We start from the raw sequence: 57671 nt of genomic DNA on the forward strand, positions 1-57671 counted from the left end.
ATGATCAGGTTGATAGGTTCGAGGTGGAAGCATGGTGACATGTGGAGCTGACGAATACTAATAGATCGAGGACTTAACCATATAATATGTAGCAATGTTATCTAGTTTTGAGAGAACATAAAAAACTTGTTGACTTTTAAAGTAAATAAGTTATAATAATGATTGTCTCAAAAGAATAATGTCTGGTAATGATGGCAGAGAGGTCACACCCGTTCCCATACCGAACACGGAAGTTAAGCTCTCTAGCGCCGATGGTAGTTGGGACCTTGTCCCTGTGAGAGTAGGACGTTGCCAGGCAATATTATTCCGCAGTAGCTCAGCGGTAGAGCTATCGGCTGTTAACCGATCGGTCGTAGGTTCGATTCCTACCTGCGGAGCCATTGGAGAGCTGTCCGAGTTGGCCGAAGGAGCACGATTGGAAATCGTGTATACGTCACAAGCGTATCAAGGGTTCGAATCCCTTGCTCTCCGCCATAGGATTTATAATATTTGGCCCGTTGGTCAAGTGGTTAAGACACCGCCCTTTCACGGCGGTAACACGGGTTCGAATCCCGTACGGGTCACCACTTTGGAGGATTAGCTCAGCTGGGAGAGCACCTGCCTTACAAGCAGGGGGTCGGCGGTTCGATCCCGTCATCCTCCACCATATAAATTTTATATGAATAGTATTATCGCGGGGTGGAGCAGCACGGTAGCTCGTCGGGCTCATAACCCGAAGGTCGCAGGTTCAAATCCTGTCCCCGCAACCAAATGGTCCCGTGGTGTAGTGGTTAACATGCCTGCCTGTCACGCAGGAGATCGCCGGTTCGACCCCGGTCGGGACCGCCATTTTAATAAGGCTCGGTAGCTCAGTCGGTAGAGCAGAGGACTGAAAATCCTCGTGTCGGCGGTTCGATTCCGTCCCGAGCCACCATTTATTTTAATAAAATACGCCGGCTTAGCTCAATTGGTAGAGCAACTGACTTGTAATCAGTAGGTTGGGGGTTCAAGTCCTCTAGCCGGCACCATGTAAGTTTCGGAGGGGTAGCGAAGTGGCTAAACGCGGCGGACTGTAAATCCGCTCCTTCGGGTTCGGCAGTTCGAATCTGCCCCCCTCCACCATTTACATAGGGGCATAGTTTAAAGGTAGAACTGAGGTCTCCAAAACCTCCAGTGTGGGTTCGATTCCTACTGCCCCTGCCAAAATATATTTACACAACATGGCGGTTGTGGCGAAGTGGTTAACGCACCGGATTGTGGCTCCGGCATTCGTGGGTTCGATTCCCATCAGTCGCCCCATTTTTATTTTAAAAATTACAAATAATCTAATGGATACTTACATATAATTAAGTAAGAATTCGATGGGCTATAGCCAAGCGGTAAGGCAACGGACTTTGACTCCGTCATGCGCTGGTTCGAATCCAGCTAGCCCAGCCATTTTTGCGGAAGTAGTTCAGTGGTAGAATACAACCTTGCCAAGGTTGGGGTCGCGGGTTCGAATCCCGTCTTCCGCTCCAATAAAATTTTATATGGCGGCATAGCCAAGTGGTAAGGCAGAGGTCTGCAAAACCTTTATCACCGGTTCAAATCCGGTTGCCGCCTTTTCTTTTGTGCCGATGTGGCGGAATTGGCAGACGCGCACGACTCAAAATCGTGTTCCTTCGGGAGTGTCGGTTCGACCCCGACCATCGGTATCATGAACGGCGTAAAAAAGCTCTATACAATTAGTATAGAGCTTTTTTGTTTTCTTTTCATGACATGACAAAATAAGTAGAAAAAGTATTGTATATACAATATTTCTTTCGAGTACTCTAGAGAGAATTTCTCCACCCCGGTGACATGAAGTTAAATCCGATACCACCAGTAGATATTAGTACACTATCAACGGTTAAGTTTGTAACCTCTAAAAACTTCTTTTCAAACCCTTCTCTGTTGTACTTATACATAGTTGAGTGGCACGCCCACATATGCGTTGAAGTACTTAACCAGTCCCCTAAATCTTTTAATTCAGGGAACGACTCAAATTGAATTGGTTCATCTAATTTCATGAATCTCACTTGATAGATAGTTGGGTTTAACTTTTCTTCTATCCCTTTAAGACTATGTGCTTTTTTCTCATTTGAATGTGTCATAATTCTCCCTCTCTCTTTTCTTCAAATTTTTCCCTATTTTTATTATACAGCAATAGAAAGTAATTATGGGAATATTATGGAAATAGGTGTCAGCAATATAAAAAGACTCTAACAGAAATGTTAGAGTCTTTTTGTTAAATTATACTATGTGCTTCTAAAATTCGTAATAAACGTAGGAATTCATGTATAATATAACTTGTCGAAAGAACAAAATGATAGTGATTTATATTATGTCTGTAATATGAATCAAAAATGAACTTTTTATATTTCTTTTAAAAATGTGTTGAACACACATTATATTTCATATTAATATTTTTATGTAGATTTAAAACGGGAAAGAGAGTGGAAAGTATGGGCCGTAAATGGAACAATATTAAAGACAAAAAAGCATCAAAAGATGCAAATACAAGCCGTATATACGCGAAATTTGGGCGTGAAATTTATGTGGCAGCAAAACAAGGCGAGCCAGATCCAGAATCAAACCAAGCGCTAAGAGTTGTATTAGAGCGTGCGAAAACATACAATGTTCCAAGAACAATTATTGATCGTGCAGTTGAAAAAGCAAAAGGCGGTTCAGAAGAAAATTATGACGAGCTTCGTTATGAAGGATTCGGACCAAATGGAGCTATGGTTATTGTAGATACACTTACAAATAACGTAAACCGTACTGCAGCAGATGTACGAGCTGCATTTAGCAAAAATAGTGGTAATATGGGTGTGAACGGTTCTGTAGCTTACATGTTTGATGCGACAGCTGTTATCGGCCTTGAAGGTAAAACATCAGATGAAGTTCTTGAAATTTTAATGGAAGCAGATGTAGATGCACGTGACATTCTAGAAGAAGAAGATTCTGTTATCGTGTATGCTGAACCAGATCAATTCCATGCAGTACAATCTGCACTTAAAGGTGCTGGCGTTGAGGAGTTTACAGTTGCAGAATTAACAATGCTTGCACAAAGTGATGTAACACTTCCTGAAGATGCTCAAGCACAATTTGAGAAAATGGTTGATGCATTAGAAGATTTAGAAGATGTTCAACAAGTTTATCACAACGTAGACTTAGGAGAGTAATACGATAGAAGACCCTTTTCGCTTAGCGGATAGGGTCTTTTTTTATGAAGTTAATTAAGGTGATGAAGTATTAAAGGTATTTTGTTGTAGGTAGTGAATATGATTATAGGGATATATAAAATATTCATTATTTCTAGGAGGCTTAATATGGAACATAAGACACCAAAGCATATAGTTGCTGTAGCAGGTTATTTAACAAATGAAAAAAATGAAGTGTTATTAACAAAAGTGCACTGGCGAGCTGATACGTGGGAGTTGCCAGGAGGACAGGTAGAAGAAGGCGAAGCGCTCGATCAAGCTGTCTGTAGGGAAATAAAAGAGGAAACAGGGTTAACGGTGAAGCCTATCGGAATTACAGGGGTTTATTATAATACCTCTATGTATATTCTAGCTGTTGTTTTTAAAGTAGCATATATAAGTGGTGAAATAAAAACTCAACCTGAAGAGATACAAGAGGCTAAATTTGTTGATTTAAATGAAGAGAACATAGATGAGTATATAACGCGTCCTCATATGAAATCCAGAACGCTTGATGCAATGAGTGCAACACATTTTATTCCGTATGAAACGTGGGAAGTACAGCCATATAATTTAATAGGAAGATTGTAAAGAAAAGAGTAGCCGATTTGAGATACATTCGAATCACTACTCTTTTTTGTATACTGTTTAAGAAAAAGGTCAAAATAATAATAGCACTAGTATTGATTTGTAGAACGTTTGTTCTGTATAATAAATCTATATGTTATATACATTTAGATTACTAGATAGTCAAAAGTATATATATTTGTAGATGATATAATTAAAGTGTAAAGTGAAAATATAATAGTCTTAAGGGTTTCTCTTTTATTGGTTATTCGTGCTTTAACATAACCTATATTCAATATTTCAGATGAATAGTAGATAAAAAAATACTGTGATACAATACTTTTTTATCCCACTATTTGCTGGGCAGTAAGCCTGATTGATGAGGGCTCATTAAAGTTTCACTTTATACCTTACAATGATGTAAGGTACGTGTAAGAGAAATCGATGGGATATTTTTTTACAACAATGTATTCTTAAAGTAAGAGTTATATGCTGTGTGGAAAAGAGGTGTTCAAGATGAAAGAACGAGTATTATCTAGGGTGAACTATCATCAAAAAGTTGCATTAAATCCAATGACTAAACTTTTTTATAAAGCCATTATATTATTATTATTGTTAAGTTGTACGTTATTATTCATTGGAAATGTAATGATTGAGAAAAGTGATATTAGTAAATTACATGTACCGGCTAAGTTAGAGGTGCCAGATTCATTAACACATGCATTTATTGCGACAGAAGATAAAAGATTTTATCATCATAACGGTTTAGATTATATAGCAATTATTAGGGCCTCAGTTGAGAATATAAAGGCTGGTGGTGTCGTGCAAGGAGGAAGCACGATTACACAACAGCTATCTAAAAATGCCTTTTTAACAAATGAACGTACATTTTCTCGTAAGTGGAAAGAGATTTTTTATACGAAAAAAATTGAACGCACATTTACGAAGGATGAAATTTTAAAATTATATGTAAGTAATATTTATTATGGAGAAGGAGCGTGGGGAATTGAAAAAGCAGCAAACCTTTACTTCGGTAAAAAGGTGAACCAATTAACGTTGGCTGAAAGTGCAATGATGGCTGCTGTAGTAAAAGCACCTGCTTATTACTCACCTGCACAAAATTATGATAAAGCAGTAGAGAGACGAAATGTCGTTTTGAGACTAATGGAGAAAGAAGGCTATATAAGCCATGATGAGTATGTTCAAGCAGTTAGTGAGAAATTGGTAATTCGTCATGATATAAAGATAGAGCAGTCGATGTTAAATAGCGCGCGTAAAAAAGCAGTAAGTTAAGAGAAGTTCCTACAGAGGAGCTTCTTTTTTTGAATAAATTGTGACAAATTGTGACACAATATCGTCACAATTATTGTGTTTTTGTAATTTATGTGAGCGTGTTCATTGCGTGACGTATATAAGTGTTGATATTATGTGTATTGTGTACAATGCTGTATACAGAATATGAATTTAAAGAGGAATGTATATGAAATCAAATAAACTCATGGCTCTTGGTATAGTTTTTTCTATCGCAGTATTGATTGTAATTGGAACAATTGCGTATAGCATCATAAATGACAAAAAAGATAAAGGGAATGAGATGTTTGCTTATTCTACGCAACAATCTTTAGGGAAAGATGATGCTCCAGTTAAGGTAGTTGAATTTGGAGACTTTAAATGTCCTGCTTGTCGTACTTGGGATGTAACAGTATTACCTCGATTAAAAGAAGAGTATATTGATAAAGGCAAAGTGCAGTTATATTTTATTAACTTCCCATTTATCGGAAAAGACTCGGATTTAGGTGCAGCAGCTGGTGAAGCAATTTATAAACAAGATAAAGATTCATTCTGGATTTTCTATGATGAGATTTATCAAAATCAAAAGAAAGATACGGAAGAATGGATTACAGAAGATTTGCTTCTTAGCATTGTGAAAGAGAAACTGCCGAAAGTTGATGTAGAGCAATTTAAGAAAGATTTACACAGTAAAGACATTAAAGAAAAAGTACGTAAAGACTCAGATCGTGCTCAAAAATTAAAAGTTCAAGGTGCTCCTTCAGTATATGTAAACGGAAATCTTGCAAATCCTGATTTTGATAGTATGAAGAAGGCAATTGATAAAGAATTGAAAAAGTGATGAGGTTTCTCATCACTTTTTCGACTTTTTTCGATAAAATTCTTGCCTCTACTTTTTTTACATGCTATACTACTTTACATAAGTTATTCTAATATCTTATATGTAATTCATATTTGCGGGTGTAGTTTAGTGGTAAAACAAGAGCCTTCCAAGCTCTGGTCGAGAGTTCGATTCTCTTCACCCGCTCCAAATTTTATTAAATGTTTTTCTATAAATTGTGATCAACGCAGTGTTTCGTTTCCGAGATAAACGAGGCATTGCGTTTTTTAATGTTTGAAAAACCTAATTACATGCGAAAATAGAAGTAAATAATAGTATTCCAAAAGTGAATTACTAACCAATAGAGTCGTTACATAAGGGATGGATTCATCTGAGGAGGCGATTAAGAGTGGATTTTGAACAATTAAAGCAAGATGTAATTGCGTATAGTAAAACAATTGGCATAGATAAAATAGGCTTTGCGAGTGCTTCTCCTTTTGAGGAATTAAAGCAGCGCTTAATCCAGCAACAACAATTAAATTATCAATCTGGATTTGAAGAGCCTGATATAGAGAAGAGAACGAATCCGCAACTGTTATTACCGGGTGCTAAATCAATTATTGCGATTGCTTTAGCATATCCTTCAAAATTAAAAAATGCACCATTAAGTAAGCGTGGAGAACGCCGTGGGATTTTTTGTCGTGCTTCTTGGGGACAAGATTATCATCTTGTTTTACGAGATCGTTTGCAAAAATTAGAAGCATATTTAATTGAAAAACTTCCGGATATAGAAGTGAAGTCCATGGTTGATACAGGTGAATTAAGTGATCGAGCTGTATCAGAGCGTGCAGGCATTGGATGGAGCGGTAAAAACTGCTCTATTATTACACCTGAATTTGGTTCGTACGTATACTTAGGGGAAATGATTACAAATGTTCCATTCCCGCCAGATAAGCCGATAGAAGATCAATGCGGGGGCTGTACGAAATGTATCGATATTTGTCCTACCGGTGCTTTAATACAGGGGGGACAGTTAGATTCGAAGAAGTGCATTGCGTTTTTAACACAGACGAAAGGATTCCTACCTGAAGAATATCGCGATAAAATAGGAAATCGTATATATGGATGTGATACGTGTCAGACTGTTTGCCCGAAAAACAAAGGAATGGATTTTCATAATCATCCTGAGATGGAGCCGGATCCTGAGCTAGTTAAACCATTATTAACGCCACTTTTAACAATTAGTAATCGTGATTTTAAAGAGAAATATGGGATTATGTCAGGGTCATGGAGAGGGAAAAAGCCACTGCAAAGAAATGCGATTTTAGCATTAGCACATTTTAAAGAAGCATCGGCAATTCCTGATTTAATTGGTGTTATGAAAGATGACCCAAGACCAGTACTACGCGGAACGGCAGCATGGGCACTTGGGAAAATTGGCGGAGATGGAGTAGGCGAAGCGATTGAGAAAGCGATGGAACGTGAGAAAGATGAAGAAGTGCTTCATGAAATGAATCGCGGGCTTGAATTGTTAGCACAGAAAAAAGAGTAGATAATATTTCCCTTTTTCATATTGTAATATGGGAGGGAGACAGAATGGTTGTAAAAACGAAGATTGAAAACCAAGTACAACAATTTTTAGCATATATAACGGAGAAAAGAACGAATGTGGATGGTATTGATGAGGATTTACTACAAATGGCACTGAGAAAGAAACAATTGTTTCAAAGACGTAGTGCACATATAGTGAAAGCAACTGCGGATGTTTCTTTCATTAGACAATTAAATAGTAATGACCATCAAGAAATTGATTATCAAATACATTTTAAATATTTAATTAAGCATAAAGAATTATTTTATATTGAAGAGGAACAATTAAAACGAAGAGTTTGTTTAAATAATAGTCGGATTATAGGCGATTATGCTATTGAAGTGTCAGAAGAAATTAGAATGGGTGAGGCATTAGAAAGGGAAATTACGAAAGAGAAGTACGGTTCTTATCAGTATAATCGTTTAGAGGCAGTGAAATATGCAGAGCGTTGGTGGGATGACCGAAATCCTATGTATCGTAATTTCCCTGATAATTGTACGAATTTCATTTCTCAATGTCTTCATACTGGAGAAGTACCTATGAGCGGGTATCCTAATATTCGTAAAGGATGGTGGCAAAGGGAGAATCAGTGGAGCTGGAGCTGGGCTGTTGCACATTCTTTTTATTGGTATTTGTCAGGTGCTACAACAGGACTTCGAGCAGAGGCGGTAGAAAGGCCAGAAGAACTTATTCTTGGAGATGTCATTGCTTATGATTTCGAGGATGACGGAAGATGGAATCATACGACGATTGTAGTAGCAAAAGATGCAGATGGTATGCCGCTTGTAAATGCACATTCAGCGAATAGCCGTCGACGTTATTGGAACTATGAAGACTCTAGTAAATATACACCACAAATGAAATATAAATTCTTTCATATTATTAATGGGTAGAGATTTTTCGCTCAAGTGGTATAATACGTAGTAGACAAAAAACAGAGGTGAATATCGCGTGGGAGTACATGTTGTTTTATATCAGCCAGAAATTCCAGCAAATACAGGGAATATTGCTCGTACTTGTGCAGCAACTGGAACAGAATTACATTTGATTAGACCGCTTGGATTTTCAACGGATGATAAAATGTTAAAGCGTGCAGGATTAGATTATTGGCAGCACGTAAAAATTACGTATTATGATTCAATTGAAGAATTTTATGAAAAAAATAAAGACGGTGAATTCTTCTATTTAACAAAGTATGGCGAGAAAGCTCATACAGCGTTTGACTATAGCAAGCGCGAGAAGGATTACTATTTTGTATTTGGAAGAGAAACAAACGGCTTACCAGCTAATGTAATCGAAGAAAACTTTGATCATTGTTTACGTATTCCAATGACAGATAAAGTACGTTCATTAAATTTATCTAATACAGCAGCAATTTTAATTTATGAAGCGTTCCGTCAACAAAATTACCCTGGATTAGATTTAGAAATCGTTTATTAAAAGTCGCCATATGGCGACTTTTTTTTATAAAATAAAAATAATATATAATCATACATTTAAAAGAGAGGACATAATCATATAGAATGGGATATATGATTAAAAATAGATAAGACGGGTTGAGATAAATATGAAGGAAGAATATAGTAATCAAAATACCTTTTTAAGTATGATAGATATGGATTTAATTAGACAAGGATTATTACATGCTATTCAAGATTTAGTATTCATATTGAAAGTTATTGATAATGAAACGTTTCAATATATGTATGTGAATAAAATAGGAATGGATTATGCTAGGTTAAGCGAAGAGTGCTATGGAAAAACTTTTGCAGAAGTATTACCAAAAGATATAGCGGGGATATTGCAAAGGCAATATGCAAAAGTAGTGAGAGAAGCGAAAGCACATATCTTTTGTGATGTAGTCAATTTACCAAAAGGTGAGATACATTATGAATCTTCACTTAATCCTGTCTGCGACGAAGAAGGAATATGTCAATTTGTTATTTGTATTACAAGAGATATTACAGCTCAAATTGAGGAGAAGACAGAGATAGAGGAAAAACAAATGTTATTTAAGTCGTTACTGGAATATAATAATGACTCAATTATATCTATAGATTCTATAGGGAGAGTTACATATGCAAATCCGGCAACGTATGAAATATTTGGATACCGGTATGAGGAATTAAATAATAAATTTATTTTTGAATTCATTAATAAAGAATATGAAAAAGATTTTCAAATTATATTTAAGGGATCGATGCAAGGAAAAGCAAAACAAATTGTTTCAAAGAAATATGTTCATAAAGAAGGGTACGAGCTATATATTTCTTTGAGAACTATCCCGATTATTGTGAACGGTGAAATTGTTGGGATTTATATTGTTACGAGAGATGTTACAAGGCAAGTATTAAACGAAATGCGAACAGAATATTTAGCTTACTATGACCAGTTAACGGGATTAATGAATAGAATTTCATGTACAAATAAGTTAAATACTTTTTTAAATGAGAGTGTAAATTTTGCACTTGTATTTATAGATTTAGATGAGTTTCATCGTATTAATGATACATTTGGTCATAAAGAGGGAGATAAAGTATTACAAAAAGTTACAGAATGTTTAAGCAATCTAAAAATAGAAGATATGCACTTATTTAGAGAACACGATGATCAATTTGTTATGTTGATAGAAAATATAACGAAAGAATATGTAGAGGAAGTTGCAAAAAGCATACTGAAAAATATTAGTGAATATTTTGTAATCGAAGAAGAAGATGTATATTTAAGTGCGTCAATTGGAATTGTAATGGCTCCAGCAGATGGAGAAGATGAAAAAATACTATTTCAGAGAGTCGATGCTGCTTTAGAAAAAGCAAAAGAAAAAGGAAAAGGACATTATCATTTTTATTGTAGTGGATTAGACTGTGAGCGTGAACAAAGGTTTATAATAGAAAACCAGTTACATCGTGCTATAGAAAAAAATGAATTTTTCTTATATTATCAGCCACAAATTAATATTGAAACGAAAAAAATAGCTAGTATGGAAGCTTTAATAAGGTGGGAGAATAAGGAATTAGGATTTGTTTCTCCAAACCAATTTATTCCGTTGGCAGAAAGAACAGGATTTATTATTAAGCTGGATGAATGGGTAGTAAATCAAGTGTGTCAGCAATTGCGCGAATGGTTAAATAAAGGGTATGATGTGGTCCCAATTGCAGTTAATATTTCAGCTAGACACTTTCGTTCTATTACATTAATAGAGATGATTACACGGGCTTTAAATAAGTACAATGTACCAACTCATTTATTAGCGATAGAGGTTACAGAAGGAGCTCTTATACATAAAGATATATCGAAGAGAGTATTACTACAATTAAAAGAGAAAAATTTAAAGATTCATTTAGATGATTTTGGAACAGGCTATTCATCTTTAAGTTATTTAAAAACATATCCAATTGATACTTTAAAAATTGATCGTTCTTTTATGGAAGGTATACATATAGATGAACGTGATACGAATATTACAGCTGCAATTATTCATTTAGCTCATACTTTAGAATTAAATGTAATTGCAGAAGGAGTAGAAAAAAAGGAGCAAATACAGTTTTTGAAAGAAAAGAATGTGAAGCTTGTACAAGGTTATTATTATAGCCGACCACTATCCAAATATGATATGGAAAATATGTATTATAAATAAAAAAATGATGTGCTAAAAGCACATCATTTTTTATGTGTACCTGGTTTGTCATTGTAACCGGATGTAAAAATAGCTGTAAGAAATGTGAGTGATACACCTAAAATTAATAATAATTTCATACTAATATCCTCCTTACTTTTTTCGGTTCATGAGTTTTATTTATTACCCAAAATGTATGTAAGGTTCTTAGAAGAAAAGAATTTATTTATAATGAATAGCAGTGTAAAAACGTTAATACCTATATTATACAGAATTTTCTTTGAATTTTGGAGAGAATTTTAGTGTGCTATTATATATTTCGTTTTGATTTAAAGAATGTTTAAGGACATCCTAGCATACCTTTTATAATAATCCGATTGAACAAGGAGATGGGGGAGGAGCTATAATGGATATTCTAAAAAAGATTGAACAGCATCGAGCAGCAGAAGAGCGTTTACAATGGGAAGGTACGTTTGCGGAGTATTTGGAGCTTGTGAAAGAAAGACCATGGGTGGCTCAAACAGCACACTCTCGCATTTACAATATGATAAAAGATGCTGGAATTGAAGAAGTTGATGGTAGAAGAAAGTATAACTTCTTTAGTAATCAGCTCTTTGGATTAGAGGATGCTCTAGAACGTCTTGTAGAGGAATATTTTCATCCATCTGCAAAACGATTAGATGTTAGAAAAAGAATTTTATTATTAATGGGTCCTGTTAGTGGAGGGAAATCAACGTTAGTTACAATGTTGAAACGAGGATTAGAAACATATTCAAGAACAGATCGCGGAGCAATTTTTGCAATTAAAGGATGCCCAATGCACGAGGATCCACTGCATTTAATTCCACATCATTTACGAGATGATTTCTTTGATGAGTATGGGGTTAGAATTGAAGGGAATTTATCACCACTAAATGTCATGCGTTTAGAGCAAGAATACGGATCAAGAATTGAGGATGTAGTTGTAGAGCGTATTTTCTTCTCTGAAGATCGCCGTACAGGGATTGGTACATTTAGCCCGTCTGATCCAAAATCACAAGATATTGCAGATTTAACAGGTAGTCTGGACTTCTCTACGATTGCAGAATATGGTTCAGAATCAGATCCGCGTGCGTATCGATTTGATGGAGAATTAAATAAGGCAAACCGAGGAATGATGGAGTTCCAAGAGATGTTAAAATGCGATGAGAAGTTTTTATGGCACTTATTATCACTTACGCAAGAAGGGAATTTCAAAGCGGGAAGATTTGCGCTTATTTCAGCAGATGAATTAATTGTAGCGCATACGAATGAAACAGAGTATCGCTCATTTATAGCAAATAAGAAAAATGAAGCATTGCACTCAAGAATTATTGTAATGCCAGTTCCTTATAATTTACGAGTAAGTGAAGAAGAACATATTTATGAAAAAATGATTCGTGAAAGTGATGTATCGAATGTTCACATTGCACCACACACACTTCGCGTTGCAGCAATGTTCACTATTTTAACTCGTTTAAAAGATCCGAAGCGTCCGGATATTGATTTAATTAAAAAGATGCGTTTGTATGATGGAGAAACGGTAGAAGGTTATAATGCGATTGATGTAGAAGAATTACAACGCGAATATCAAGATGAAGGTATGAAGGGTATTGATCCTCGTTATGTCATTAACCGAATTTCGTCTACAATCATTCGAAAAGAGGTACCATCTATTAACGCGTTAGATGTACTTAGATCTTTAAAAGATGGGCTAGATCAGCATCCATCCATTAGTAATGAAGACCGTGAACGTTACATGAATTTCATCTCATTAGCGAGAAAAGAATACGATGAAATCGCGAAGAAAGAAGTACAAAAAGCGTTTGTTTATTCATATGAAGAATCAGCTAAGACGCTTATGGATAATTACTTAGATAACGTCGAGGCGTACTGCAATAAATCGAAATTACGTGATCCGTTAACAGGAGAAGGAATGAGTCCAGATGAAAAATTAATGCGCTCAATTGAAGAGCAAATTGGAATTTCAGAAAATGCTAAGAAAGCGTTCCGTGAAGAGATTTTAATTCGCATTTCTGCTTATGCCCGTAAAGGAAAACGCTTTGATTATAATTCACATGAACGTCTTCGTGAAGCGATTCAGAAAAAACTATTTGCTGATTTAAAAGATATAGTGAAAATTACAACATCAACGAAAACGCCGGACGAAAATCAGCTTAAGAAAATCAATGATGTTGTTGCGCGTTTAATTGATGAGCATGGCTATAATTCTTCTTCAGCAAATGAATTACTACGCTATGTAGGTAGCTTGTTAAACAGATAGTTTGATAACAAAACGCTGTCTCTTGTATTTTGCGGGACAGCGTTTTATTATCCGTTCATATGTGTATAAAGTGTCATACCTTGTCCAAATGTAATAAATTAAGATGCAATTTTATGAATTTATTGTCAATTATTTTTACAATATGCATATGATAGAGTAACCAACCATTCATACGAAAAAAGCCAACACAATACAATATGTTGCAAAGTAAAAATATGTGCAACAATGCATTGTGTTTCTTTCTTATCAGTGGCTGAATATTTCTTTCTATTATGTGAGTGGCAAAATTTTGTTTAGGATGCTCGGGGTATTGTATGAAAAACGTTATAAATGTTTATGGGATGATTTTCTGTGGGCAGTTACCTTTCAAACATTCTAGCTTGCACATTACAGAACAAAATTTATAGATTGCTGTTCATACAGGAAGACAATTACAGTAAGGAGGGAAAGGAATGGGCGAAGAAAATCAACCAAATTATACGATTTCACAGGAAAACTGGTCCCTCCATCGCAAAGGATATGACGACCAACAGCGCCATCAAGAAAAAGTACAAGAGGCAATTAAGAATAATTTACCCGATCTTGTAACAGAAGAAAGTATAGTTATGTCTAATGGCAAGGATGTTGTAAAAATACCAATTCGTTCTCTAGATGAATATAAGATTAGATACAATTATGATAAAAATAAACATGTTGGGCAAGGAAACGGTGACAGCAAAGTTGGTGATGTCGTTGCGAGAGATGGATCAGGTGGTCAAAAACAAAAAGGGCCAGGAAAAGGGCAAGGAGCAGGAGATGCAGCTGGGGAAGATTACTATGAAGCTGAAGTCTCTATTTTAGAATTAGAGCAAGCGTTTTTCAGAGAGTTAGAACTGCCTAATTTAAAGAGAAAAGAAATGGATGAAAACCGGATTGAACATGTTGAATTTAATGACATTAGAAAAACAGGATTATGGGGAAATATCGATAAGAAACGAACAATGATATCCGCATATAAACGAAATGCAATGAGTGGTAAAGCATCTTTTCATCCAATTCACCAAGAAGACTTAAAGTTCCGCACTTGGAATGAAGTATTAAAGCCAGATTCAAAAGCTGTTGTATTAGCGATGATGGATACGAGTGGATCGATGGGAATATGGGAGAAATATATGGCACGTAGCTTCTTTTTCTGGATGACAAGATTTTTACGCACAAAGTATGAAACAGTAGATATTGAATTTATTGCCCATCATACGGAGGCAAAAGTAGTTCCAGAGGAAGAGTTTTTCTCAAAAGGAGAAAGTGGCGGAACGATTTGTTCTTCTGTATACAAAAAAGCACTCGAACTTATCGATAATAAATATTCACCAGACCGCTATAATATTTATCCATTCCATTTTTCAGATGGTGATAATTTAACATCAGATAATGCTAGATGTGTAAAACTTGTTGAAGAGCTAATGAAGAAGTGTAATATGTTTGGGTATGGGGAAGTGAATCAGTATAACCGCCATAGTACACTCATGTCAGCCTATAAAAATATTAAAGATGAAAACTTTAGATACTATATTTTAAAGCAGAAAGCAGACGTATTTCATGCGATGAAAAGCTTTTTTAGAGAAGAATCAGGTGAGAAAATGGCATAACCTCTTTTAAAGAGGTTCTTTTTTTGTAACCTTTTTATTTTTCTGGTTGAAAATGATAATGAAAATCATTATCATTTATTCAAGAAATGATTACATTTCGAATTATATATTTTGAAGGAGATGTAAAATTGAAACAAAATAAAAGAAAACGTATAAATGCAATGATTATAGCGGCGGCGTTATCACTTCCGTTTGCTGTTTATTCAACACCTGCTTTAGCGGCAGTAGCAATTGAGGCGAATAAAACGGGACAAGGTTTAGAAGATGGTACATATGACGCTGTTATTAAAGCGTATAAAGATAAAACAAATGAAGAGTCTATGGCAGCTGTTTATATAAAGGATCCGAAATTAACAATTGAGAATGGAAAGAAAATTGTAACAGCAACGTTAAGTGATAGTGATTTCTTTCAATACTTGAAGACAGAGGATATTCACACTCCAGGTGTGTTTCATGATGTAAAGGTCATATCAGAAGACAAAAAGAAAAATGGGACGAAGGTTATTCAATTTGAAGTTGGAGAATTAGGAAAAAGATACAATATGCAAATGCATATTTATATTCCAACGATGGCCTATGACAATAAGTATCAAGTACAGTTTGAAGTAAATACATTGAATTTAGAGAACAATGTTCCAGAAAAACAAAAGGAAAATAAAGAGGATAAAGTGGATCAACAAGATGAAATTGGAAATGTAATAGTAGATAAGCAACTACAAAGGCATATTAATAAATATAATTTAAATAGAGAAAATCTAGATACCCCAATAACTAAGGAAGATTTATTAAAAGTTAAATCCTTAATAGTCGTTGAAGCTAAAAGTAAAGGAATAAAAGACGTAAGTGGTCTAGAATATATGACGAACTTAGAAAACTTAACGTTGGAAGAAGTTAAGTTAAAAAATATAAAATTTATCTCGGACTTGAGACAATTGAAATCATTAAGTATAACCTATGGTGAACTTGAAGATATTGGACCTTTGGCTAAGTTAGAGCATATTGAGTTTTTAACTTTGAGAAACAATAAAATCTCAGATTTAAGCCCATTAAGCCAAATGAAGAAGATTAAAATGCTAGATTTAAATAGTAATTATATAAAAGATATTAAACCATTATTTACAGTGAAATCTTTAAGGACTTTGACTGTGGCAAATAATCAAATTAGTAATGATAACCTTGCTGGAATTGAGCAATTGAAAAATGTAAAAAACTTATCTTTAAGTAACAATGGACTTACAAATATTGAACATATTACATCAATGAAAAAATTAGTAGAGTTAGATCTTGCTAAAAATGAATTAGAAAACATCGAACCTTTATCAAGATTATCTACTGTACAATCACTTAATTTAGAAGAAAACTATATTTCAGATATAACGCCACTTAGTCACTTAACAGACTTATATGATTTAAAGTTAGGTTCAAATGAAATTCGTGATGTTAGACCTGTTCAAGAGCTAGGAAAAAGAATATATATCGATATTCAAAGACAAAAAATCTTTTTAGATAATGTAGAAAAAGATAAGGAAGTTAAAATACCTATCTATAATTTACAAGGAGAGCCACTTGATACTATTCAATTGAAGAGTGAAGATGGGATCGTTAATAATGGTTCTGTTAAATGGGGGACTACTGGTAAAAAAACATATGAATTTACGTTGGATATAAAGCCAGAAGAGAATCGTATTAAGTTTAATGGAACAGTAATTCAAAATGTTGTTGAAAGATTAGATGAAATCAAGGAAACAATAAAAGAGGATAATGAACAAAAGGAAAATGTAATTCTCGATAAAACTTTACAAAAACATATTAATAAAGAGAATTTAGGTAGAGAGAATTTAAACGCTCCTATTACAAAAGAAGATTTATTACAGATCAAAAAATTAGAGATACCTAAAGAAAATGGAAATGAGATAAAAAATATAACAGGTTTAGAGTACATGACGAACTTAGAAAAACTCACTTTAGAAGGAGTAGGCCTGAAAAATATTGAGTTCATCTCAAACTTGAAACAATTGAATAATGTGAATGTATCTCATAATCAAATTGAAGATATAACACCACTATCTTCATTGGAAAATTTACAGTGGTTAAATCTTGCGGACAATCATATTAAAGATGTAACGGTTATTGGTTCCATGCTAAACTTATTTAGCTTAAATCTAGTTGGGAATGAGATTCGTGATGTCAGGCCGTTAATACAATTAGGGCAGTGGTTTACAATTGATGTTGGAAGACAAAATATCATTTTAAATGATGCAAAAATAAACGAAGAAATTCAAGTTCCTGTATATGATTTAGAAGGAGAAAGTATTGAAAATATTCAATTGACAAGTGAGGGAGGGACGTTTAATAACGGAGTAATAAAATGGAATACGCCAGGTGAAAAGGTGTATAAATTTGATTTAGATTCTGATGAAATTAGCATAAGGTTTAACGGAACAGTTATACAGAATATAGTGGAAAAAGAAGAAGTAAAAGAACCGGTAAAAGAAGTTGAAGAAGCAAAAGAAGAAGTGAAAGAACCAACAAAAGAAGTTGAAGAAACAAAAGAAGAAGTGAAAGAGCCGGTAAAAGAAGTTGAAGGATCGAAAGAAGAAGTGAAAGAACCGGTAAAAGAAGTTGAAGGATCGAAAGAAGAAGTGAAAGAACCGGTAAAAGAAGTTGAAGAAATAAAAGAAGAAGTGAAGGAACCGGTAAAAGAAGTTGAAGGATCGAAAGAAGAAGTGAAAGAGCCGGTAAAAGAAGTTGAAGGAACAAAAGAAGAAGTGAAAGAGCCGGTAAAAGAAGTTGAAGAAGCGAAAGAACCAAAGAAAGAAGTAAAAGAATCAGCAACAGGATTGGATCAAGAGCCAAAAGGGAATAATCAAGTTGTTGAAAACGAGGGAAGAAAAGCAGACACTTTAAATAAACAACATACTAATAAGCCAGAAGAAGGTAAGAAATTTTTACCATCAACAGGCGGTGAAGCTAGCACATCGACTTTACTTCCTGGCATAACACTTGTTCTTTCCGCACTAAGTATGTTCGTATTTAGAAAGAGATTATTTAAGAAATAAATAACGTTTAATCTTATTATTATATATAATTAATTTTCGCTTTTTTGAGAAGACATTATCATGGCGGTTTTATTAGAAACATGCATATGATGATGTCTTTTTTTACTAGAGAGGGATATTACTAGTGATTGTCTAAGTGTATTAGAAAAGGAGGGGAAGTTATGCATATTAATTCTATTTCAAAGATCGAAGAAGCTGCAGAATTTATTTCGATGATGAATAAAGATATTACGCAGCATGTTGGTTATTGCGGGGAAAATCATGAAGAAATATTGGACGCTATTCTTCATGGTTTTTCTGATATAGGGTGGGAGAAGTCTTTTGTCGTTTCTTATAATGATAATAATGAAATTGTAGGTGTATTAGGATTTGATATAGATGAGATAAGCGAAAGTGCGGAGATTTGGGGGCCTTTTATTATAGCTTCGAATTGGGGAGAGATTACTTTAAGTATGTGGAAGAAACTTATCGAGAAAATTCCACTTCATATTCAAAAGTTTCATGGATTTTATCACGTGAAAAATAGTAATGGCATCGACTTTATGAAATATTTACAAGCTAAAAAACAAGAGAAACATAGCGTTTTAATTTTAAAGAAAACTAATGTGGAGCAATGTACAATAAATCAAGTAGAGGAAGCATCTCAACAAGTATTTGAGCAGTTTATTGTTTTACATAATAATATTTTTCCTAATACATATTATGAAGGAAATGAAATCATTGAACGTTTAAGTGATACGAATAAATTATTTGTAAGTATGAAGAATGGTAAGTTAGAAGGTTATGTATATGTTGAAGTAAATCCGGAGTTTCATGAAGCGAATATTGAATTTATTGCAACCGCTGAAAATAGTAGAAGAAAAGGTGTCGGAGAGCGGATATTGCAAGGGGCAATTCAGTATATTTTCTCTTTCCAAGGGATGAGAGAGATAGTACTATGTTTGAATACGAATAATGATCATGCGATGAAATTGTACAAGAAAGTAGGTTTTGAGGAAAAAGCATGTTTACAACACTATATAATAGAGTGAAAAACCCATTCATATGAATGGGTTTTAATACGGATTTAGAAGTGATTTGAGGCGCCAATCGTTACATAACCTTTTTTATTTTTTTCGGCACTTCTTTCGTTTGCAAATTAACATCTTCTTTTCGTAGCTCTTTAAAGAGTGAAGTAACCATAAGAACGACTACAATAGAAAATGGTAGCGCAGCAATTATAGCTGCGATTTGTAGTGCATTTAATCCTCCAGCTTGTAATAAAATAGCGGCAATTATCGCGATTGTTAATCCCCATATAAGTTTTAAACTATTTTTCGGTGATAAACTTCCGTTACTCGTTTGCATTGAAACAACAAATGTTGCTGAATCGGCAGAAGTAACGAAAAATGTGGCTACTAAAATTAACCCGATAATCGTTAAAAATGTAGAGAATGGTAGGTGTGAAATAACAGCAAATAATCCAATCTCTGTACCATTTTTTGCAATTTCATCAGCTATTCCAAGCGATTGGAACATTTCCATATGGATTGCGGTACCACCAAACACTGCAAACCAAAATGTACAGATAAGAGTTGGGACTAATACAACTCCAAAAATAAATTCTTTTATTGTGCGCCCTTTAGAAATACGAGCGATGAATGTACCGACGAATGGAGACCAAGAAATCCACCATCCCCAATAGAAAATAGTCCAGTTTTCAATCCAAGAAGAAGATTTTTCATTAAATGCTCCTAAATTTAATCCCATACTAGGCAAAGCTCCAATATAAGAACCGAGTGTAGATGTGAAATATTTCATAATAAATACGGTTGGCCCTAAAAATAAAAAGGAGACGAGTAAAATACCTGCAAGAGAGAAATTTAAGTTACTCAAATATTTAATCCCACGATCTAAGCCAGTTTGTGCACTCGTTAAATATAAAACGGCGAAGATGGCGATAAGTACGAGCTGTGTAAGTAAAGTGTTATGAATAGAAGGGAATAAATAGCTTAATCCTCCAGCAATTTGTTGAGCACCAATCCCAACAGATGGTACAATGCCAAACACTGTGGCTAAAACAGCTAAAATATCGACTGTTTTTCCGATACGAGAATTTTTCGATCGATTAAATAATGGAGTAACTGTAGCCCCGATAGTGCTACCTTTTTGTTTGCGGAATGTGAAATATGCAATTGTTAAAGCAACCATTGCGTATAGTGACCATGGAAAGAGACCCCAGTGGAAAAATGAATATTGCATAGCGAGTTTGGCACTTTCCTCTGTCCCCGCTTTTCCTGTTAATGGATCTGTAAAATGTGAAATCGGTTCAGCGATTCCATAAAAGAGGAGTCCAATCCCCATTCCTGCTCCAAACAACATGGATAGCCAAGATGGATAATTATATTTTGGCTTTTCTCCATCTTTACCAAGACGAATAGAACCGTACTTAGAAAATGCTAAATAAGCAGCCAAAATAATCATTGTAGTCATAAGTAGAGAGTAAAACCACCCAAATTTATTGAGGATAAATGAGTTTAAAGAAGATGTAACACTTTGTAAATCGTAGCCTTGTATCCAACTTGCTGGGGTAATTCCCCATATAATGAATAATGTTGTTAGCAAGAAGGAGATATAAAATACACTGTTTTCTTTTTTTATCATAGAATCCCACCCTTATTTAATAAAGTTAACAATTATAATAATCATAACAATTAAGTTTTTAATTGTCAAAAAATTACCTTTTTATAATGTGAAAGGATGCAATTTGTTTTAGGGAGGTAAAGAGCAATGTGTTCACGATATGTACAAATTATAGGAAGAAATAATATGAAATATTGCATTTTATATTGTTACATCCAGATTTTATGTTAAATTCTTGAATGGAATATTAAAATAGGGGGCAAGGATATGAACAAGAAATCAAAAATCAATAAAGTGATGCTTAGCATTAGTACAATGGCTTTATCGTTAGGCGCACTTCAAACTCATGCAGCAGCGGAAGAAAAAGTACCGTATAACGTGTTGAAAACGAAACCGGTTGGAATTGAAAAGTCGGTAGATGAAGTTGGACATATTTCAAAAGTTGATGAAACTTTATCATTTCAAGAACGTTTAAAAGTAGGAGATTTTTCACAGCGACCAGCATCTATTACGAAGAAAACTGCAGTAAAGCAAGTTAAAGAAAGCTATTCAATGGCTGATTTAAACAAAATGAATGATCAAGAATTAGTTGAAACGTTAGGCAGTATTAAGTGGCACCAAATTACAGACTTATTCCAATTTAATGAAGATGCAAAGGCTTTTTATAAAGATAAAGGAAAAATGCAAGTCATTATAGATGAATTAGCTCATAGAGGTAGTACATTTACGAAAGATGATTCAAAAGGAATTCAAACGTTTACTGAAGTGCTGCGTTCAGCTTTTTATCTTGCATTTTATAATAGTGAATTAAGCGACTTAAATGAAAGAAGCTTCCAGGACAAATGTTTACCTGCTTTAAAAGCGATCGCAAAAAATCCGAATTTTAAGCTTGGTACAGTTGAACAAGATACAGTCGTATCTGCATACGGTAAATTAATTAGTAATGCTTCAAGTGATGTTGAAACGGTTCAATACGCATCGAATATTTTAAAGCAATACAATGATAATTATACTACTTATGTAAATGATCGAATGAAGGGACAAGCAATATACGATATTATGCAAGGTATTGACTATGATATACAGTCGTACTTAACTGTGGCTCGTAAAGAAGCGAATGAAACGATGTGGTATGGAAAAGTAGATGGGTTTATTAATGAAATAAATCGTATTGCTCTTCTAAATGAAGTAACGCCAGAAAATAAATGGCTCGTTAATAATGGCATTTATTTTGCTAGCCGTTTAGGGACGTTTCATAGTAATCCAAATAAAGGATTAGAGGTTGTTACACAAGCAATGCATATGTATCCGCGCTTAAGTGAACCGTATTTTGTTGCGGTAGAACAAATTACAACAAATTATAATGGTAAAGATTATAGCGGGAATACAGTAGATTTAGAGAAAATACGTAAAGAAGGAAAAGAGCAATACTTACCAAAAACGTATACATTCGACGATGGATCAATTGTGTTCAAAACAGGAGATAAAGTATCAGAAGAAAAAATTAAGAGACTATATTGGGCTGCGAAGGAAGTAAAGGCACAGTATCACCGTGTAATTGGAAATGACAAAGCGTTAGAGCCAGGAAATGCGGATGATGTATTAACGATCGTAATTTATAATAGTCCAGATGAATATCAGTTAAATAGACAATTGTATGGATATGAAACAAACAACGGTGGAATTTATATTGAAGAGACAGGTACATTCTTTACATATGAGCGTACACCAGAGCAAAGTATTTATAGTTTAGAAGAGTTATTCCGTCATGAATTTACTCATTATCTGCAAGGGAGATATGAAGTTCCTGGTTTATTTGGAAGAGGAGATATGTATCAAAATGAAAGGCTAACTTGGTTCCAAGAAGGAAATGCAGAGTTTTTCGCAGGATCTACTCGTACGAATAACGTTGTACCAAGAAAGAGTATAATTAGCGGATTATCATCTGATCCTGCAAGCCGTTATACAGCAGAGCGTACACTATTTGCTAAATACGGTTCTTGGGATTTCTATAATTACTCGTTCGCATTGCAGTCTTACTTATATACGCATCAGTTTGAAACATTTGATAAAATTCAAGATTTGATTCGTGCGAATGACGTGAAAAATTATGATGCATATCGTGAAAATCTAAGTAAAGATCATAAGTTAAATAAAGAGTATCAAGAGTATATGCAGCAGTTAATTGATAATCAAGATACATACACTGTACCAGAAGTAGCTGATGATTATTTAGCTGAACATGCAACGAAGTCGTTAGCAGCGGTGAAGAAAGAAATTAGTGATACGTTGCCTATGAAAGATACAAAAATGACAAAACATAATTCTCAATTCTTTAATACATTTACATTAGAAGGTACGTATACAGGTAGTGTCACAAAAGGTGAATCAGAAGATTGGAAAGCAATGAGTAAAAGAGTAAATGAATCTTTAGAACAATTGGCGCAAAAAGAATGGAGTGGCTACAAAACTGTTACAGCATACTTCGTCAATTATCGTGTGAATAGCTCAAATGAATTTGAATATGATGTAGTTTTCCACGGTATCGCAAAAGATGACGGAGAAAATAAAGCTCCAACGGTTCATATAAATGGTCCTTATAATGGACGTGTAAAAGAAGGTATTCAATTTAAAAGTGATGGCTCAAAAGATGAAGATGGAAAAATCGTTTCTTATTTATGGGACTTTGGAGATGGAAGCACAAGTGCAGAGGCTAATCCAGTACATGCATATGAAAGAGAAGGAACTTACAAAGTTGCGTTACTAGTAAAAGATGATAAAGGGGGAGAGAGCAGAAGCGAAACAACGGTTACGATTAAAGATGGAAGTTTAACAGAATCAGAACCAAATAATCTTCCAGAAGAAGCGAATTATATTGGGCTAAACACTACTATAAAAGGTAGCCTTATCGGCGGAGATCATACTGATGTTTATACATTTAATGTAGCATCAGCGAAAGATATCGATATTTCCGTTTTAAATGAGTATGGGATCGGGATGACATGGGTGCTTCACCATGAATCAGATATGCAAAATTATGCAGCTTACGGTCAAGCTAATGGAAATCATATAGAGGCAAAAATGAATGCAAAACCAGGTAAGTATTATTTGTATGTATATAAATATGATAATGGCGATGGAACGTACAAATTATCAATAAAATAAGTGCTTTTCCAATGTATGTTTAACTTTACTTTTTGTGGAAAATAGTATATTATATAGATATATAATATATCGGTTATTTACTAGGAGGAGCCTGTCACAATAGGCTTCTCCTGTTCTTTTTTAGGGGGCCTGTCTTACAGGCTTTTCTTTAAAAAGTAAATAACTGAAAATTAAGAACAATAATCTTTGAAAGAGGTGGGGCATACACATAACAAAAAAGGGATTGTTTAAGAGAGGGGGATAAGAAATGGTTTTGTTTGGTTATCCACTTGAAACAATTTATTTATACGGATTTATTATTGCTACTATACTCACTGTGATTTATATCTTTTTTGGAGATATATTTGAATCCATATTTAGTTTTGGAGGCGGATCGGTATCCGTTGTTACTTTATTACTTAGTTTTTTCGCCATGTTATGTGGACTTAGTTATATAGGAGAATATTTATTTTCCTTTAATAGCATTCTTATTTTCGGGGCTGCATGTGCTATATCCTTTATTGGTGTATTCATAATGAAAATACTAATTTTAAAGCCGATTGCAGAAGCAGAACAAAATACTGTGCAACGTATGGATGAGTTCATAGGTTGCAAGGGGGAAGTCATTACAACAATTCCTACAGAAGGATTTGGAGAAGTACTAATCTCCTCTCAATTTGGAAGTAATGCAATTCCAGCTAAAACAATTGGGAAAAAAGATATTTCACAAGGAACTGAGGTTATTATTGAGGGAGTCCAAGATGGTGTTTTACTTGTACAAAACATCGCTTATTCTTTAAAAAAACCAAAATTATAAGGGGGAATTCACATGACGATTCCATTAATTATTGGTGGAGTGTTACTCGCAATTTTAATTCTACTCATTTTAGTATTTATTACGAAGTATCGAACAGTTGGACCAGATGAAGCGTTAATTGTTACAGGGAACTGGCTTGGTGGCGGAAAAAATGTAGTTACCACTGATGATGGAAAGAAGATTAAGATTATTCGCGGTGGCGGTACATTCGTAGTTCCAATTATGCAACGAGCAGAGCCTTTAAGCCTATTAAACTATAAGTTAGAAGTGGGTACACGTGATACGTATACGAAGCAAGGTGTTCCAGTTACAGTAAATGGTGTTTCTATTATTAAAGTAGGTTCTACGATTGAAGAAGTATCTACAGCAGCTGAGCAATATTTAGGAAAAGAAACAGAAGAGTTAAAAGTAGAAGCAAAAGAAGTTTTAGAAGGTCATTTACGTGCGATTTTATCTTCTATGACAGTAGAAGATGCGTATAGTAATAGAGAGCAATTTGCTCAAAAAGTACATGAAGTAGCTTCTACTGATTTAAAGAAAATGGGTCTTCGCATCGTTTCCTTTACAATTAAAGAAATTATGGATAAGAATGGTTACTTAGATGCACTTGGTCAGCCGCAAATTGCGACAGTGAAGCGTGATGCAACAATTGCGAACGCAGAGCGTGAAAAAGAAGCACGTATTGAAAAAGCACGTGCTGAAAAAGAGGCAAAAGAAGCAGAATATCAACGTGATGCTCAAATCGCTGAAGCTGAAAAACATAAAGAATTAAAAGTACAATCTTATAAGAGAGAGCAAGAACAAGCTCGAGCAGACGCGGATCTTTCTTACGAATTACAACAAGCGAAAGCACAACAAGGTGTTACAGAAGAGCAAATGCGCGTTAAAATCATTGAGCGTGAAAAGCAAATCGAGTTAGAAGAAAAAGAGATTGCGCGTCGTGAAAAGCAATATGATGCAGAAGTTAAGAAAAAAGCAGATGCAGATCGCTATGCTGTTGAGCAATCAGCGGAAGCAGAAAAAGTAAAACAAATTAAAAAGGCAGATGCGGATCAATATAAGATTGAAGCTGAAGCGAGAGCTCGTGCGGAAGAAGTACGTGTAGAAGGTTTAGCGAAGGCGGAAATCGAAAAAGCGCAAGGTCAAGCGAAAGCGGAAGTACAAAAAGCACAAGGTACGGCGGAAGCAGATGTTATTAGATTAAAAGGTTTAGCAGAAGCAGAAGCGAAACAAAAAATTGCAGAAGCATTTGAATTATATGGTCAAGCGGCAATTATGGACATGGTTCTTAAAATGCTTCCAAGTTATGCGAAGGAAGTTGCAAGTCCGCTTAGTAACATTGATAAAATCACAGTTGTCGATACAGGCGGCGGTGGTAAAAATAGCGGGGCCGGAAAAGTTGCGGGTTATGCGACTGATTTAATGGCAACGATGCAAGAAACGTTAAAAGCTTCTTCTGGAATTGACTTAAAAGAGCTATTAGAAGGATTTGCAGGAAAAGGAGCGGTACAACAATTATCAAGTGATAAACCTGTTGTATCTGTAGTAGAAGATGAGAAAAAAGAAGTAGAAAAAGATAAAGAATAGTAAGGTGGAAAGAACCTCTAGTAAGTGAAATACTAGAGGTTCTTCTGTGAATTATAATATTTCGAATAATATACATTTTTATACATTGTTTTAATTATTTAATTTATATAGAATGAAAAAGATATGTATCAATTCTTTATGATGTAGAAAAAGATAGAGAGTCTCATCGATACATTTAAATCGTATTATTTTTATAGAAAGATTAAATGTTAATTAATTACATTTAAACGGTATGGAGGGGTAGAAGTATGTTTCAAGGGAAATTAAGGAGTAGTAGTTTAAAAACAAAGTTACTTGTATCATTTATTATTATTTTAATTCTTCCAAGTATTGTAATTGGTTGGACGTCTTATCAACAGGCGAAGACGAATTTTAATGAAACGATTTTAAACTCGGCGAAAGATAATATAAAAATTTTGGATAATGTAATTAATAAAGAATTGGATAGTAAAAAAGTAGATGCAACTTATTTTACGAAATTATTCACACAATCAAGTTACCAAGCAGATCAAATTCAAAACATACAAAATAAACTAGAAGAATACAATAAACTGCATCCAGAAATGGAAGCAATCTATACAGGATCTAGTAATGGACAGTTTATTCAATCACCAGCTATTCAGATGCCAGATGGATATAATCCTACAGAAAGAGATTGGTATAAAGAGGCCGTGAAGAAAAGTGGAGAAGTAATTGTAACTGCCCCATATAAGTCAAAAACGACAGGGAATATTGTTATTACACTAGCAAAACAAAACGAGGATAAAAGTGGAGTTCTTGGGATTGACTTAATCATTAATGATATTGTTACTACTTCCAAGATGGTTAATATCGGTAAGGAAGGATATGTAGCGATATTTGATCAAGATAAAAATGTAGTAGCGCACCCGAAAATGAAGCCAGGAGAGAAATTAGAAGAGAAACTTAGTAAAGAATTGTATAAACAGGAAGCTGGGGATTTTCATTATTCATTAGATGGTGAAGATCGCAATATCACTTTTAAAACGAATAAGAAAACTGGATGGAAAATAGCAGGAATTATGCCTTCCAAAGAAATTATCCAAGCGGCTGAACCTATTTTCTATAAAACAATAACTGTTCTTGGTATTTCACTAATAATCGGTGGGATTGTAATTTACTTCATAATTGCGTCTATTATTAAACCGTTAAAACAACTTGTTATATCATCGAAAAAGATTAGTGAAGGCGATTTAACAGAGTCAATTACAGTTCATTCTAAAGATGAAATTGGGCAGCTAGGAGAAAGTTTTAACGAGATGGCTGCATCGTTACAAAGTGTCATTTCCAATATAAACACTTCAGCAAGTCATGTAGCGGCATCTTCAGAAGAATTAACAGCTAGTATGAAGCAGACAAGCGAAGCAACGGAACAAATTACACAGGCGATAGAGCAAGTATCAAGTGGTGCAGAAATACAAACGAAAGAAGTTGAAGAAGGAGCAACATTGTTAGAAGAAGTTACAGAAGGAATTCAGCGTGTTGCAGATAGTTCTTCATTAGTATCTACAGCCTCTATGTATACGAAGAAAAAAGCTGAAAATGGTGGGAAGTTAGTTGAACAAACTGTGAATCAAATGCAATTAATTCATGAGTCTGTTTCGCAGTCAGACAAAATCATTGGTTTGTTAGACGATAAGTCGAAACAAATTGGAGCAATCCTTGAAGTGATTCAACATATTGCTGAACAGACAAATTTATTAGCGTTAAATGCGGCAATTGAGGCTGCGAGAGCTGGAGAGCAAGGAAGAGGATTTGCAATTGTAGCAGATGAAGTGCGAAAGCTAGCAGAACAATCAGGACAGTCTTCTACGGAAATTGGGAAACTAGTGAAAGAGATTCAATTTGATATAAAAGAAACAGTAAGCTCTATGAATCAAGTTGGAGTAGAAGTACAATCAGGACTTGTAGTTGCAAATGAAACGAAGCAAAGCTTTGCCGAAATATTGAAGTCTACAAATGATACAGTTGTACAAATTGATAGCATGGTAGATGTAGCAAAACAAATGACGGTAGATGCAAAACAAGTAAGTGCATCTATTAATGAAATTGCAGCTACGATTGAAGAAAATGCAGCAAGCGTTCAAAATATTGCTGGTTCTTCAGAAGAACAATTAGCTTCAGTAGATGAAATAAATGCAGCAGCAGTCCATTTATCACAAATGGCAGAAGAATTACAAGAGATGATTAGTAAGTTTAAAGTGTAATAACGAATGTTAAGAAACGAGGTAGTAATTTTACTTCGTTTCTTTTTTTATGAAGAGAAAAAGAAAGAAATATAGAGTAACCGTGTTATGATTAAGTATAATTAAAGAGACTGTATATTCTTTAAATTCTATCTTTAATCATGTTAGGGGAATGGTTTTGAAATTTAAAAAATTAAAACTCCAACCGAGAATTACATTAACTATAAGTACACTTATTTTAGTTGTACTTATGCTAACGAGTTATTTATTTTATTACATATTATCTGAAACGGTAGAAGAGCAAATTGGGAAACGAGCTTTGCATGTTGCGAAAACAGTTGCTGCTATACCTGAAATAAAGGAAGCTTTTCAAAAAGAAAACCCAGCTTCTATTATTCAGCCGATTGCAGAAAGAATTCGAATGGATACAGAGGCTGACTTCATTGTAGTTGGAAATAAAGAGGGGATTCGATATGCACATCCTGAGCGAGATAAAATAGGAGAAGCGATGATTGGTGGAGATAACAAAGGCGTTTTATTAGAAGGAAAATCATATGTTTCGAAAGCAACTGGATCATTAGGCCCTTCATTACGCGGAAAAGTTCCAATCCGTAATCAGGAAAATGAAATCATTGGTGTGGTGTCTGTTGGATTTTCAATGGATGATATTCATGGAGCGGTAGAGGTGTATGGAAAGCGTGTATTTTGGATTACAATAATAGGGCTATTAATTGGAGTAATCGGCTCTATATATTTAGCGGCAAGTATAAAAAGAATGATGTTCGGTATGGAACCAGAAGAAATTTCATCTTTATATGAAGAGCATAGTACAGTGATTCAATCTGTACGTGAAGGGATTATTGTAATCGATAAAAATGGCATGATTAGTTTAGTCAATCAAGCAGCCTATGATATTCTTTCGCTAGATAAACAACAAAATATTATTGGGGAATTTATTTTAAATGTAATTCCTAATTCAACGATACTAGATGTACTTCAAACTGGTGAAGAACAGTTTGATCGCCAATTAAATATAAAAGGACAGGCTGTTATTGCGAACCGTCTACCTATTAAAGTAAAGAATAAAGTAACTGGCGTTGTATCGAGCTTACGTTTGAAATCTGAACTGGATCAGTTAACAGCAGAATTATCTCAGACGAAGCAATATACAGAGGCATTACGAGCGCAAGCGCACGAATATAACAATTTATTGTATACGCTTTCAGGTCTTATCCAATTAGAATCATACGAAGATGCTTTAGAGCTTATTCATAAGGAAACAGCGGTATATCAAGATTTTGTTCAATTTATTATGAAGCGGATTCAAAATCCATGGCTAGGTGGAATTTTAATTGGATTTTATAATAGAGCACGAGAGTTGAAGATTGATTTTATGCTAGATAGAGAAAGTGGTTTAGACAAATTAAGTCCACATATTGAGAGTAATTATGTCGTTTCTATTTTAGGAAATTTAATTACGAATGCATTTGAAGCAATTGAAAAAAATGAAGAGAATGATAAGACAGTAAGGATGTTTGTAACTGATATTGGAGAAGAAATAGTAATTGAAGTGGAAGATTCAGGGCAAGGGATTCATGATGAAATAATTACTAGCATATTCTATAAAGGCTTTTCGACGAAAGAAGGAGGAGAGCGAGGATATGGATTAGCAAAAGTGAAAGAGTTAGTAGAAGATTTAAATGGAAGTATTGCAATTGAAAAAGGGGATTTAGGTGGTGCGTTATTTATTATTGCACTACCGAAAGAGAGAGGCGAATAGTAATGGGTGAGGAGATTGAAGTATTAATTGTAGAAGATGATATTCGGATTGCTGATATTCATCGTCGTTTTACTGAAAAAATTGAGGGATTTAAAGTAATTGGAACGGCAACGACTGGAGAACAAGCGAAAGAATGGCTAGAGCTTGTGAAGCCACAGCTCGTGTTATTAGATGTGTACTTACCTGATATGCAAGGAACGGAACTTGTCACATATATTAGGAATCATTTGCACGATACAGATATTATTATGATTACAGCGGCATCGGAAACAGATGTAGTGAGGCACGCCCTGCGGGGCGGAGTAACAGATTATATTGTAAAGCCACTAATGTTTGATCGATTTAAGGCGAGTTTGGAAAGTTATCAAAAAAAGATTGTGCAGCTGAAGAAAAATAATCAATTATCTACAGAACAAATAGAACATTTATGGTCTCAAAGAGGCGTAAAGGGAAATGAAATGGAATATGCCCCGAAAGGGATAGACCCCTTAACTTTAGCAAAAATAAAAAAACATATGTTAACAGTTAATGAAGAAGGGATTACAGCAGAGGTACTAAGTTCAATGGTAGGCGTAAGTCGATCAACTGCAAGGCGCTATTTAGAGTATTTGATATCTGGGAAGAAAGTCCACGCAGAGCTAATATATGGAAGTGTTGGGAGACCGGAGAGACGGTATTTTCTTGTTTCTTCATAATAAAAAACAGTAGAGGATTTATTTCTTCTACTGTTTTTTGCGTCTTATATTGGAATAATCCCAATTACAATTCCAGTAATCAACATCACCATTGTCGTTCCAACTGCCCACAATAAAGTAAAACGTTGATGTTCACCAAAATCAACTTTTGCCATCCCAACTAATAAATAAGTGGATGCAACAAGAGGACTTAATAAGTGAACGGGTTGCCCAAGTAAGGAAGCACGTCCCATTTCAGCTGCACTAATTCCGTAAGTAGCAGCAGCCTTAGTTAAAATAGGTAATACCCCAAAGTAAAATGCATCATTGGACATGAAAAATGTGAATGGCATACTAAGAAGAGCTGTAATAATTGGCAATTGTGGTCCAAGTGCATCTGGTATAAGAGTTACTACACTGTTAGCCATTGCATCTACCATTTTTGTTCCAGATAAAATACCAGTGAAAATACCGGCAGCAAATACGAGAGAAACAACCGCTAATACGTTTCCTGCGTGAGAAGCAATACGCTCTTTTTGTTGTTCTAAGTTTGGGTAGTTAATCATAACAGCAATAGCAAAAGCGACTGTAAATAAAACAGGTAACGGCATAACTTCTAGTATGAGACAGACAAGTAATGTAGCGGTTAATAAAAAGTTAATCCATAGAAGTTTAGGACGTTTATGCACTGCGGCTTCGACAGTTGCAGCTTGCTCATCCATTGTTTGCATTTGTTTTAAATACTGTACATCCATAATTCCTAAACGTTTTCTTTCTTTTTTTCCAAGATAGTAAGCAACGAAAACAACCCAAATTGCACCAACAATCATTCCTGGAATAAGAGGTGTAAATAATTCAGAAGCCTCAAGTCCAAGTGCGCTCATAACACGAGCTGTGGGTCCACCCCAAGGTGTAAGATTTGTTACCCCCGCCCCTAACATAACAACTCCAGCTAATATGAGGGGGTTCATTCCAAGGCGCTTATATAGTGGATACATTGCGGAAACTGTAATCATGTATGTTGTTGTACCGTCACCATCTAGAGAGACGATAATAGTCAATATAGCCGTTCCGACAACGATTTTTAAAGGATCTCCTTTTACAAATTTTAAAATCTTACTAATGACAGGATCGAATAAACCGCTATCAATCATAATCCCAAAATATAAAATAGCGAACATAAGCATAATACCAGTAGGTGCTAACTTTTGAATCCCCTCTAACATCATAGGCCCCATATTGGCATAGAATCCGCCAATTAATGCAAAAACACTCGGAATTAATATTAATGCTACTAGCGCTGACATACGTTTCGTCATAATTAAAAACATAAAGACAAATACCATCGCAAATCCAAGTAGTGCTAACATGTAATTTCCCCCTCAAAAGAATGATTGCGCTTTCAAAATAGAATAAAAATTCAGAAAAAGGTTTTTTATTTATAATAAAAGCATCTATTCAAATGGTAAATAATTTGAAAAATAACATCATTAGAAGCATAATTTTTATTTTGTTCATTTTGTTCACGGTAGTTAATTTGAATTTTTAAAAAGTAAGCTGCTCCTCGTAAGAATGGTAGAATAAGATGAAAATAGTGAAGTGTGAAATAGGGAGTAGATGTTATATGAAAACGAGAATTGAAGAGATTTATAGCTCTTATGAAGGAAAAGTAGAGGAGATTTTTATTAATGAATCTTCTTACGTATATGAATGGGAAAAATTATTGATGATTCGAAAAAATGACGGTGAGCTTAAAAAAATCGCAGTCGGTATTAGTGGAAATATAAGATTGGTAAATGTAGAAGTTGGACAGGAAATTAGTGCGGATACATTATTAGTTAAGTTAGAAGATGATTTGTTAATTACAGGTTGCGAGTGATGAGAGATGTGTAGAAATAACTACACATCTTTGTTTGTTTCCTATATTACAAAAAGCACATTGTTTTTTCACAAATCTCACACAACCTTTTGGTATTCTTTTCGTGGAGTATATGGTTTCTAGGGAGGAATATTGATGAAAGTAAAATATGTCGTACTTGCTATATGTTTATGTTTCGTATTTACGGTAGTCGGGTGTGGGAAAAAGGAAACAGCAGCTGTTGCCATTGATGAGAAACATGATAAATGTGATATTTGCCAAATTGGGGTAACAGATAATCAATTTGCAACAGAAATTATTTTAGAAAATGGAAAAGCGTTAAAGTTTGATGATATCGGTTGTATGTATAAATGGATGGAGATCAATTCAGGTGAAAAGACGAAAGAGAAATTTGTCCGAGATTATGATTCGAAAGATTGGATTTCGTTAGAAGAGGCTACTTACGTATATGATAAAACAATAACGACACCGATGGCTTATAATGTCATTTCATTTAAAAATAAAAAAGATGCAGAGAGCTTTGTATCTAACTATAAGGGTAAAGTTCTTTCGTATAAAGAGCTAGCAGAGCATAAATGGGAAATGAATAAAGAGATGATGGGGAAACCGAAAGCAGGAAATCATGGTGGACATCATTAATAGAAAAAGACAACTATGTAGTTGTCTTTTTCTATTATTACTCAGGTGCAAATATAGAAAAGGTGTAAAATTTTTAGAAGAACGGTTACAATGGAATATAGTAACCTAAAGCAATCATTTATCCCACATTAACGGGCAGTAAGATCCCCACCTCAAAATTTAGTGAAAGCAAAGAAGTTAGGTGGATTCGGGCTGCCCGTAAAAGCCCGATTGGTGTGGGCTAATAATTAGTGGTGGATGAACAAAACCCCCACTAATTAAAGTTTCACTTTATGTACTTTTTAGAAATGTATACAAATGCGGTAAAAACGTGCTAAACTAATTGCTTCATAATGTTAATGATGGGGCCATCAGGCGTATCATTTCAATAGGTTGAGAAACATAGTATAAGCTTAAGATAATCCGATTAAAGAAGGAATCTAAAGGGCTTATGGATAAATGTACTCAAGAAGAGTTATTGTATGTGATGGAGGAATGGTTAAGAAAACATTATCTTTCATAGGAGCTGTAGTTGTGAGAAAACAAAAAATTTTATTATGTATTTTATTAGGACTTTTAATGACGGTAGTGGCTTGCGATAAGCAAGAAGAACCAGAATCGAAACCGGTTCATGTGAAAAATGAAAAGAAAAAAGAGAAGCATAAAGAACAGGCAGAATCTAAAGAAGAGAAAAGTATAAATTTAATGGACAAACAGTTGTTACTTTCAGCTACCCTTGGAGACACAGAGACAGCTATGAAGTTGATTCAGGATGGAGCGAATATAAACGTAGAAGGTGACAACGGAGAAACGCCTGTCCTTGCAGCGACGTACCAAAATCATGTAGAGACAGTTAAAGCATTAATTGGTGCAGGTGCTAATATTGAAATTAAAGATGAGAAAAAAAGTAATCCACTTCTTTATGCAAGTAGAGAAGGATATACGGATATTGTAAAAGTATTAATTAATGCAGGAGTTAATACGAAAGAAACGACTAGGTCAGGTGGGACAGCACTTATTTCTGCATCTGAGCGTGGCCATGTAGAGGTTGTTAAAGAATTATTAGAGCATACAGATATTGATGTGAATTATAAAAATGAACGTGGTGGAACAGCGTTATTAGAAGCAATTGTATTAGGAAATGGTAGTGAAAACCATAAGAAAGTAATTCAATTGCTTATTGATCACGATGCAGATGTAAACATGGCTAACAAGGAACATCTGACGCCACTGCAATACGCTGAAAAAAGAGGTTTTAAAGATATTGTAAATATGTTGAGGGTAGCTGGAGCGAATGAAGTAGTACAGCCACAACAGCCAGTAGAGTAAAAAACGAAAAATAATCCCATTTAGATAGACAGAATGAAGAAATCAGTTAGTATGATGGATTCAGTAATGTGTATTTGAATGGGATTTTTATTTTGAATATGAAAAATAGATTATGAATGGATGGTAAATGGAGTAAATAAGGAGGAAACCTTATTTTGCAATTGTAAAAAATGAAAAGGGAGTTTCTGTTTGTTGCAGTGCCAGAAGTACGCCCGTAGCTGCTGAGGTAAGTGTGGAAACTTTAGCGGAGTTTCAAGGGAACGGATATGGTACTGATGGTGTTACAGCCTGGGCGATATCAATACAAGAAGAAAAAGCATTCCACTTTATAGTACTTCTTGGAATAATTATGCTTCACAAGCCGTTGCGAGAAAACTAAAACTAATTAACTATGGAATGAATTTGCATATCACTTAAATTTTAAAGATAGTTGTTTGCCGTTGGGATTTATTTGTATATCTAGATTAATGTTAAGAAAATATGGTGAATATTAACATTCGATTAACACCTAATTAACAATCTATCAAAACTGACTTAATAAATGCGTAATATAGTAAAGGTAACAAAATAAATAGGGTAGAGAACATTTGAGAACACCCACTTACATATAATGTGCCACTTTCTTAGGTGTGCTCTATTCCCTAGAGTTCAAATAAGGAAAAAGGCGTTCTATGTAAGTAGGTGTTTTTAGTTTGGATAAAAATAGAACAGTTAGGTGGAAAAAATGTTTAAAGAACCTTATATTGCGATGATAAAGGATTGGAAAGGATACAAAGCATACAAAAAATTGCCGAAAACAGTTTTTCTTATGACTGGTTCAATGCTGGAATTACCAGAGCGTGTATATGAATTGCAGAAACATGGACATGATGTATTTCTTCATTGTGATTTTATACAAGGCTTAAATACGAATACAGAGGAAGCGCTTTTGTATATTCAAGATGTTATCGGGGCACAAGGTATTATTTCAACAAAGGGTTCAACAATTCGAAATGCTAATAAAATTGGATTGAAAACAATTCAACGTATTTTTATTGTAGATACTTTATCCCTTACTAAATCAATTGAAAATTGTAAAACGACTAAACCAAATGCAGTAGAGATTATGCCGGGGATTATGCCTTCTATAATTAAACAGCTAGTAGAGGAAATAGAGTTTCCTATTATTGCAGGCGGGCTGATTCAAACGCGAGAAGATGCGGAAATTGCAATTCGTGCAGGAGCAAGTGCGATTTCAACAAGTCATTATGAAGTATGGATACAAGAAGAAAAAAGGAGTGCAACCTTGTGATTGAATTGAAAAATGTTTCAAAGGTATATAAAAATGCAGAAGAGACAGCGGTTAAAGGCGTATCGGTTCATATTAAGAAGGGTGAATTTTTTGTTTTAGTTGGACCTTCGGGATGCGGGAAAAGTACATTATTACGAATGATCGCTGGCTTAGAAGAGATTTCTTCAGGAGATTTAATTATTAATGAACGTGTTGCAAATGATCTAGAGCCGAAAGACCGTAATCTATCAATGGTATTTCAAAATTATGCATTATATCCACACTTATCTGTAGAAGAAAATATTTTATTTGGACTTAAGGTAAGAAAAGTACAAAAAGAAGAGCGACAAAAGCGATTAATGGAAGCTATTGAAATGGTAGGACTGAAAGAGTATGTGAAAATGAAACCAGGCCAATTATCAGGCGGACAAAGACAGCGTGTTGCACTTGCCAGGGCAATTGTGAGTCAAGCGCCAATCTGTTTAATGGATGAACCACTTTCGAATTTGGATGCGAAATTACGTGCGCAAATGAGAATTGAAATTAGAGAAATTCAGCAGCGATTAGGAATTACGATGATTTACGTTACGCACGATCAAATAGAAGCGATGACTATGGGATATCGTATCATGGTTTTAAATAAAGGAAGTATACAGCAAGTTGGAACACCACTTGACATATATAACGAACCAGCAAACGAATTTGTTGCAAACTTTATAGGTTCTCCTTCTATGAATATAAATGATGGGGAAGTAAATAAAGAAAAAGGTGTATTACATATAGGACAATTGCAAATTCCATTATCTATTAGACAGTTAAAGCAATTACCAGAAGGAACAATTCGCATAGGCATGCGCCCTGAGCATATTGCACTGTCTGAGGAGGGACAAGAAGTGACGTTGCAATCTGTAGAAGTATTAGGGAATGAATCTATATTGAACTTTGCGGTAAATGGAACAACTTGGAGTGCGAAAGTTATCGGACAGTTACTCTTGAACAAAGGTGACAAAGTAAAATTATTATTCTCGCAAGAAAAGTTATGCTTCTTTAACGAAAACACGAATGAACGCTTAAAAGTGGTAGCTGAAGAAGAGTTGAAAGTGGTGGCGAAATAATGATCGAAGTAAGTAAGTTACCAGTTCAAACAAAGGTGTCAAAAAAGAAAAAATTATGGGGGAGAACGAAAGATTTAAGAATAGGATTATTGTTTTTGGCTCCATCTATTTTATTATTTTCGATTTTTTTGTTCTATCCATTGTTTAGGACAATTTACTATAGCTTTTATTTAACCGATATACATGGGGAAGCTAATCTTTTCGTTGGCTTAGAAAATTATCAATACTTATTCTCTGATCCAGCCTTCTACAAAAGTATAAAATCAACTTTATTATTTGTTTTATATACAGTGCCTACGAGTATTATATTTGCTTTGTTTCTTGCATTGATTGCAAATGGAAAAGTAAGAGGTATTGGGTTATTCCGAGTTCTGTTTTCTTCGACGATGGGAATATCAGTAGCTGCTAGTGCAGTGATTTGGCTATTTTTATTTCATCCAAGTGTAGGATTATTTAATAATATATTAGCCTCTATGAACCTTCCTGCAATCGCATGGTTAACGAGTCCGGACTGGGCACTATTCTCTGTATCAGTTACAACAGTTTGGGTGAATACAGGTTTTGCATTTTTAGTTATATTAGGTGGTTTACAAAATATCGATACGTCGTTATATGAGAGTGCATCTATAGATGGTGCTAGTTATTTATATAAACTTCGCCGTGTTACATTACCGATGCTATCACCAACTTTATTCTTTATTGTAACAGTAACATTAATTAGTGCGTTCCAAATCTTTGGGCAAATTGATATTTTAACGCACGGTGGACCAAATGATGCAACGAATTTGATTGTGTACTCGATTTACAAAGAGGCGTTTGTGAATCATCAATTTGGAACAGCAAGTGCACAAGCAATGGTATTATTTGTTTTCATTTTCCTTGCTACATTACTTCAATTTAAGTTTGCTGAGAGAAAGGTGCATTATAAATGATTGTTAAACAGTGGAAACAAAATTTCCTATTATACATGCTGCTCATTATTAGTGCAGTAATGGTATTTTTTCCTGTACTGTATGCATTTTTAATAAGCTTTATGACACCAGACGATATTCAAATGAGAAGGTTATTTCCGACCCAGTTTACTTTTGATAATTTCATTAATATTTTTCAAAAAGTACCGCTTTTTACATACTTATATAACAGTTTAATTGTATCGACAGTCGTTATGATTGGACAACTTATCGTATCAAGTTTAGCAGCTTATGCTTTTGTTTTTCTTCAGTTTAAAGGGAGAAACTTAATTTTCTTCCTGTTTATTTCAACGATGCTTATTCCGTGGGAAGCAACGATGGTACCTAATTTTTTAACGATTCAAAACTTTGGTTGGATCAATAGTTTTGCTGGGATGACAGTGCCGTTTTTTGCAACAGCTTTCGGTATTTTCTTACTACGTCAACATTTTATGACGCTTCCGAATGAACTGAAAGAAGCTGCTTTTATTGAAGGAATTGGGAATATAAAGTTTTTATTTAGCGTCGTAATTCCGTATTGTAAAACGAGTTTTATTACGCTTGGAGTATATAGCTTTTTAACAACATGGAATATGTATTTATGGCCACTTTTAGTGACCACTGATGAAAAAGTAAGAACAGTGCAAATCGGTGTGAAGCAGCTTCAGTCTCAAGAAGTTGCAACTGATTGGGGAAGCGTAATGGCCGGTGTTACGGTTATCGTTATTCCAACATTGATTTTACTATTTTTAGGGCAAAAGCAATTACAACAAGGATTAACAAAAGGTGCAATTAAATAACTAAGAGAAGGTGAGATTTAAATGAGTCTAGTTAAAAAAGGTGCTGCGCTATTAATGGTAGCAACAATGGCATTATCTAGTGCCGCTTGTTCAAATAGTAAAACAGAAGGAAAACCTGAAGCACAGGCAAAAGTAGCACCAGTTGAAAAAAATGGTGATAAAACTGTAATTCGCTTCTGGCATGCGATGGGTGGAAAAACACAAGGAGTACTAGATGGTCTTGTTGCAGACTATAATAAGTCGCAAAATAAATATGAGATAAAGGCAGAGTTCCAAGGAACATATGAAGAGTCTTTAACGAAATTTAGAACGATGTCTGCAACGAAAGAAGCGCCAGCTCTTGTTCAATCGAGTGAAATTACAACGAAATATATGATTGATAGTAAAAAAATCACACCAATTGATAGCTGGATAAAAAAAGATAAGTACGATACGTCAAAATTAGAAAAAGCAATTACAAATTATTATTCAGTTGATGGAAAAATGTATTCTATGCCATTTAATTCATCTACACCAGTATTAATTTATAATAAAGATGCTTTCGCAAAGGCGGGCTTAGATCCAGAGAAAGCTCCGAAAACATATGCGGAATTACAAGAAGCAGCGAAAAAGTTAACGATTAAAGAAGGCGGAAATGTAAAACAATATGGATTCTCCATGCTTAACTATGGTTGGTTCTTTGAAGAATTATTAGCGACACAAGGTGCTTTATATGTAGATAACGAAAACGGCCGTAAGGATGCTGCAAAGAAGGCGGTATTTAACGGTAAAGAAGGACAGAAAGTATTTGGAATGTTAGATGATTTAAATAAAGCTGGCGCACTTGGAAAGTATGGAGCAAGTTGGGATGATATTCGTGCCGCGTTCCAGTCTGGACAAGTTGCTATGTATTTAGATTCTTCAGCAGGTGTTCGTGATTTAATTGATGCATCTAAGTTTAATGTAGGTGTTTCATATATTCCGTATCCAGAGGATTCGAAACAAAATGGTGTTGTTATTGGTGGAGCATCATTATGGATGACGAATATGGTTTCAGAAGAAACGCAACAAGGTGCTTGGGACTTTATGAAATATTTAACGAAGCCAGACGTACAAGCAAAATGGCATACTGCAACAGGCTATTTCTCAATTAATCCAGATGCATATAATGAGCCATTAGTAAAAGAGCAATATGAAAAATACCCACAGTTGAAAGTAACAGTAAATCAACTGCAAGCCACGAAGCAATCTCCAGCAACACAAGGGGCTTTAATTAGTGTATTCCCAGAATCACGAGATGCAGTTGTAAAAGCATTAGAAGCGATGTATGACGGGAAGAATAGTAAAGAAGTGTTAGATGAAGCTGCCAAAGCAACAGATAGAGCAATTAGCATTTCAGCTCGTACAAGTCAAAAATAAGAGAAAGCCGTATCCTTAAAAGGGATACGGCTTTCTTTATAGGGAGATAAGGGATCAAAGAAATGATGAAGTCTTATCTCTTTTATATGAGTAAAGGGTCTAGAGTGAATGTTGTCCTTTTCATTATTTATTTAACTCCATTGCGACTTGTTTACCATTTACGAAAACCTCTACTACCGCTACTATAACTTCCATTACTTTTTTCATCTCTCATCTCTCCTTGTTTTTTGTTTCATTTCTTACTTTCAGTATAAGGAAATACAGTAATTACAACTATCGAATTGGATGACAAGAGACTTACATTGTTGTAAGGATAATAGTTTAGTTTGTAATAAAGTGAAACTTTAATCAGCGGGGGTCTTACGGCCCATTAATGCGGGATAAATATGATTCGGGATTTCAATTCTGAACTTTCTGTCGTTTTGAACTATAATTAGAAAGAGGGGGGATAATATGAAAAGAATTCTTGTTATTAGTGATATTCATGGAGAAATAGAAAAGTTCGAACAGTTATTGGAAGAAGCACAATATGATGCGAAACAGGATCAATTAATCTTACTGGGAGATTATGTAGATCGTGGTTCAAATGCGCGTGCTGTAATTGAAAAGGTAAGAGAATTGAAAGAAGAGGGAGCACTCATTTTAAAGGGAAATCATGAAGATATGATGATTAAGGCGTTAACGACAAATGAGGAACGTTCATGGAACCATTGGGTAAAAAGAAATGGTGGAGATAAGACATTATATAGCTATGGATTTGTAGAAGAGGATATTGCGGTTAATGAGAAAGACTTCCAAAAACCGATTTTACACTCTCGTGTATTAGAGGAACATATAAAGTTTATTCAAGAATTAGATCATTACATTGAAACAGAAGAGTATATATTTGTACATGCTGGGGTTGAACCGATGAAACGAGTTTCTGAATCTGAACCATATACGTTAATGTGGATCCGTAATGAATTTCATAATGGATATAGCGGTGAAAAGGTTGTTGTATTTGGGCATACGGAAACAAAAACGCTTCATGGTAGTGAGGATTGCGGAGTGTATTTTGGTAGTAATCGTATTATTGGAATTGATGGCGGGGCTGTGTACGGTGGTCAGCTAAATTGTTTGGAATTGCCGAGTAAAAAGGTATATGTAATAAAAAATTGAAAGAGATAAGAGGAATCTTATTTCTTTCAATTTTTTATTAAGCTAAATTTAAGACAAAGTTTTTATAATAAAACTTCAAAATTTTAGAAGGAAATAGTTAAAAATGAAAATACGTAATGTAACTACATTCTTTTGTTATGAAGAGAAGAAATGTAATAATAAATAGAATTGAACTATTTGATGGAAGGTGAGAGCATGCGCTTACTTGTAGTAGAAGATAATGCCTCGTTATTAGAGTCTATCGTACAAATTTTGCGTGATGAATTTGAAGTAGATACGGCAATAAATGGAGAAGATGGATTGTTTTTAGCTCTTCAAAATATATATGATGCAATTTTACTGGATGTGATGATGCCAGGGATGGACGGATTTGAAGTAATTCAAAAAATACGTGATGAAAAGATTGAAACACCAGTCCTGTTTTTGACAGCGAGAGATTCTTTAGAAGATCGGGTGAAGGGATTGGATTTTGGTGGAGATGACTATATCGTTAAGCCATTCCAGGCCCCTGAATTAAAAGCGAGAATTCGCGCTTTACTACGCAGAAGTGGTAGTTTAACAACGCAGCAAACGATTCGCTATAAAGGGATTGAATTGTTCGGAAAAGATAAAGACGTTCAAGTAGATGGACAAAGTATTAAGTTGACATTGAAACAATATGAGCTGCTAGAGTATCTCATTCAAAATAGCGGGAAGATTTTAATGCGTGAACAAATTTTTGATCGTGTTTGGGGATTTGATTCAGATACGACAGTAGCCATTGTGGAAGTGTATGTGCATCATTTGCGTAAAAAATTAGAACCATTCGGTTATCAGAAAGATATTCAAACCGTTCGAGGTATTGGATATATATTAAAAGAACAATGAAAAAGGGAAGTATGTTTCAAAAGACACGCATTCGTTTGACTATAGTGAATTCATTAGTATTTATCCTATTAATAGGTATATTAGGTAGTATTATTTATTCATACACATATAAGCGTATTTATAATGAAGTGGATCAATCTATAAAAATGATGGCTCAGTATAGAGAAAAATTAGATGTTAAAATACCACCAAGAAAACGTATGGAGAATATCCAAATTGGAGATCCGCGAGTAACTAGAATAACTTGGAATGGGAAAATAGTGAAAATAGAGGGCGATAACCGTAAATTCCGTTCTATTTTTGAAGAGAATTTGGAAAAGTTTTCTCCGGAAAAAATAGGGGAGTTACAAGATATCAAAGTACAAGGACGATATTTTAGAGCATTTTCGCTTCAAAAAGATGGAGAAATAGTTCAAATCGTGCGAGATATAACAGCGGAAGAAGGAATGTTAAATACTTTATTTTTAATTCTTATTATAGGTTGTAGCATAGGAAGTTTATGTGCAATAGGAATCGGCTTTTTCTTAGCTGGCAGGGCACTCGTACCTATTCAAAATTCATGGGAGAAACAGCAGCAATTCGTTTCTGATGCATCACATGAACTAAGGACACCACTTGCAGTTATTCAATCAAAAACGGATGTGTTATTTCAGTCACCATCCGCTACGATAGAAGAAAAAGCGATGGATATTTCTACAATTTCAAAAGAATGTAGGCGTTTATCAAAACTAGTTAGTAATTTATTATTGCTAGCCCGTTCTGATTCTAATCAAATTGAGATGGATAAGAAAATATTTGAACTCGATAAATTGTTAGAAGAAATAGTAGCTCCATATAAGGAGATTGCTTCTTATCAAGAAAAAGAAATGATACTAAAAGTAGAACGTGACGTATCTTTTATGGGGGATAGAGAGCGGATTCATCAAATGATGGTCATACTGTTAGATAATGCGATGAAGTATACAAATGAAGGTGGGCATATTCAAATTGATTGCACGCAAACGAGTAGTTCAATTCGTATACAGGTGAAAGATGACGGGATAGGAGTGAAAGAAGAAGATATTCCAAAATTATTTGATCGTTTTTATCAAGGGGATAAAGCAAGAAGTACGTCAGAAGGAGCTGGATTAGGTCTTTCAATCGCAAATTGGATTGTAGAAAAGCATTACGGAAAAATATCAGTAGAGAGCAAATGGGGAGATGGCACTTGTTTTGAAGTGATTTTCCCTAAAAACCAAAAAATATAAGTAAAAAGACGACCTTGTTTTTACACAAGGTCGTCTTTTTTTAAGGTAAAGTTAAGAAACTATTTATATTATGTATGGCATAAAGAAAGTTCGTTACATGAAGAAGAGACTAGGTGTATGTGAGTGGGGTTTATCAATCATAATGTTATCTCAAGCAGCGATGAGATGTATGTATAGTATTAAAAAAACTAGGGGAATGATGGGAAAGAAAGTATAAGAGGGAGGAATTAATTTTGAAAAAGAAAATGATGACGGTATTCACTATTGGAGTAATGAGCTTAAGTATATTAGGGGGTGCCTCTCCTTCTGAAACACAAAAAGGAAAGACTGATTACACGCAGCGCAGTAAAGAACAATTAAATAATGGTAAGATACATGCAGTGCATACAGAAGAAAAAGCAGAGAAACTAGGTATTGAAACGGAAGGAAAAGAACAAATTACACTAGAAAAAGAAATTCATGAAACAGAAGTAGGAAGGGAAGCAGAGCAGTTAGGCATATCGATTGAAGGAAAAGATGTTGGGACGTTGTCAGAAGAAATCTATGAAACAAAAGTGAAGCAAGAAGCGTTAAAACTAGGCATATCTATAGAAAATACATCAATTGTAAATTTAATTAATCAAATTAATATGATTAAAATTAATGATGAAGCAGATAAATTAGGTATTTCGACAAATGGAAAAGAAATAGAGGACATTGCAGAAGAAATCTATGGAAAGAAAGTAAGAGAAGAAGCAGGGAAGTTAGACATTTCTCAAAAGGGAAAAGAAATTGAAGAATTAGCACAAGAGGTGTACGAACAAAAAGTGCAGGAAGAAGCAAAAAAATATCATATTGATTTGTATGGGAAAGATATATATCAAGTATTAAGAGAAATTAATGAACAAAAGGTGCTACAATTGGCAGATGAGCTTAATATGGACAAAGCGAACATGAATATTCAAGAGCTAACAGAAAAAATAAAAAAAGATCAACCTGAGAGAGAAAAAGAACTAAATTTTGTACCAGTGATTCGAACGGATGCTGACGCATTTTATTCTTATTTAACGAACTAAAAAGGGCGTGAGAGTGATACGGAGGTTTAAGTGGTATATATGTATAGCATTACTAGCTATAGCGGTATGGAGTGTATATACAAATGGAGTTACAAAGTATGTGGAGAAGTTGACATTCTTCAATATACAAAACGGAAAAGAACCGGAATTTAGTAATAATGATGAAAAGGTCATTTTATCAAGTGTACCATTAATTCAGCAACTACCAGAGCTAGATCGAGGCTGTGAAGTGACAAGCTTAGCGATGATGTTACAATACGCTGGTGTTTCAGTGGATAAGATGACATTAGCAAATGAAATAAAAAAAGTTGATTTTATAGATGATGGTGTGCGCGGGAATCCAAATGAAGGATTTGTAGGTAATATTTATACATTTTCTGAATCAGGATACGGTGTATATCATGGGCCACTTTTTCAGTTAGCGGAAAAATATTTACCTAATAAAGCTGTAGACTTAACAGGGAAGAATATAGAAGAAATTTATAAGAGTGTAAAAGCAGGACAACCGGTAGTCATGATCACAAATGCAACATTTGCACCATTAGATGCAGATGAATTTACTACATGGGAAACAAATAGTGGAGATGTTTCAATTACGTATAATGAACATTGTGTAGTGCTTATTGGATATGATAAGGAATTTGTATATATTCGAGATCCTCTTAATGAAAGTTTAGATGTAAAAATACCGAGAGAAAGTTTTGAAAAGGCATGGATGCAAATGGGGAGTCAGGCGATTAGTTATGTGAAAAGCTCTAAATGAATGAGTAAGGAAAGAGATGTAAGGAATTGTAAGAGGAGTTTTTGTGGGGGTTTTTTGTTACGAAATAAGAGAACTTGAACTTATTATATAAGCTGAAGTTCTCTTATTTTTTTATGATTACATCTTTAGAAGGAGTGAATATGTAAAAATGCATAATTGACGAAAAATTTACATGTTATCATTATATATTGTTTTATATATGTTAATTGTATAAAATGACACAAGTATCCACATTACATAAAGGAGGCTTATTATGCAAAAAATATTTAACGGGGTTAAATGTATGAGTATCAATAAAAAATTAATCATTTCATTTTTTATTATTTTAACTATACCAGGAATTATTATCGGTGGTGTTTCATATCAAACTGCCAAAACAAATTTTGAACATCAAATGACAGCTAAAGCAAAGGAGAATATTTCGATTTTAAATACTGTTATTTCTCAAAATATAGAAGAGAAATTTGTTGATGCGACGTACTTTGCAGACATCTTAACAGAGGATACATATCCAAATGGACAGGAAGAAATAGTAAGAACGAAGCTAGCGCAATATATAAAACTTCATCCAGAAGTAGAAGGTATTTATATTGGAACGCAGACAGGAAAGTTTATAAGAGAACCATTTATCAAAATGGATGATGGGTATAATCCAACAGATAGATCTTGGTATAAAGAAGCACATGAAAATAAAGGGAAAGTAATTGTTACTGCACCATATCAATCAGCATCTACAAAAAATATGGTAGTAACAATTGCAAAAGAAGTAAAAGATGGTAAAGGTGTTATAGGAATTAACTTAAATTTAGATAACATCTTGAAAATTTCCAAAATGATTAACATTGGTGAAAAAGGTTATGCAGTTATTTTAGATCAAAATAAGCAAATTGTTAGTCATCCATCTAGAAAACCAGGTGCAAAAGTTACTGATCCTTGGATTAAACCGATTTATGAAGAAAAACAAGGAAATGTCTCTTATACAGAACAAGATGATAAAAAGAATTTAATCTTTGCAACAAATGAGAAAACGGGCTGGAAAGTAGTTGGAGTTATGTTTGATGAAGAAATTACCCAAGCTGCGAATCCAGTATTTTATAAGACTTTTATTGTTATTGCTATTGCTATTGCATTTGGTAGTATATTAATTTATTTCATTACAAAGTCTATTACAGGGCCATTACGAAAAATAGCTGAATCGGCATATAAAATTAGTAAGGGAGATTTAACAGAGAAAATTACAATCCATTCCAAGGATGACATAGGGAAATTAGGGAATTCATTTAATGAAATGTCTACGTCTTTACAAGATGTTATTACCCAAATTAGCTTTTCAGCAGAACATGTTGCAGCATCGGCTGAAGAGTTAACAGCGAGCGTACAGCAAGCAAATGATGCGACAGATCAAATTACAATTGCGATGGAACAAGTATCAGGTGGGGCTGAGTCACAAAGTCAAGGTGTTGAAGAAGGTGCTGCTACATTACAACAAGTAAATACAGCAATTCAAGATGTAACCGGAAGCGCAGAGTCAATTTCTATTTCCTCATTACATGCCCGTGAAAGAGCTGAAGAGGGAGAAGATTTAGTTGAACAAACCGCAAAACAAATGCAGTCTATTTCTAGGTCGGTATCCGAGTCAGATGCTATTATTAAACTTCTTGATGAGAAATCAAAGCAAGTAGGAGCTATTTCTGAAGCAATTCAAAACATTGCAACTCAAACAAACTTATTAGCTTTAAATGCGGCTATTGAAGCAGCAAGAGCAGGTGAACAGGGACGAGGATTTGCTATTGTAGCAGATGAGGTTAGAAAATTAGCAGAGCAATCAGGAGAGTCATCTGGAGAGATTGCAAATTTAATTGCAGAAATTAAGGCGGATATTGAACATACTGTTAAGGCGATGGATAATGTGAATGGAGAAGTTCAACAAGGCCTTGATGTTGTAACAAAAACGAAAGTAAGTTTTACGGAAATTTTAAGTTCTACTACACATATTGTTTCTCAAGTTAATCAAATGGTAGAAACAACGAAGAGAATTGCTGGAGATGCAAATGAAGTGACAAATGCTATTGATGAAATTGCAGCTGCTGCAGAAGAAAATACAGCTAGTATGCAAAGTGTTGCAGCTTCAACAGAAGAACAGGTTAATTCCATGGAGGAAATTAGTTCAGCTTCGCAAAACTTAGCTGAGATGGCAGAAGAACTACAAGCGATGACTAGTAAATTTAAAGTATAATAACAGCAGATAAGTAAGGTGAAAATAATATCACCTTACTTATTTTTCTATTCAGCAATTAGGGGAGTCATTAACGGGATGAAAAAAAGAAAAAGACTATGGAATTTATGGAAAACGATTACATTGTTAGTTTGTACAGTTGTAATTTTTTCTTTACTTGTGACAGATATATTAATTAGTCATAATGTAGAACGGACGACGGAGGATAGCCAAGCAGAGAAGGCAAAAACAATTGCACACATTGTGGCGAATGATTCGATTGTAATCGATGGTTTGGTTGGGAAAGCAGATACCTCTGCAATCCAAACGTATACAAATAGAATATTACAAAACACAGGTGTTCAATTTATTGTAGTTATGGACATGAATGGAATAAGAAAGTCACATCCAAATCCTCAAAAAATAGGGCATCATTTTATTGGGGGAGATGAAGGGCCTGCATTGAAAGGAAAAGAACATGTATCGTTAGCAGAAGGAACTTTAGGTATTTCCATGCGAGTGTTTGTACCAATATTTTCTGAAACAGGTGAACAACTTGGAGCAGTGGCTGTTGGTATTTCAGCAGATAATGTAAAAGAGAGAGTTAAGGAAAGTAGACATATCATTTATATTGGTGTCGGAGTGGGTGTATTAGTCGGAATTATAGGAGCAATATTGCTAGCTAGACATATAAAGAAAAGTTTATTCGGTCTTGAGCCGCACAGGATAGCAAAAATTCTTGAAGAAAGAAATACGATGCTACAATCTGTAAAGGAAGGTATTATTGCTGTAGATAAAGAGGCTAGAGTAACGTTAATTAATAATGAAGCGAAACGTCTATTTAAAAAAAGCGGACTTGAAGAAGATTTTATCGGTAAAGATGTTGAGTTGTATATGCCAAATTCACGTATAAAAGAAGTATTGCAAACGGGAGAAGTACAATTAAACGAAGAACAAAATATTTATGGAATTACGATTGTGACGAATCGAGTTCCTTTATATGTAAAAGGAGAAATAGTTGGTGCAATTGCAACATTTCGTGATAAAACAGAGATTAGAAAACTAGCAGAGGAACTAACTGGTATTAGACTATATGCAGAAGCATTACGGGCACAATCTCATGAGTTTATGAATAAGATGCATGTCGTATTAGGGCTTACACATATGAAACAGTATGAAGAATTACAGAAGTATATAAGCGGCATGGTATCAGAGCATCAATATGAAATTGGTGGAGTTATGAAAAGAATAAAAAGTCCAGTATTTGCTGGTTTTTTACTAGGTAAGCTCAGCTATGCTAGAGAGAAAAATATAAAATTAATTATAAGTGAAGATTCTTATATGCCGGAAATAGATGATGAAAGTATTACTCATGAACTTATTACGATTGTCGGAAATTTAATTGATAATGCATTAGAAGCAGTGACGAATTGTGAAAAGAAGCAAGTTGAAGTTGAGATACAACATGGGGATATACTAACTATTACAGTACAAGATACGGGAAAAGGTATACAAGAAAAAGAAATAGAGGAATTATTTACGAAAGGTTATTCCACAAAGGGAGATAACCGCGGTTATGGTTTGTATCTTGTAAAAGAAAGTATACAGCGAATAAATGGGGAAATTCATATGCATTCATTAGTAGGAAAGGGAACAACGATAACGATTGAAATACCTAAAGGTAGGGATGAGAGGCAAATATGATTAAAGTTTTAATTGTAGAAGATGACCCGATGGTAGCAATGTTAAATACGCATTATTTAGAACAAGTAGGAGGGTTTGAACTTGTTCAAGCAGTTAACTCAGTAAAGTCAGCGATAGAAGTATTAGAGAAATCACGAGTAGATTTAGTATTACTTGATATTTTTATGCCTGAAGAGACTGGGTTTGAGCTTTTAATGTATATCCGGAACCAAGAAAAAGAAATCGATATAATGATGATTTCAGCTGTACATGATATGGGGAGTATTAAAAAAGCATTACAATATGGAGTTGTAGATTATTTAATTAAACCATTTACATTTGAACGATTTAAAGAGGCATTAACTATATATCGAGAAAAATTTACTTTCATGAAAGAACAACAAAAAATTAGTCAATCGGAATTAGATTCGTTAATTTTACAAAAAGAAAAAAGAGAGCCTACTGTCACTAAAGAGCTTCCGAAAGGTTTAACGAAGCAAACGTTGCAATTAATTTGGCAGAAGATCGAGTCTCTGAATGGAAGAGTATTTACAACAGATGAAATGGCACAATTAGTTGGAATTTCAAGAGTTTCTATTCGAAAATATGTAATGTTTCTGACTGACATTGGGGTGTTAGAAAACGAAATGATGTACCAACATGTGGGAAGACCTGTAAGTAAATTAAGATGTGTTGATCAAAAGAAAATAGAGTTTTACGTATAAGCGACTTAATATAAGTCGCTTATACTTTTTTTAATTACAAAATCAATTACAAAACTTACAAAAACTATTTTTACTATTGAAAGCGTTTTAATATTGTTATTAAGAAAACGAGGGGGTGCCATATGGGAATTCAAAAGAATGTGGAAGCGGTATCATTTTCTGAAGGAAATGAAGTACAAAGAGAATCTTTCGCTTCTAAAATTATGAATGTAAAAATCGGTGTTATACCTTTACCATTATATGTAGTATTGGCTGCTATTATTTATGGGGCATCTGTATATAATAAATTGCCAGCAGATATGATTGGTGGATTTGCAGTTATTATGATCATGGGGATTTTCTTAGGCGATATTGGGATGAGAATTCCAATTTTAAAAAATATCGGCGGTCCAGCAATACTTTCGTTATTTATTCCATCATTACTTGTATTTTTTAACTGGATGAATCCAGCTTCAATGGAAGCTGCGACTATGTTAATGAAAAAATCGAACTTTTTATATTTATATATTTCTTGTTTAGTAGTCGGAAGTATTTTAGGAATGAACCGTAAAGTGTTAGTACAAGGTTTCGTTCGCATGTTTATTCCTTTAGTAGTAGGGACGTTAGCTTCTGTAGCAGTAGGATTATTGGTCGGTTCATTATTTGGATTTGAAATGAAGCACACATTCTTCTTTATCATCGTACCAATTGTGAGTGGTGGTATCGGGGAAGGGATTTTACCATTGTCGCTAGCTTATAGTGATATTTTAAATGAATCATCAGCAACGTTTGTATCACAGCTTATTCCAGCAGCTATTATTGGAAATATGTTCGCAATTGTAAGTGCAGGGTATATGAAGCGTTTAGGTGAGAAGAAACCGGAGCTTAGTGGTAACGGTGTATTAGTGAAAACAGACAATCAAGCAGAATTATTAAAAGAACAAAATACAGAGAAGCCAATTGACTTCTCATTAATGGGAGCAGGTTTATTAATTGCGTGTACGTTCTTCATCTTCGGAGGATTTGCTTCTAAGTTCATCGGTATTCCTGGGGCAATCATTATGATTTTCTCAGCAGCGCTTGTGAAATACTTTAAATTAATGCCAGCAAAAATGGAGCAAGGAGCATTCCATTTATATAAATTTATTTCGAAGAATTTAACTTGGCCTTTAATGGTTGGATTAGGATTGCTATATATTCCGTTAAAAGACGTAGCAGCAGTTCTTTCAGTAGGATATGTTGTTGTGTGCGCATCGGTTGTTCTTACAATGGTAGCATCAGGTTTTCTTGTAGGGAAAGTGATGAAGATGTATCCAGTTGAATCGGCGATTGTAACTGGATGTCATAGCGGTTTAGGTGGAACTGGAGATGTTGCTATTTTATCGGCTTCAAATCGTATGGAATTAATGCCGTTCGCGCAAATTTCGACTCGTTTAGGCGGGGCGGCAATGGTTGTAACGGCGACAATATTATTAAAGATGTTTTCATGATCAAACAAGCTAGCTATATTCATATAGCTAGCTTGTCAAATTAAGGGGAGATTATAAGTATGTTAGCAAATCAAATTAATGAAAGATCATTGTTATTGCATAAAGAATTAGTAGGGAAAATTGAAATTACAAGTAAAGTAGAAGTAAATTCAGCGGATGATTTAAGCCTGACGTATACACCAGGTGTAGCGGAGTCTTGCAAAGCAATTGCGGCAAATGAAGAAACGGTGTATGACTATACAGCACGTGGTAATATGGTGGCAGTTGTCTCAGATGGAACAGCGGTACTCGGTTTAGGAAACATTGGACCGAAAGCGGCTATGCCTGTTATGGAAGGAAAAAGTATTTTGTTTAAGAAGTTTGCGAATGTAGATGCTTTCCCATTATGTTTAGGCACAACGGATGTAGATGAAATCGTTACCCTTGTGAAAAATTTAGAGCCTACATTTGCAGGGATTAATTTAGAAGATATTGCAGCACCGCGTTGTTTTGAAATTGAAAAACGATTAAAAGAAGAAACGAATATTCCTGTATTCCATGATGATCAACATGGAACAGCTATTGTCGTTTTAGCAGCTGTTATTAATGCATTAAAAGTTGTTAGCAAACAAATGGATAATGTGAAAATCGTTATTAACGGTGCGGGTTCGGCAGGAATTGCAATTGGAAAATTATTATTAAAGGCTGGTGCAAAGCACATTACGCTAGTTAGCCTAGAAGGTATTGTTTGTGAAGGTGAAACATGGATGAACGAAGCACAAATTGAAGTTTCAAAAAAGACAAATCGTGAACATGTGCGTGGAACGTTAAAAGAAGCGATTAACCAAGCTGATATTTTTATTGGCGTATCTGCTCCTAACGTATTAACGAAAGAACTTGTACAGACGATGAATGAGAAAGCAATTGTGTTTGCAATGGCGAATCCAATTCCAGAAATCTTCCCTGAGGATGCATTAGAGGCTGGGGCAGCTGTAGTAGGAACTGGGCGCTCGGATTATGCGAATCAAGTAAATAATGTATTGGCGTTTCCCGGAATATTCCGCGGTGCGTTAGATGTGCGCGCAACTGATATTACAGAAGAGATGAAATTAGCGGCAGCATATGGGATCGCTAACATCATTACTGATGAAGAACGTAATGCGAATTATGTAATCCCGAATCCATTAGATAAAAGAGTTGTTCCAAGTGTTGCGGAAGCAGTAGCGAAAGCAGCTATTGATTCAGGCGTGGCACAAATTACGAAAATACCACGTTATTAATAGCTAAAAGCAGTGCCTAAAAGGCACTGCTTTTTTGAGATAAGAAATCAAAATAATGAAGAAGTGTAGAATTATTTATGTTTCTTCACTATTTATTTAATTCCATTGCAACTTGTTTACCATTCACTAAAACCTCAGTTATTGCTACGATTACTTCTATCATTTTTTTCATCTCTCATCTCTCCTCATTCATTTCTTACTTTAAGTATAAGAGAAGAGAGATAATTCAACTATCGAAGTACATGACGTAGAAATTACATTGTTGTAAGAAAGTGGTTTATTTTTGTCACTTTACTCAGCGGTGATTACAAACTGATCATAATATTTTTCATTCACATATATATTTAATAACCATAATCCAGATGAAGGTAGTGACATAGCGAGAGGGAGTTCGCTTGTAGTAGAATTGATTGTATTTGAAGTAGTCCAAGTTTGTTTGGAAATTTCTTTTTGAAAGAGTACTGGTGTTGGCGTTACAGATCCTTGTTTTAGCGCAATAATAGACAATTTTCCAGTTGGTATTTCAGAATCTAGAAAGTACCACATTATTTCATTTTGTTCATTTGCGATAATAGGACTATCAGCCATTGCGATTTTTCCTTCGATGCCTTTTAAAGGTATTTTTCCGTCTATGAATGAGGGTGCTTCTTCCCAATTTACATCTTTTAAAACACTAAGATGAAAGAAGGAAGGTGCGTTCACTTGATTGGACGTTGCGACAGCTTCAGTTTTAGATGCTTTTGAATCAGGTTGTGCTTGTGTGCATCCAGTGATGAGGAAGGAGAGAAGTAGCATAGTTCCGATTTTTTTCATGGTGCCACACTCCTAGTTTTTATTGTTAGTGTAATTGTATTTGCTAGAAGGCGGGACAATTCCTTTAAAATGTCAAAAGAGGTCGTAAGTTTTGTACGACCTCTTTTGACATTTTGTATCCCGTAAAAGCCCGATTGGTGTAGGTTAATAATCAGTGGGAGATAGCCCCACTAATTAAAGTTTCATTTTATATTTGTTCCGTTGTATAGGTTGGTTCGGTTTCTTTTTGGGGCATCGTCAAAAAAATAACGGATAGAACGATACATATGCCGCCTAATAATTGATATGCTCCAAAAGATTCACTTAGCCAAGTGATTGAAACGATGGCAGCTACAAGGGGTTCAATGCTAGATAAAATGCTTGTTTCTGTTGCTGCTAAATATTTAAGACTACCGATATACAGAAGGAAAGAAAGGGTACCACTAATAATGATAAGAATAAGCATAGAAAAAGTTTTTAGTGTAAAGGTTTGTGAAAATTGATTCCACCCGAATGAATGATTATAAATAAGTAGTGCAATTCCTCCGATTAACATCCCCCAACCAATTACTATAGTTGTTCCGCATGCTTTAATAAGCGAAGCTGGATGAAGGGTATAAAATGCAAATCCAATTGCTGTTAATAGTCCAAAAATAATAGCTTCTTTAGATAAAATAATATTTTCAATTGAGCCATTTGTAATAATAAAGTATGTTCCTATTAGCGCGGCTATAATTGCGAATAGTTGCATGGAAGCAGGGAATTTTCTTTGTTCAAATGCAACATACATGGTAATAAGAACAGGACCTAGAAATTGAAATAGCGTTGCTGTGACCGCGTTACTAATATGAACCGTTTCGATAAAGGCGTATTGCGCACCAAGCATGCCGAGAATAGAGAAAATAATAAGTTGTATAGAATATCTAGGGTGTTTCCAAATTTGAAATATGTTTTGTTTCTTTATAAGTAAGAAAGACAAAATAAATATTCCTGCAAGTAACAATCGAATTGTTAAAAAATCAATTGAGGATACATTAGTATGCTGAAATAGCCACTGAATCATTGGACCAGATAATCCCCATAATGTAGCCCCTGTAATAATCATAATGAGTCCGATACGTCTACCATTGTTCATTATCATGTTTCTCCTCTCCGGTATTTGATTTTTGATGTGTGACATGATAAAAGGAATTATATATAAAATCTGGTACTGTAAAAAGTATCAGATTTTAGTTTTATTAAGGGGTCAGATATTATGTTAGAATTAACGCCTAATTTAAATGTGAATAGTAAAAAGGCATTATATGTGCAATTGTATGAGTATATAAAAAAAGAGATTAAAGATGGATCGATTGTCCCTTTTACGAAATTACCGGCTAAGCGAAAGTTAGCGATACATTTACAAGTAAGTAAAAATACAGTAGAGGCAGCCTACGAACAATTACTTGCAGAAGGTTATATTGAATCGATATCGAGAAAAGGTTATTTTGTATGCAAGATTGAGCAAATGGTTCATGTAGAGGATAGCGAAGAGAGGATAGAAGAAGTCCCGTTTCAGGAGAAGCGTTATAAATTTGACTTTACACAAACAGGAATTGATACAAATGCTTTTCCATTTAATATGTATCGGAAAATTGTAAATGAAGTATGGCAACCGCATAATAACGAACTTCTCTTTCTAGGACACCCTCAAGGGGAAGCAAGCTTAAGAGAAGAGATTACGAATTATTTGTATGAATCTAGAGGTGTGCGTTGTTCAGCTAGTCAAATTGTATTAGGAGCGGGAACACAAATATTAGTGAAACTATTGTTTCAATTGTTAAAGGAAAGCAATTATGCAGTTGAAAACCCAGGGTATCATAGGAAGATGGTTGTTTTTGAACAGGGAGAAGCAAGAGTCAAAATGTTAACTTTAGATAGAGATGGAATTTGTATTGCAGATTTAGAAAATAGCAATGCGAATGTTGTATTTGTTACACCTTCCCATCAGTTTCCATCTGGAATGATTATGCCTATTACGAGAAGGATGCAGCTTTTACAATGGGCAAAGAAAGAAGAGAGCAGGTATATTATTGAAGATGATTATGATAGTGAATTTCGCTATTCTGGAAAGCCTATACCGGCGCTGCAAGGGTTAGATACAGAGGGGAAAGTTATTTATATGGGGACGCTATCTAAAGCATTATTGCCATCGCTACGGATGAGCTATATGGTGTTGCCGAAGAAATTAATTAAAAAGTATCAACAGCAATATTTATTTTACACACAAAGTGTTTCAAGAATAGATCAAGAAGTGATTAGAAGATTTTTAAATGAAGGATATTGGGAAAAACATATTCATAAAATGCGTGTTGTCTACCGAAAGAAGAGAGATAGACTTGTTTTTGAAATAGAGAAGTATTTCTCTAATCGTGTTGAAGTGATAGGAGAAGATTCCGGATTACACATTTTATTAAAAGTGCATAATGGAATGCAGGAAGAAGAATTAATTCAAGAAGCTGCGAAATATAGTATTAAAATATATCCTGTGTCTACGTACTATAAAGACGGTACGGCGCCTGAGAGTGTAGTTTTACTTGGGTTTGCGATATTATCAGAGGAAGAGATTGCGAAAGCGATTCAATTATTACACACGGCATGGTTTACAAGAAAGTAAAAAACATCCTCCAAACATGAGGATGTTTTTTATTATTTATTTTCATCTAAGAATAAGACCATATGCTCTTCGTCCCAATATTGTCCGTTATATTTTAATGAACGTTCTTGTACACCGAATGTTTTAAAACCTAATGATTCATAAAGTTTTTTCGCTCCATCGTTGCCAACAACAACATCAAGCATAACTTGTTCTACTTCTAAAGATTTAGCAAGCTCAAGACATTCTTTAATAAGTGCTTTTCCTGCTCCAAGTCCGCGTGCTTTTGGAGATACATATACAGAACCGATTTTAGCTTTATGTTCTTGTTTTACATATGGTTTCGTTTCCAGTGTTGCAACCCCGATTAATTTTCCATCTTTAAATGCACCTAGCGTATAGTTTTCATCTTGTGCTAATTTTTGTGCTTTATATTCAATCGCACACTCTTTATTAATAATATCTTCATAAGAAGAGCTGAATGCTTCAGGGTTTTGCTTTAATCCTTCTACGCGAAGTTCTAAGTAAATTTCTGCTTCGTCTTTTGTTAATACATGGATATCCAATTATATCACCCTCCAAATCTTTGCAAATGTACCTTTATTTTATATTGAAATAAGAATAATTTCAAAAGCTTAGCTTATATGAGCTGTTTTTATGAACAAAATAACACCAGTAGTGTTTACTACTACTGGTGTTTTCACACGCATATTATTCAAAAGGTAGCTTGATTATAAAGTTTGTTCCCGCTCCTAATTGGCTTGTTACTAGAATAGAACCGTTATGCAATTCTACAATTTCCTTTGCAACAGCTAGCCCGATGCCTTTTCCGCCTGTAGCTCGTGTTCTAGATTTATCAACACGATAAAAACGGTCAAAAATATGCGGGATATCTTCTTCAGGAATACCTTCACCTTCATCTTGTACACTTATTGTAAAAGAATCTGTTTCCATGAGTACACGTATCGTAATGGATGTGTTTTCTGGCGAATGTTGATAAGCGTTGTGTAATAAATTTAACATAACTTGTTCCATACGTCTTTCGTCTATACAAACTTCTAAATCATCTTTGCAATATACATGAAGTTGCATTTGCTTATTCGTTAATGTTGTTTTTGTTTTTTCAACCATTCGTTCTAAAAATGGCTGAAGAAGCACTTTTTGTTTTTTTATAACAAATTGGTGTTGTTCTAATTGTACAAGCATAAATAAATCTTGGACGAGATCGGTTACACTATCCGTTTCATCCTCAATGATTTGTAAGTATTCTTCTCGCTCCTCTTTTGTTAAAGAGTCTCTCTTTGCTACCTTTGCATAACCTTTCATATAGGTCAATGGAGTTAATAGTTCATGAGCGACACTAGCGAGAAATTCATTGCGCTCTTTTTTCATATACGTAAGTTCACTCGATAAATCTTCAATTGTTTTTGCTAAACTTCCGAGTTCATCATTCCGTTTAATACCTAATTGAATTGGCTTATTTAATTTTGACATTTTTTCTGTCGCTCTCTTCATTTTTACAAGTGGTTCTGTAATAACGCGT

At 34.5% G+C, this 57671-nt stretch carries 44 protein-coding genes, 16 tRNA genes, 1 rRNA gene and 3 pseudogenes (1 of these 64 running past the window's edge); 57 read left to right on the top strand and 7 right to left on the bottom strand.

Annotated features, from left to right (window positions below):
- The first annotated feature begins 181 nt into the window (after positions 1 to 181).
- The 16 genes from rrf (at position 182) to ACTFRY_RS26360 (ending at position 1673) form a co-directional block, all read left to right on the top strand.
- Positions 182 to 297, top strand: a 5S ribosomal RNA gene (gene rrf / locus ACTFRY_RS26285).
- An 8-nt stretch (positions 298 to 305) separates the two neighbouring features.
- Positions 306 to 380, top strand: a tRNA-Asn gene (locus tag ACTFRY_RS26290).
- Between the two features lie 2 nt (positions 381 to 382).
- A tRNA-Ser gene (locus ACTFRY_RS26295) sits at positions 383 to 474 on the top strand.
- A 17-nt stretch (positions 475 to 491) separates the two neighbouring features.
- Positions 492 to 566: transfer RNA gene (locus ACTFRY_RS26300), tRNA-Glu, on the top strand.
- Between the two features lie 4 nt (positions 567 to 570).
- A tRNA-Val gene (locus tag ACTFRY_RS26305) sits at positions 571 to 646 on the top strand.
- A gap of 26 nt (positions 647 to 672) precedes the next feature.
- Positions 673 to 749: transfer RNA gene (locus ACTFRY_RS26310), tRNA-Met, on the top strand.
- 3 nt (positions 750 to 752) lie between these two features.
- A tRNA-Asp gene (locus ACTFRY_RS26315) sits at positions 753 to 828 on the top strand.
- A gap of 9 nt (positions 829 to 837) precedes the next feature.
- A tRNA-Phe gene (locus tag ACTFRY_RS26320) sits at positions 838 to 913 on the top strand.
- 18 nt (positions 914 to 931) lie between these two features.
- A tRNA-Thr gene (locus ACTFRY_RS26325) sits at positions 932 to 1007 on the top strand.
- A gap of 10 nt (positions 1008 to 1017) precedes the next feature.
- Positions 1018 to 1101 (top strand) — tRNA-Tyr (locus ACTFRY_RS26330).
- Positions 1102 to 1108: 7 nt separating this feature from the next.
- Positions 1109 to 1182, top strand: a tRNA-Trp gene (locus ACTFRY_RS26335).
- A gap of 20 nt (positions 1183 to 1202) precedes the next feature.
- Positions 1203 to 1278: transfer RNA gene (locus ACTFRY_RS26340), tRNA-His, on the top strand.
- 63 nt (positions 1279 to 1341) lie between these two features.
- A tRNA-Gln gene (locus ACTFRY_RS26345) sits at positions 1342 to 1416 on the top strand.
- Between the two features lie 5 nt (positions 1417 to 1421).
- Positions 1422 to 1496, top strand: a tRNA-Gly gene (locus tag ACTFRY_RS26350).
- Between the two features lie 14 nt (positions 1497 to 1510).
- Positions 1511 to 1581, top strand: a tRNA-Cys gene (locus tag ACTFRY_RS26355).
- A gap of 10 nt (positions 1582 to 1591) precedes the next feature.
- Positions 1592 to 1673, top strand: a tRNA-Leu gene (locus ACTFRY_RS26360).
- Positions 1674 to 1790: 117 nt separating this feature from the next.
- Here ACTFRY_RS26360 and ACTFRY_RS26365 read toward each other — a convergent pair.
- The gene (locus tag ACTFRY_RS26365; RefSeq protein ID WP_000149817.1) at positions 1791 to 2111 is read right to left on the bottom strand and encodes a DUF3884 family protein; all 321 of its coding nucleotides are present in this window, start codon (positions 2109 to 2111) and stop codon (positions 1791 to 1793) included.
- Positions 2112 to 2462: 351 nt separating this feature from the next.
- On the opposite strand from ACTFRY_RS26365, the gene ACTFRY_RS26370 reads away from it, so the two are divergent.
- The 13 genes from ACTFRY_RS26370 to ACTFRY_RS26430 all read left to right on the top strand — a co-directional run bounded on the left by ACTFRY_RS26370 (position 2463) and on the right by ACTFRY_RS26430 (position 19104).
- Positions 2463 to 3182, top strand: a complete 720-nt coding sequence (locus tag ACTFRY_RS26370; RefSeq protein WP_000532952.1) for a YebC/PmpR family DNA-binding transcriptional regulator — start codon at positions 2463 to 2465, stop codon at positions 3180 to 3182.
- Positions 3183 to 3329: 147 nt separating this feature from the next.
- Positions 3330 to 3791, top strand: a complete 462-nt coding sequence (locus tag ACTFRY_RS26375; RefSeq protein WP_098616479.1) for an NUDIX hydrolase — start codon at positions 3330 to 3332, stop codon at positions 3789 to 3791.
- A gap of 492 nt (positions 3792 to 4283) precedes the next feature.
- Positions 4284 to 5060, top strand: coding sequence for a transglycosylase domain-containing protein (locus ACTFRY_RS26380; RefSeq protein ID WP_098616478.1), 777 nt, complete (start codon positions 4284 to 4286; stop codon positions 5058 to 5060).
- A gap of 187 nt (positions 5061 to 5247) precedes the next feature.
- Complete coding sequence (locus tag ACTFRY_RS26385) at positions 5248 to 5898, top strand: DsbA family protein (RefSeq protein WP_000841306.1); 651 nt, start codon at positions 5248 to 5250, stop codon at positions 5896 to 5898.
- Positions 5899 to 6013: 115 nt separating this feature from the next.
- Positions 6014 to 6087 (top strand) — tRNA-Gly (locus ACTFRY_RS26390).
- A 199-nt stretch (positions 6088 to 6286) separates the two neighbouring features.
- Positions 6287 to 7429, top strand: a complete 1143-nt coding sequence (queG, locus tag ACTFRY_RS26395; RefSeq protein ID WP_000345215.1) for a tRNA epoxyqueuosine(34) reductase QueG — start codon at positions 6287 to 6289, stop codon at positions 7427 to 7429.
- Positions 7430 to 7473: 44 nt separating this feature from the next.
- Entirely contained in the window at positions 7474 to 8361 is an 888-nt protein-coding gene (locus ACTFRY_RS26400; RefSeq protein ID WP_098616477.1) for an amidase domain-containing protein, read from the top strand.
- 58 nt (positions 8362 to 8419) lie between these two features.
- On the top strand, positions 8420 to 8908 hold the full coding sequence (trmL, locus tag ACTFRY_RS26405) for a tRNA (uridine(34)/cytosine(34)/5-carboxymethylaminomethyluridine(34)-2'-O)-methyltransferase TrmL (protein WP_000538147.1): 489 nt from the start codon (positions 8420 to 8422) through the stop codon (positions 8906 to 8908).
- A 127-nt stretch (positions 8909 to 9035) separates the two neighbouring features.
- Positions 9036 to 11105 carry a sensor domain-containing protein gene (locus tag ACTFRY_RS26410; protein ID WP_098616476.1) on the top strand — a complete coding sequence of 690 codons (2070 nt, stop codon included), beginning with the start codon at positions 9036 to 9038 and terminating at the stop codon, positions 11103 to 11105.
- A gap of 385 nt (positions 11106 to 11490) precedes the next feature.
- The gene (locus tag ACTFRY_RS26415) at positions 11491 to 13386 is read left to right on the top strand and encodes a PrkA family serine protein kinase (protein ID WP_440032447.1); all 1896 of its coding nucleotides are present in this window, start codon (positions 11491 to 11493) and stop codon (positions 13384 to 13386) included.
- Between the two features lie 452 nt (positions 13387 to 13838).
- A complete protein-coding gene (gene yhbH, locus ACTFRY_RS26420) occupies positions 13839 to 15014 on the top strand; it encodes a sporulation protein YhbH (RefSeq protein WP_000503518.1) in 1176 nt (391 codons plus the stop codon).
- A gap of 128 nt (positions 15015 to 15142) precedes the next feature.
- Entirely contained in the window at positions 15143 to 18073 is a 2931-nt protein-coding gene (locus ACTFRY_RS26425; RefSeq protein ID WP_350369380.1) for an NEAT domain-containing protein, read from the top strand.
- 161 nt (positions 18074 to 18234) lie between these two features.
- Positions 18235 to 19104: a GNAT family N-acetyltransferase gene (locus ACTFRY_RS26430; protein ID WP_098616474.1), complete on the top strand. Its 870-nt coding sequence runs from the start codon at positions 18235 to 18237 to the stop codon at positions 19102 to 19104.
- Positions 19105 to 19165: 61 nt separating this feature from the next.
- Here ACTFRY_RS26430 and opuD read toward each other — a convergent pair whose 3' ends face one another.
- Positions 19166 to 20716 (bottom strand): glycine betaine transporter OpuD, encoded by a 1551-nt coding sequence (gene opuD, locus ACTFRY_RS26435; protein ID WP_000591575.1) that lies wholly within the window; start codon positions 20714 to 20716, stop codon positions 19166 to 19168.
- 246 nt (positions 20717 to 20962) lie between these two features.
- On the opposite strand from opuD, the gene colA reads away from it, so the two are divergent.
- From colA to ACTFRY_RS26470, 7 genes and pseudogenes are all read left to right on the top strand, one after another.
- Positions 20963 to 23860 carry a collagenase ColA gene (colA, locus tag ACTFRY_RS26440; RefSeq protein ID WP_016117133.1) on the top strand — a complete coding sequence of 966 codons (2898 nt, stop codon included), beginning with the start codon at positions 20963 to 20965 and terminating at the stop codon, positions 23858 to 23860.
- A 247-nt stretch (positions 23861 to 24107) separates the two neighbouring features.
- Positions 24108 to 24656 carry an NfeD family protein gene (locus tag ACTFRY_RS26445; RefSeq protein ID WP_000242438.1) on the top strand — a complete coding sequence of 183 codons (549 nt, stop codon included), beginning with the start codon at positions 24108 to 24110 and terminating at the stop codon, positions 24654 to 24656.
- A gap of 12 nt (positions 24657 to 24668) precedes the next feature.
- Positions 24669 to 26243, top strand: coding sequence for a flotillin family protein (locus ACTFRY_RS26450; protein WP_000155019.1), 1575 nt, complete (start codon positions 24669 to 24671; stop codon positions 26241 to 26243).
- 248 nt (positions 26244 to 26491) lie between these two features.
- Positions 26492 to 27526, top strand: a pseudogene (locus ACTFRY_RS26455) (HAMP domain-containing protein); the annotation flags it as partial.
- A gap of 81 nt (positions 27527 to 27607) precedes the next feature.
- On the top strand, positions 27608 to 28468 hold the full coding sequence (locus tag ACTFRY_RS26460) for a methyl-accepting chemotaxis protein (RefSeq protein ID WP_374221872.1): 861 nt from the start codon (positions 27608 to 27610) through the stop codon (positions 28466 to 28468).
- 151 nt (positions 28469 to 28619) lie between these two features.
- Positions 28620 to 30227 carry an ATP-binding protein gene (locus ACTFRY_RS26465; protein WP_089149510.1) on the top strand — a complete coding sequence of 536 codons (1608 nt, stop codon included), beginning with the start codon at positions 28620 to 28622 and terminating at the stop codon, positions 30225 to 30227.
- Positions 30228 to 30229: 2 nt separating this feature from the next.
- A complete protein-coding gene (locus tag ACTFRY_RS26470) occupies positions 30230 to 30922 on the top strand; it encodes a response regulator (protein WP_000503470.1) in 693 nt (230 codons plus the stop codon).
- A gap of 44 nt (positions 30923 to 30966) precedes the next feature.
- Here the strand turns inward: ACTFRY_RS26470 and ACTFRY_RS26475 are convergent, their stop codons facing one another.
- Positions 30967 to 32271, bottom strand: a complete 1305-nt coding sequence (locus ACTFRY_RS26475; protein WP_098616472.1) for a CitMHS family transporter — start codon at positions 32269 to 32271, stop codon at positions 30967 to 30969.
- A gap of 254 nt (positions 32272 to 32525) precedes the next feature.
- Between ACTFRY_RS26475 and ACTFRY_RS26480 the strand changes: the two genes are divergently transcribed.
- The 20 genes and pseudogenes from ACTFRY_RS26480 (at position 32526) to ACTFRY_RS26575 (ending at position 52701) form a co-directional block, all read left to right on the top strand.
- Complete coding sequence (locus ACTFRY_RS26480; protein WP_000857376.1) at positions 32526 to 32780, top strand: hypothetical protein; 255 nt, start codon at positions 32526 to 32528, stop codon at positions 32778 to 32780.
- A gap of 135 nt (positions 32781 to 32915) precedes the next feature.
- A complete protein-coding gene (locus ACTFRY_RS26485) occupies positions 32916 to 33419 on the top strand; it encodes a nitrous oxide reductase accessory protein NosL (protein WP_000865667.1) in 504 nt (167 codons plus the stop codon).
- Positions 33420 to 33857: 438 nt separating this feature from the next.
- Positions 33858 to 34727, top strand: coding sequence for an ankyrin repeat domain-containing protein (locus ACTFRY_RS26490; RefSeq protein ID WP_141541462.1), 870 nt, complete (start codon positions 33858 to 33860; stop codon positions 34725 to 34727).
- 142 nt (positions 34728 to 34869) lie between these two features.
- A pseudogene (locus ACTFRY_RS26495) lies at positions 34870 to 35144 on the top strand (GNAT family N-acetyltransferase); the annotation flags it as partial.
- Positions 35145 to 35451: 307 nt separating this feature from the next.
- Positions 35452 to 36018, top strand: a complete 567-nt coding sequence (locus tag ACTFRY_RS26500) for a glycerol-3-phosphate responsive antiterminator (RefSeq protein ID WP_000472003.1) — start codon at positions 35452 to 35454, stop codon at positions 36016 to 36018.
- On the top strand, positions 36015 to 37112 hold the full coding sequence (locus ACTFRY_RS26505) for an ABC transporter ATP-binding protein (RefSeq protein ID WP_136986322.1): 1098 nt from the start codon (positions 36015 to 36017) through the stop codon (positions 37110 to 37112). Before ACTFRY_RS26500 ends, ACTFRY_RS26505 begins: the two co-directional genes overlap by 4 nt.
- Positions 37112 to 38044: a carbohydrate ABC transporter permease gene (locus ACTFRY_RS26510; protein WP_098616470.1), complete on the top strand. Its 933-nt coding sequence runs from the start codon at positions 37112 to 37114 to the stop codon at positions 38042 to 38044. The genes ACTFRY_RS26505 and ACTFRY_RS26510 overlap by 1 nt, the downstream gene beginning before the upstream one ends.
- Positions 38041 to 38862 carry a carbohydrate ABC transporter permease gene (locus ACTFRY_RS26515; RefSeq protein ID WP_098616469.1) on the top strand — a complete coding sequence of 274 codons (822 nt, stop codon included), beginning with the start codon at positions 38041 to 38043 and terminating at the stop codon, positions 38860 to 38862. The genes ACTFRY_RS26510 and ACTFRY_RS26515 overlap by 4 nt, the downstream gene beginning before the upstream one ends.
- 21 nt (positions 38863 to 38883) lie before the next feature.
- Positions 38884 to 40260 (top strand): ABC transporter substrate-binding protein, encoded by a 1377-nt coding sequence (locus tag ACTFRY_RS26520; protein ID WP_098616468.1) that lies wholly within the window; start codon positions 38884 to 38886, stop codon positions 40258 to 40260.
- Positions 40261 to 40713: 453 nt separating this feature from the next.
- Positions 40714 to 41418, top strand: a complete 705-nt coding sequence (locus ACTFRY_RS26525) for a metallophosphoesterase family protein (protein WP_098616467.1) — start codon at positions 40714 to 40716, stop codon at positions 41416 to 41418.
- A 195-nt stretch (positions 41419 to 41613) separates the two neighbouring features.
- The gene (locus ACTFRY_RS26530; protein WP_001238623.1) at positions 41614 to 42285 is read left to right on the top strand and encodes a response regulator transcription factor; all 672 of its coding nucleotides are present in this window, start codon (positions 41614 to 41616) and stop codon (positions 42283 to 42285) included.
- On the top strand, positions 42282 to 43532 hold the full coding sequence (locus ACTFRY_RS26535) for a sensor histidine kinase (protein WP_082186567.1): 1251 nt from the start codon (positions 42282 to 42284) through the stop codon (positions 43530 to 43532). The genes ACTFRY_RS26530 and ACTFRY_RS26535 overlap by 4 nt, the downstream gene beginning before the upstream one ends.
- A gap of 233 nt (positions 43533 to 43765) precedes the next feature.
- Complete coding sequence (locus ACTFRY_RS26540; RefSeq protein ID WP_000728589.1) at positions 43766 to 44587, top strand: hypothetical protein; 822 nt, start codon at positions 43766 to 43768, stop codon at positions 44585 to 44587.
- 13 nt (positions 44588 to 44600) lie between these two features.
- Positions 44601 to 45350 carry a C39 family peptidase gene (locus ACTFRY_RS26545; RefSeq protein ID WP_002004381.1) on the top strand — a complete coding sequence of 250 codons (750 nt, stop codon included), beginning with the start codon at positions 44601 to 44603 and terminating at the stop codon, positions 45348 to 45350.
- Positions 45351 to 45744: 394 nt separating this feature from the next.
- Positions 45745 to 46647 (top strand): annotated as a pseudogene (locus tag ACTFRY_RS26550) (HAMP domain-containing protein); the annotation flags it as partial.
- Between the two features lie 120 nt (positions 46648 to 46767).
- Positions 46768 to 47586, top strand: a complete 819-nt coding sequence (locus ACTFRY_RS26555; protein WP_432804035.1) for a methyl-accepting chemotaxis protein — start codon at positions 46768 to 46770, stop codon at positions 47584 to 47586.
- A gap of 78 nt (positions 47587 to 47664) precedes the next feature.
- Positions 47665 to 49269 (top strand): sensor histidine kinase, encoded by a 1605-nt coding sequence (locus tag ACTFRY_RS26560; protein ID WP_000746420.1) that lies wholly within the window; start codon positions 47665 to 47667, stop codon positions 49267 to 49269.
- Entirely contained in the window at positions 49266 to 49973 is a 708-nt protein-coding gene (locus ACTFRY_RS26565) for a response regulator (RefSeq protein ID WP_000598689.1), read from the top strand. Before ACTFRY_RS26560 ends, ACTFRY_RS26565 begins: the two co-directional genes overlap by 4 nt.
- Positions 49974 to 50095: 122 nt before the next feature.
- Positions 50096 to 51442 carry a 2-hydroxycarboxylate transporter family protein gene (locus ACTFRY_RS26570; RefSeq protein WP_000512722.1) on the top strand — a complete coding sequence of 449 codons (1347 nt, stop codon included), beginning with the start codon at positions 50096 to 50098 and terminating at the stop codon, positions 51440 to 51442.
- A 59-nt stretch (positions 51443 to 51501) separates the two neighbouring features.
- Complete coding sequence (locus tag ACTFRY_RS26575) at positions 51502 to 52701, top strand: NAD(P)-dependent malic enzyme (protein WP_000880785.1); 1200 nt, start codon at positions 51502 to 51504, stop codon at positions 52699 to 52701.
- Between the two features lie 291 nt (positions 52702 to 52992).
- Here ACTFRY_RS26575 and ACTFRY_RS26580 read toward each other — a convergent pair whose 3' ends face one another.
- Together ACTFRY_RS26580 and ACTFRY_RS26585 are read right to left on the bottom strand one after the other, a co-directional pair.
- On the bottom strand, positions 52993 to 53514 hold the full coding sequence (locus tag ACTFRY_RS26580; protein ID WP_000719682.1) for a DUF4871 domain-containing protein: 522 nt from the start codon (positions 53512 to 53514) through the stop codon (positions 52993 to 52995).
- 187 nt (positions 53515 to 53701) lie between these two features.
- The gene (locus tag ACTFRY_RS26585; RefSeq protein WP_098616466.1) at positions 53702 to 54628 is read right to left on the bottom strand and encodes a DMT family transporter; all 927 of its coding nucleotides are present in this window, start codon (positions 54626 to 54628) and stop codon (positions 53702 to 53704) included.
- 120 nt (positions 54629 to 54748) lie between these two features.
- On the opposite strand from ACTFRY_RS26585, the gene pdxR reads away from it, so the two are divergent.
- Positions 54749 to 56149 (top strand): MocR-like pyridoxine biosynthesis transcription factor PdxR, encoded by a 1401-nt coding sequence (gene pdxR, locus ACTFRY_RS26590; RefSeq protein ID WP_098616465.1) that lies wholly within the window; start codon positions 54749 to 54751, stop codon positions 56147 to 56149.
- Positions 56150 to 56181: 32 nt separating this feature from the next.
- Here pdxR and ACTFRY_RS26595 read toward each other — a convergent pair whose 3' ends face one another.
- Both ACTFRY_RS26595 and ACTFRY_RS26600 read right to left on the bottom strand, forming a co-directional pair.
- The gene (locus tag ACTFRY_RS26595; RefSeq protein WP_000351212.1) at positions 56182 to 56694 is read right to left on the bottom strand and encodes a GNAT family N-acetyltransferase; all 513 of its coding nucleotides are present in this window, start codon (positions 56692 to 56694) and stop codon (positions 56182 to 56184) included.
- Positions 56695 to 56839: 145 nt separating this feature from the next.
- Positions 56840 to 57671, bottom strand: partial view of a HAMP domain-containing sensor histidine kinase gene (locus ACTFRY_RS26600; RefSeq protein WP_000041027.1) — the 3' portion only. 623 nt of this gene lie beyond the right edge of the window; only the last 832 of its 1455 coding nucleotides appear in the window; its start codon lies beyond the right edge, outside the window; it ends in the stop codon at positions 56840 to 56842.

It is taken from the genome of Bacillus cereus group sp. MYBK195-1 (genome assembly GCF_051916605.1).
In the GTDB taxonomy this organism is placed as follows: domain Bacteria; phylum Bacillota; class Bacilli; order Bacillales; family Bacillaceae_G; genus Bacillus_A; species Bacillus_A cereus.

Excerpts from the sequence above, each read along its gene's own strand:
- ACTFRY_RS26490 (WP_141541462.1), top strand. The coding sequence starts at position 33,858 with ATGTACTCAAGAAGAGTTATTGTATGTGATGGAGGAATGGTTAAGAAA.
- ACTFRY_RS26525 (WP_098616467.1), top strand. The coding sequence starts at position 40,714 with ATGAAAAGAATTCTTGTTATTAGTGATATTCATGGAGAAATAGAAAAG.
- pdxR (WP_098616465.1), top strand. The coding sequence starts at position 54,749 with ATGTTAGAATTAACGCCTAATTTAAATGTGAATAGTAAAAAGGCATTA.
- ACTFRY_RS26375 (WP_098616479.1), top strand. The coding sequence starts at position 3,330 with ATGGAACATAAGACACCAAAGCATATAGTTGCTGTAGCAGGTTATTTA.
- ACTFRY_RS26410 (WP_098616476.1), top strand. The coding sequence starts at position 9,036 with ATGAAGGAAGAATATAGTAATCAAAATACCTTTTTAAGTATGATAGAT.
- ACTFRY_RS26445 (WP_000242438.1), top strand. The coding sequence starts at position 24,108 with ATGGTTTTGTTTGGTTATCCACTTGAAACAATTTATTTATACGGATTT.
- ACTFRY_RS26585 (WP_098616466.1), bottom strand. The coding sequence starts at position 54,628 with ATGAACAATGGTAGACGTATCGGACTCATTATGATTATTACAGGGGCT.
- ACTFRY_RS26470 (WP_000503470.1), top strand. The coding sequence starts at position 30,230 with ATGGGTGAGGAGATTGAAGTATTAATTGTAGAAGATGATATTCGGATT.
- ACTFRY_RS26400 (WP_098616477.1), top strand. The coding sequence starts at position 7,474 with ATGGTTGTAAAAACGAAGATTGAAAACCAAGTACAACAATTTTTAGCA.
- ACTFRY_RS26475 (WP_098616472.1), bottom strand. The coding sequence starts at position 32,271 with ATGTTAGCACTACTTGGATTTGCGATGGTATTTGTCTTTATGTTTTTA.
- ACTFRY_RS26380 (WP_098616478.1), top strand. The coding sequence starts at position 4,284 with ATGAAAGAACGAGTATTATCTAGGGTGAACTATCATCAAAAAGTTGCA.
- ACTFRY_RS26555 (WP_432804035.1), top strand. The coding sequence starts at position 46,768 with ATGGAACAAGTATCAGGTGGGGCTGAGTCACAAAGTCAAGGTGTTGAA.
- ACTFRY_RS26520 (WP_098616468.1), top strand. The coding sequence starts at position 38,884 with ATGAGTCTAGTTAAAAAAGGTGCTGCGCTATTAATGGTAGCAACAATG.
- ACTFRY_RS26575 (WP_000880785.1), top strand. The coding sequence starts at position 51,502 with ATGTTAGCAAATCAAATTAATGAAAGATCATTGTTATTGCATAAAGAA.
- ACTFRY_RS26480 (WP_000857376.1), top strand. The coding sequence starts at position 32,526 with ATGAAAACGAGAATTGAAGAGATTTATAGCTCTTATGAAGGAAAAGTA.
- ACTFRY_RS26560 (WP_000746420.1), top strand. The coding sequence starts at position 47,665 with ATGAAAAAAAGAAAAAGACTATGGAATTTATGGAAAACGATTACATTG.
- ACTFRY_RS26565 (WP_000598689.1), top strand. The coding sequence starts at position 49,266 with ATGATTAAAGTTTTAATTGTAGAAGATGACCCGATGGTAGCAATGTTA.
- ACTFRY_RS26515 (WP_098616469.1), top strand. The coding sequence starts at position 38,041 with ATGATTGTTAAACAGTGGAAACAAAATTTCCTATTATACATGCTGCTC.
- ACTFRY_RS26415 (WP_440032447.1), top strand. The coding sequence starts at position 11,491 with ATGGATATTCTAAAAAAGATTGAACAGCATCGAGCAGCAGAAGAGCGT.
- ACTFRY_RS26450 (WP_000155019.1), top strand. The coding sequence starts at position 24,669 with ATGACGATTCCATTAATTATTGGTGGAGTGTTACTCGCAATTTTAATT.
- colA (WP_016117133.1), top strand. The coding sequence starts at position 20,963 with ATGAACAAGAAATCAAAAATCAATAAAGTGATGCTTAGCATTAGTACA.
- ACTFRY_RS26370 (WP_000532952.1), top strand. The coding sequence starts at position 2,463 with ATGGGCCGTAAATGGAACAATATTAAAGACAAAAAAGCATCAAAAGAT.
- ACTFRY_RS26570 (WP_000512722.1), top strand. The coding sequence starts at position 50,096 with ATGGGAATTCAAAAGAATGTGGAAGCGGTATCATTTTCTGAAGGAAAT.
- ACTFRY_RS26460 (WP_374221872.1), top strand. The coding sequence starts at position 27,608 with ATGAAGCAGACAAGCGAAGCAACGGAACAAATTACACAGGCGATAGAG.
- ACTFRY_RS26485 (WP_000865667.1), top strand. The coding sequence starts at position 32,916 with ATGAAAGTAAAATATGTCGTACTTGCTATATGTTTATGTTTCGTATTT.
- ACTFRY_RS26510 (WP_098616470.1), top strand. The coding sequence starts at position 37,112 with ATGATCGAAGTAAGTAAGTTACCAGTTCAAACAAAGGTGTCAAAAAAG.
- yhbH (WP_000503518.1), top strand. The coding sequence starts at position 13,839 with ATGGGCGAAGAAAATCAACCAAATTATACGATTTCACAGGAAAACTGG.
- opuD (WP_000591575.1), bottom strand. The coding sequence starts at position 20,716 with ATGATAAAAAAAGAAAACAGTGTATTTTATATCTCCTTCTTGCTAACA.
- ACTFRY_RS26430 (WP_098616474.1), top strand. The coding sequence starts at position 18,235 with ATGCATATTAATTCTATTTCAAAGATCGAAGAAGCTGCAGAATTTATT.
- ACTFRY_RS26385 (WP_000841306.1), top strand. The coding sequence starts at position 5,248 with ATGAAATCAAATAAACTCATGGCTCTTGGTATAGTTTTTTCTATCGCA.
- ACTFRY_RS26365 (WP_000149817.1), bottom strand. The coding sequence starts at position 2,111 with ATGACACATTCAAATGAGAAAAAAGCACATAGTCTTAAAGGGATAGAA.
- ACTFRY_RS26500 (WP_000472003.1), top strand. The coding sequence starts at position 35,452 with ATGTTTAAAGAACCTTATATTGCGATGATAAAGGATTGGAAAGGATAC.
- ACTFRY_RS26465 (WP_089149510.1), top strand. The coding sequence starts at position 28,620 with ATGGTTTTGAAATTTAAAAAATTAAAACTCCAACCGAGAATTACATTA.
- ACTFRY_RS26535 (WP_082186567.1), top strand. The coding sequence starts at position 42,282 with ATGAAAAAGGGAAGTATGTTTCAAAAGACACGCATTCGTTTGACTATA.
- ACTFRY_RS26580 (WP_000719682.1), bottom strand. The coding sequence starts at position 53,514 with ATGAAAAAAATCGGAACTATGCTACTTCTCTCCTTCCTCATCACTGGA.
- ACTFRY_RS26530 (WP_001238623.1), top strand. The coding sequence starts at position 41,614 with ATGCGCTTACTTGTAGTAGAAGATAATGCCTCGTTATTAGAGTCTATC.